The organism is Halomonas sp. 3A7M, from assembly GCF_014897875.1.
Classification (GTDB): Bacteria; Pseudomonadota; Gammaproteobacteria; order Pseudomonadales; family Halomonadaceae; genus Vreelandella.
Window position 1 is genome coordinate 57,672 of the sequence record NZ_JABUZD010000115.1, and the last position, 57,218, is coordinate 114,889.

Annotated in this window: 42 protein-coding genes, 1 tRNA gene and 1 pseudogene; 23 read left to right on the plus strand and 21 right to left on the minus strand. The window is 52.5% G+C overall.

All coding sequences use genetic code 11. From position 1 onward, the window contains the following. Window positions 1-374 precede the first annotated feature (374 nt). Window positions 375-830: a hypothetical protein gene (locus tag INT19_RS10655; RefSeq protein ID WP_089039601.1), complete on the plus strand. Its 456-nt coding sequence runs from the start codon at window positions 375-377 to the stop codon at window positions 828-830. A 1,060-nt stretch (window positions 831-1,890) separates the two neighbouring features. On the opposite strand, the gene INT19_RS10660 is transcribed toward INT19_RS10655, so the two are convergent. Beyond that, window positions 1,891-2,580, minus strand: coding sequence for a pirin family protein (locus tag INT19_RS10660; protein WP_193060701.1), 690 nt, complete (start codon window positions 2,578-2,580; stop codon window positions 1,891-1,893). A 221-nt stretch (window positions 2,581-2,801) separates the two neighbouring features. Between INT19_RS10660 and trhO the strand changes: the two genes are divergently transcribed. The 5 genes from trhO (at window position 2,802) to ybiO (ending at window position 8,700) form a co-directional block, all read left to right on the plus strand. Continuing rightward, window positions 2,802-3,761, plus strand: coding sequence for an oxygen-dependent tRNA uridine(34) hydroxylase TrhO (gene trhO / locus INT19_RS10665; RefSeq protein ID WP_193060702.1), 960 nt, complete (start codon window positions 2,802-2,804; stop codon window positions 3,759-3,761). A 106-nt stretch (window positions 3,762-3,867) separates the two neighbouring features. Next, window positions 3,868-4,674: an enoyl-CoA hydratase gene (locus INT19_RS10670; RefSeq protein ID WP_193060703.1), complete on the plus strand. Its 807-nt coding sequence runs from the start codon at window positions 3,868-3,870 to the stop codon at window positions 4,672-4,674. 117 nt (window positions 4,675-4,791) lie between these two features. Beyond that, on the plus strand, window positions 4,792-5,613 hold the full coding sequence (locus tag INT19_RS10675; protein WP_089040316.1) for an IclR family transcriptional regulator: 822 nt from the start codon (window positions 4,792-4,794) through the stop codon (window positions 5,611-5,613). Window positions 5,614-5,659: 46 nt separating this feature from the next. After that, window positions 5,660-6,091 (plus strand): YqaA family protein, encoded by a 432-nt coding sequence (locus INT19_RS10680; protein ID WP_193060704.1) that lies wholly within the window; start codon window positions 5,660-5,662, stop codon window positions 6,089-6,091. A 227-nt stretch (window positions 6,092-6,318) separates the two neighbouring features. Beyond that, entirely contained in the window at window positions 6,319-8,700 is a 2,382-nt protein-coding gene (ybiO, locus tag INT19_RS10685; protein WP_193060705.1) for a mechanosensitive channel protein, read from the plus strand. 111 nt (window positions 8,701-8,811) lie between these two features. Here the strand turns inward: ybiO and INT19_RS10690 are convergent, their stop codons facing one another. Both INT19_RS10690 and INT19_RS10695 read right to left on the minus strand, forming a co-directional pair. Beyond that, complete coding sequence (locus INT19_RS10690) at window positions 8,812-10,422, minus strand: BCCT family transporter (protein ID WP_089040319.1); 1,611 nt, start codon at window positions 10,420-10,422, stop codon at window positions 8,812-8,814. Window positions 10,423-10,707: 285 nt separating this feature from the next. Next, window positions 10,708-11,454: an SDR family oxidoreductase gene (locus tag INT19_RS10695; RefSeq protein WP_193060706.1), complete on the minus strand. Its 747-nt coding sequence runs from the start codon at window positions 11,452-11,454 to the stop codon at window positions 10,708-10,710. A gap of 204 nt (window positions 11,455-11,658) precedes the next feature. On the opposite strand from INT19_RS10695, the gene folK reads away from it, so the two are divergent. Both folK and INT19_RS10705 read left to right on the plus strand, forming a co-directional pair. Beyond that, entirely contained in the window at window positions 11,659-12,105 is a 447-nt protein-coding gene (gene folK, locus INT19_RS10700; RefSeq protein ID WP_193060707.1) for a 2-amino-4-hydroxy-6-hydroxymethyldihydropteridine diphosphokinase, read from the plus strand. Window positions 12,106-12,179: 74 nt separating this feature from the next. Continuing rightward, a complete protein-coding gene (locus tag INT19_RS10705; RefSeq protein WP_319022085.1) occupies window positions 12,180-13,001 on the plus strand; it encodes a flagellin N-terminal helical domain-containing protein in 822 nt (273 codons plus the stop codon). 57 nt (window positions 13,002-13,058) lie between these two features. Here the strand turns inward: INT19_RS10705 and INT19_RS10710 are convergent, their stop codons facing one another. Continuing rightward, window positions 13,059-14,612 carry a BCCT family transporter gene (locus INT19_RS10710; RefSeq protein WP_193060709.1) on the minus strand — a complete coding sequence of 518 codons (1,554 nt, stop codon included), beginning with the start codon at window positions 14,610-14,612 and terminating at the stop codon, window positions 13,059-13,061. Window positions 14,613-14,961: 349 nt separating this feature from the next. Next, entirely contained in the window at window positions 14,962-15,705 is a 744-nt protein-coding gene (locus INT19_RS10715) for a DUF481 domain-containing protein (RefSeq protein ID WP_193060710.1), read from the minus strand. Between the two features lie 208 nt (window positions 15,706-15,913). Here INT19_RS10715 and INT19_RS10720 point away from each other — a divergent pair, with 208 nt between their 5' ends. Next, on the plus strand, window positions 15,914-17,599 hold the full coding sequence (locus tag INT19_RS10720) for an ATP-binding protein (RefSeq protein WP_193060711.1): 1,686 nt from the start codon (window positions 15,914-15,916) through the stop codon (window positions 17,597-17,599). A 33-nt stretch (window positions 17,600-17,632) separates the two neighbouring features. Next, window positions 17,633-18,382, plus strand: coding sequence for a response regulator (locus INT19_RS10725; protein ID WP_193060712.1), 750 nt, complete (start codon window positions 17,633-17,635; stop codon window positions 18,380-18,382). Between the two features lie 127 nt (window positions 18,383-18,509). Here INT19_RS10725 and INT19_RS10730 read toward each other — a convergent pair whose 3' ends face one another. From INT19_RS10730 to INT19_RS10750, 5 genes and pseudogenes are all read right to left on the minus strand, one after another. Further along, the gene (locus INT19_RS10730) at window positions 18,510-19,910 is read right to left on the minus strand and encodes a sigma-54-dependent transcriptional regulator (protein WP_193060713.1); all 1,401 of its coding nucleotides are present in this window, start codon (window positions 19,908-19,910) and stop codon (window positions 18,510-18,512) included. A gap of 11 nt (window positions 19,911-19,921) precedes the next feature. Further along, the gene (locus INT19_RS10735; protein ID WP_193060714.1) at window positions 19,922-21,367 is read right to left on the minus strand and encodes a sensor histidine kinase; all 1,446 of its coding nucleotides are present in this window, start codon (window positions 21,365-21,367) and stop codon (window positions 19,922-19,924) included. Window positions 21,368-21,496: 129 nt separating this feature from the next. Further along, window positions 21,497-22,684: a PQQ-dependent sugar dehydrogenase gene (locus INT19_RS10740; RefSeq protein ID WP_442311424.1), complete on the minus strand. Its 1,188-nt coding sequence runs from the start codon at window positions 22,682-22,684 to the stop codon at window positions 21,497-21,499. 114 nt (window positions 22,685-22,798) lie between these two features. Continuing rightward, window positions 22,799-23,674: an AEC family transporter gene (locus tag INT19_RS10745; RefSeq protein WP_193060715.1), complete on the minus strand. Its 876-nt coding sequence runs from the start codon at window positions 23,672-23,674 to the stop codon at window positions 22,799-22,801. Window positions 23,675-23,743: 69 nt separating this feature from the next. Continuing rightward, window positions 23,744-24,666, minus strand: a pseudogene (locus INT19_RS10750) (LysR family transcriptional regulator). 191 nt (window positions 24,667-24,857) lie between these two features. On the opposite strand from INT19_RS10750, the gene INT19_RS10755 reads away from it, so the two are divergent. After that, window positions 24,858-26,816 (plus strand): ligand-gated channel protein, encoded by a 1,959-nt coding sequence (locus tag INT19_RS10755; RefSeq protein WP_193060716.1) that lies wholly within the window; start codon window positions 24,858-24,860, stop codon window positions 26,814-26,816. A gap of 77 nt (window positions 26,817-26,893) precedes the next feature. On the opposite strand, the gene INT19_RS10760 is transcribed toward INT19_RS10755, so the two are convergent. From INT19_RS10760 to INT19_RS10770, 3 genes are all read right to left on the minus strand, one after another. Then, on the minus strand, window positions 26,894-30,049 hold the full coding sequence (locus tag INT19_RS10760; RefSeq protein WP_193060717.1) for an efflux RND transporter permease subunit: 3,156 nt from the start codon (window positions 30,047-30,049) through the stop codon (window positions 26,894-26,896). Further along, window positions 30,049-31,134, minus strand: a complete 1,086-nt coding sequence (locus INT19_RS10765) for an efflux RND transporter periplasmic adaptor subunit (protein WP_193060718.1) — start codon at window positions 31,132-31,134, stop codon at window positions 30,049-30,051. Before INT19_RS10765 ends, INT19_RS10760 begins: the two co-directional genes overlap by 1 nt. 124 nt (window positions 31,135-31,258) lie before the next feature. Continuing rightward, on the minus strand, window positions 31,259-33,391 hold the full coding sequence (locus tag INT19_RS10770) for a TonB-dependent receptor domain-containing protein (RefSeq protein WP_193060719.1): 2,133 nt from the start codon (window positions 33,389-33,391) through the stop codon (window positions 31,259-31,261). 279 nt (window positions 33,392-33,670) lie between these two features. Here INT19_RS10770 and INT19_RS10775 point away from each other — a divergent pair, with 279 nt between their 5' ends. The 5 genes from INT19_RS10775 to INT19_RS10795 all read left to right on the plus strand — a co-directional run bounded on the left by INT19_RS10775 (window position 33,671) and on the right by INT19_RS10795 (window position 39,597). After that, window positions 33,671-34,612: an ABC transporter substrate-binding protein gene (locus tag INT19_RS10775; RefSeq protein ID WP_193060720.1), complete on the plus strand. Its 942-nt coding sequence runs from the start codon at window positions 33,671-33,673 to the stop codon at window positions 34,610-34,612. 68 nt (window positions 34,613-34,680) lie between these two features. Beyond that, a complete protein-coding gene (locus INT19_RS10780; RefSeq protein ID WP_193060736.1) occupies window positions 34,681-35,649 on the plus strand; it encodes a FecCD family ABC transporter permease in 969 nt (322 codons plus the stop codon). A 59-nt stretch (window positions 35,650-35,708) separates the two neighbouring features. Beyond that, window positions 35,709-36,851, plus strand: a complete 1,143-nt coding sequence (locus tag INT19_RS10785) for a FecCD family ABC transporter permease (RefSeq protein ID WP_193060721.1) — start codon at window positions 35,709-35,711, stop codon at window positions 36,849-36,851. Beyond that, a complete protein-coding gene (locus tag INT19_RS10790) occupies window positions 36,848-37,687 on the plus strand; it encodes an ABC transporter ATP-binding protein (protein WP_442311378.1) in 840 nt (279 codons plus the stop codon). The genes INT19_RS10785 and INT19_RS10790 overlap by 4 nt, the downstream gene beginning before the upstream one ends. 74 nt (window positions 37,688-37,761) lie before the next feature. Next, on the plus strand, window positions 37,762-39,597 hold the full coding sequence (locus tag INT19_RS10795) for an ABC transporter ATP-binding protein (protein WP_193060722.1): 1,836 nt from the start codon (window positions 37,762-37,764) through the stop codon (window positions 39,595-39,597). Window positions 39,598-39,614: 17 nt separating this feature from the next. Here the strand turns inward: INT19_RS10795 and INT19_RS10800 are convergent, their stop codons facing one another. After that, entirely contained in the window at window positions 39,615-40,190 is a 576-nt protein-coding gene (locus INT19_RS10800; RefSeq protein WP_319022187.1) for a hypothetical protein, read from the minus strand. Window positions 40,191-40,332: 142 nt separating this feature from the next. Here INT19_RS10800 and INT19_RS10805 point away from each other — a divergent pair. The 4 genes from INT19_RS10805 (at window position 40,333) to INT19_RS10820 (ending at window position 45,578) form a co-directional block, all read left to right on the plus strand. Further along, window positions 40,333-40,409, plus strand: a tRNA-Ile gene (locus INT19_RS10805). Between the two features lie 530 nt (window positions 40,410-40,939). Continuing rightward, the gene (locus INT19_RS10810) at window positions 40,940-41,635 is read left to right on the plus strand and encodes a metal-binding protein ZinT (protein ID WP_193060724.1); all 696 of its coding nucleotides are present in this window, start codon (window positions 40,940-40,942) and stop codon (window positions 41,633-41,635) included. Between the two features lie 424 nt (window positions 41,636-42,059). After that, a complete protein-coding gene (locus INT19_RS10815; protein WP_193060738.1) occupies window positions 42,060-44,060 on the plus strand; it encodes a TonB-dependent siderophore receptor in 2,001 nt (666 codons plus the stop codon). 162 nt (window positions 44,061-44,222) lie between these two features. Further along, a complete protein-coding gene (locus INT19_RS10820; RefSeq protein WP_193060725.1) occupies window positions 44,223-45,578 on the plus strand; it encodes a serine hydrolase domain-containing protein in 1,356 nt (451 codons plus the stop codon). 147 nt (window positions 45,579-45,725) lie between these two features. On the opposite strand, the gene nhaC is transcribed toward INT19_RS10820, so the two are convergent. From nhaC to INT19_RS10855, 7 genes are all read right to left on the minus strand, one after another. Continuing rightward, window positions 45,726-47,168 carry a Na+/H+ antiporter NhaC gene (nhaC, locus tag INT19_RS10825; protein WP_120386485.1) on the minus strand — a complete coding sequence of 481 codons (1,443 nt, stop codon included), beginning with the start codon at window positions 47,166-47,168 and terminating at the stop codon, window positions 45,726-45,728. Between the two features lie 43 nt (window positions 47,169-47,211). After that, entirely contained in the window at window positions 47,212-48,507 is a 1,296-nt protein-coding gene (locus INT19_RS10830) for an NAD(P)/FAD-dependent oxidoreductase (protein ID WP_193060726.1), read from the minus strand. Window positions 48,508-48,874: 367 nt separating this feature from the next. Next, complete coding sequence (locus INT19_RS10835) at window positions 48,875-49,546, minus strand: GntR family transcriptional regulator (protein ID WP_193060727.1); 672 nt, start codon at window positions 49,544-49,546, stop codon at window positions 48,875-48,877. A gap of 188 nt (window positions 49,547-49,734) precedes the next feature. Continuing rightward, on the minus strand, window positions 49,735-51,312 hold the full coding sequence (locus INT19_RS10840) for an aldehyde dehydrogenase (NADP(+)) (protein WP_193060728.1): 1,578 nt from the start codon (window positions 51,310-51,312) through the stop codon (window positions 49,735-49,737). 50 nt (window positions 51,313-51,362) lie between these two features. After that, on the minus strand, window positions 51,363-52,373 hold the full coding sequence (locus INT19_RS10845; RefSeq protein ID WP_089039574.1) for an Ldh family oxidoreductase: 1,011 nt from the start codon (window positions 52,371-52,373) through the stop codon (window positions 51,363-51,365). Window positions 52,374-52,466: 93 nt separating this feature from the next. Then, complete coding sequence (locus tag INT19_RS10850; RefSeq protein WP_089039573.1) at window positions 52,467-53,414, minus strand: dihydrodipicolinate synthase family protein; 948 nt, start codon at window positions 53,412-53,414, stop codon at window positions 52,467-52,469. Window positions 53,415-53,523: 109 nt separating this feature from the next. Then, the gene (locus INT19_RS10855) at window positions 53,524-54,459 is read right to left on the minus strand and encodes a 4-hydroxyproline epimerase (RefSeq protein WP_193060729.1); all 936 of its coding nucleotides are present in this window, start codon (window positions 54,457-54,459) and stop codon (window positions 53,524-53,526) included. A 702-nt stretch (window positions 54,460-55,161) separates the two neighbouring features. On the opposite strand from INT19_RS10855, the gene dctP reads away from it, so the two are divergent. From dctP to INT19_RS10870, 3 genes are all read left to right on the plus strand, one after another. Next, a complete protein-coding gene (gene dctP / locus INT19_RS10860; RefSeq protein WP_193060730.1) occupies window positions 55,162-56,214 on the plus strand; it encodes a TRAP transporter substrate-binding protein DctP in 1,053 nt (350 codons plus the stop codon). Between the two features lie 67 nt (window positions 56,215-56,281). Continuing rightward, entirely contained in the window at window positions 56,282-56,785 is a 504-nt protein-coding gene (locus INT19_RS10865; RefSeq protein ID WP_193060731.1) for a TRAP transporter small permease subunit, read from the plus strand. Then, a partial coding sequence (locus INT19_RS10870; protein ID WP_193060732.1) for a TRAP transporter large permease subunit occupies window positions 56,785-57,218 on the plus strand: 434 nt, incomplete at its 3' end. The genes INT19_RS10865 and INT19_RS10870, both read left to right, overlap by 1 nt.

Below are 57,218 nucleotides of genomic sequence, written 5' to 3' on the forward strand. Positions count from 1 at the left end.
GCGATGCCTTTTGCGTGAATGAGCAGCCTTGTGTCGTTGCTCAGCTCGCTTTCTGGTACCAGATGGCTTTCCCTGCAAACAGCGACACAAAACGGTTCATAATTAGAATTTAAGTTTTGGTTTAGTTATTTATTAATATTTATTATACATAAGTGGGCAGGGTGTGTCACAACGCCTCCTCCGCTAAACGTCAAAAGGTGTCACATGTGTCAGTTTTAACCCTTAGCAACAATTTTCTGGACATAGAATTAATCTGGTGTTTTTTATAAGATTTTGATTTTTATAAAAAAATTATATTTTTTGGTTTTTTGGTATGAGCTATGCAGTAGATTAAGCAGTTAATCGATATTTTGGCTAGAAGGAAGGTAAGACTAATGGATAATCAAGTTACCAAACGCCCCCGTGTTCTTACATTGTGCATGTTAGCAGCTACCGTTAGCACATTAGCCCTTGCTGGTTGTGGTAGCGATGAAGAACCCATGCCGCCTGCCGAACAGCCAGAAACGATGGAACAAGATGCGACTTCCTCTACTGAACAGGCAACTACTGCAAGTGATGCTACCGCATCGGATACTACTTCTGACCCCATGATGAACGATGAGCCTGCAGCGTCAGATGACTCCGCCATGGGCGATCCTGGACTAAGTGATGAAGCAGCGGCATCACAAGAACCTATGCCCGGTGAAGAGTCTATGACCGGCGAAGGATCTATGCCCAATGAAGAGGCTAGCAATCCAGAAGATCCTGAAGAAACCCCAGGATTTGGTGAAGGTACTGACCCGATGCCAGGTGCTGATGAGAATGACGATGAGATGAATAGCGGCCAGTAATCGTTAACGCTCCCTACGATGATAAGCCGACCCAGCTGTCTGTTCCCTGCGGCTGCTCCACACGGTTTATCATCCTTTTCCCCCGCGCCAGCGGGGTTTTTTTGTGGCAAGGCTGGCTGGCTTTTTTCTTTCTGAACGCAAAAAAACCGCCGATTTGCTTTGTTTGATAAGTGCCTGACGATGACTCGACCCCAGTACTCCGAGCCGCCCTCGTCATTCCAGCATGCCCCGCCACTTCGTCATTCCCGCAGGCCCTTAGCGGGAATCCATGTTGACCTGGGATTTGGGGCTGCTGCAGGCCAAGGTCAAGGTGGATTCCCGATAACCCCACTCGGGAATGACGGTGCGGTGAATTGGGAATGACGGTGCGGTGCCTCAGGAATGACGGTGCGGTGACTTGGGAATGACGGTGTGGTGACTCAGGAATGACGCGCGGTGCACGCTTTGGGAGGTGGCCGCTTTGCCATATGGAGCTAGGGGGTAATGCCAGTCAGCCTTAAATGACTGGTATTAGCCGATGGACTGGGTTTTTTGTTTAATAAATGCCTGACGATGACTCGACCCCAGTACTCCGAGCCGCCCGCGTCATTCCCGCGTGCCCCGCCACTTCGTCATTCCCGCATGCCCTTAGCGGGAATCCATGTTGACCTAGGATTTGGGGCTGCTGCAGGCCAAGGTCAAGGTGGATTCCCGATAACCCCACTCGGGAATGACGGTGCGGTGAATTGGGAATGACGGTGCGGTGCCTCAGGAATGACGGTGCGGTGACTTGGGAATGACGGTGTGGTGACTCAGGAATGACGCGCGGTGCACGCTTTGGGAGGTGGCCGCTTTGCCATATGGAGCTAGGGGGTAATGCCAGTCAGCCTTAAATGACTGGTATTAGCCGATGGGCTGGGTTTTTTGTTTAATAAGAGCCTGACGATGACTCGACCCCAGCCTTCCGAGCCGCCCTCGTCATTCCCGCATGCCCCGCCACTTCGTCATTCCCGCATGCCCTTAGCGGGAATATGGCATTACCTACTTTCGGGGCCGTTTTCGTTTCAGGGCTGAGGTTGCGCTAGGCTAGATCAAACAGCAGCACTTCGGCTGCTTGTCCGCCGGTTAGGCTAAATGTTTCACCCGGTTGAAAGGCGGCGGCATCTCCAGAGCCAAGGGTTTCGCCGTTAACGTCAATCGTGCCTTTTACCACATGCAACCAGGCATAGCGTGATGGTGGGGCCGCCGCCTGCTCGCCAGCGTCGAACAAGCCAGCGTAAAGGTTAACGTCTTGGTTAACGCTCACCGAGCCTTCGCGACCATCTTGAGAAGCGACTAAGCGCCACTGTCCCTGGCGTTCAGCGGTTGGAAAGGCTTTCTGCTCATAACTAGGGGCAATGCCGCGTTTGGCCGGCTCGATCCAAATCTGCAGGAAATGCAGCCCGTTCTCTTTTGAATGATTAAACTCGCTGTGCAATACGCCAGTACCTGCGGACATACGCTGTACATCGCCTGGGCGCATGACCTCGCCGTTGCCCATATTGTCCTTATGCTCCATTTCCCCTTCCAGCACGTAGGAGATGATCTCCATATCCTGGTGGGGATGGGCGCCAAAACCTTGGCCGCCGGTGACTCGATCCTCATTAATTACCCGCAGCGCGCGGAATCCCATATGGTTAGGGTCCACATAGTTGGCGAACGAAAAGGTGTGGAAAGAGCGCAGCCAGCCGTGGTCGGCATAGCCTCGCTCGTTAGAACGACGGATGTGCATGGTGTTCTCCGAAAACGTCGTAGGAATAACACCAATATACGCCCGCTCGACGGGCGCGTGGGGTGAAGCTTTTTAGATGGTCAGATCGAATAAATCGACGATTGCTCAGCGCGCCCTAGTCATTGTCAGGCAGAGCAGCACTTTGCCTGAATTGTTTGCTAAACTATGCGCGTTTATTTACCCGGTCCGCCCTTTGCGAGGGCGACTACCAGGAGTATTCCATGACGGAAACCACCCAAATGCCGCCCATTGTGGTCGCGGCACTGTATAAGTTTGTCACTCTGAACGACTTTGAAGCCCTGCGTGAGCCACTGCGTCAGACAATGGTCGATAACAACGTTAAAGGCACGCTGCTGTTGGCTAAAGAAGGCATTAACGGCACCGTGGCGGGCACTCGCGAAGGCATTGATGCCCTGCTGGCCTGGCTGACCGCCGACCCTCGCTTAAGCGATATCGACCACAAAGAGTCCTACTGTGACGAAACGCCGTTTTACCGTACTAAGGTGAAACTGAAAAAAGAGATCGTCACCCTGGGCGTGCCGGATATTGATCCTAACGACACCGTTGGCACCTACGTGGAGCCGGAAAATTGGAATGACGTGATCTCCGACCCGGACGTGCTGGTGATTGATACCCGCAATGATTACGAAGTGGCGATTGGTAGCTTTGAGCGGGCGATTGACCCGAAAACGACCACCTTCCGTGAGTTTCCTGAGTACGTGCGTGAGCACTACAACCCAGAAAAGCACAAGAAAGTCGCGATGTTTTGCACCGGTGGCATCCGTTGTGAAAAGGCCTCCAGCTTTATGCTGAAAGAGGGCTTTGAAGAGGTCTATCATCTTAAAGGCGGTGTGCTGAACTACCTCGAAAAGGTCCCGGAAGAGCAGTCCTTATGGCGTGGTGAGTGTTTCGTGTTTGATAACCGCGTCACCGTGCGCCACGACCTTAGCGAAGGTGAGCATGAGCAGTGCCACGCTTGCCGTATGCCTATTTCGCTTGATGATATGCAGTCATCGGCCTACGAGCCGGGCATCAGCTGCCCTCACTGCATCGACTCACTCCCCGAAAAAACCCGCGCTGCCGCCCGAGAGCGTCAACGCCAAATCGAACTGGCTAAGGCCCGTGGTGAACCCCATCCTCTAGGCTATAACCAGCGCAAGGGCAACCGCGCAAACACGTAACTCACGAGGCCTCCTGCTCTTCAGGAGGCCTCTTTGGTCGTATCTCGCCAACATTAGCCTTTGTACGCGCTAGACTGAGCAACTCTCGACTGTCTAGGAGCTTTCTATGTCTGCCTCTTCAGATGCGCCACTGGCGTCTTCAGAACTTCTGCAACGCACTGATTATCAAGGGGTAACGACCCTTACGTTAAACCAGCCTGAACGCTTTAATGCATTGTCTGAGGATATGTTGACGGCGCTGCAACGTGCGCTTGATGACATTGCCCAGGATGAGCATGTGCGCTGCGTGGTGTTGGCTGCGAACGGCAAGGCATTTTGCGCAGGGCATGACTTAAAGCAGATGCGTGCGAACCCTGATAAAGCCTACTACCAAACACTGTTTGCTCGCTGTGGCGCGGTGATGCAGAGCATCGTTAACTTGCCTGTCCCTGTGATTGCTAAAGTTCAGGGCATTGCGACGGCCGCTGGCTGCCAGCTCGTCGCTAGCTGTGATTTGGCTGTGGCAGCTAGCAATGCCCGATTTGCCGTATCAGGAATCAATGTGGGGCTTTTCTGTTCGACACCTGCAGTAGCACTGTCGCGTAATGTGTCGCGAAAGCGGGCGATGGAAATGTTGCTGACCGGAGAATTCATCAGTGCCTCTCAGGCCGCGGACTGGGGGCTTATTAACCGGGTTGCCGAAGAGAGCGAACTCGATAGTGCCGTGGGCGAACTCACTGCGAGCATCTGCGCCAAGAGCGCAGTGGCGGTGCGCACTGGCAAAGCCATGTTCGCACGGCAGCTAGCGATGCCGTTAGAGGAAGCCTATGCGTTTGCTGGCGAAACCATGGCGTGCAACATGTTGGCAGATGATGCAGCTGAGGGTATTGATGCCTTCATCGCCAAGCGCCCACCCCAGTGGCGCCATCGCTAGCAACGCTTGAGATATCATTGGTGGAATTTGTTTCCGTAAACGCGACAGCGGCCCCGCTGGCGCGTTATCCTCCCTCACTTTATGCCTTCAGGAGAGGCGCTTTCAGGAGAAAGTAAGGTGAGTGACGTAAAGCGTAGGTCAGTCGGACGTCCGGCGGGGGCCACCAAGGCGAGCGGTGGGCACAGCCAATCATTAGTACGTGGCCTCACGCTGTTAGAGCATTTGTCGGCAAGCCCATTAGGGTTAGCTTTATCGGAGTTGGCGGAAATGGCTGATCTCGCGCCATCCACCACTCACCGATTGTTACAAGCGCTACAAAGCCAGGGGTTCGTGACGCAAGAGAGTGAGCAGGGACTTTGGCGCATTGATGTTAAAACCTTCCGCATTGGTAATAGCTTTTTAGAAGCGCGTGATGTCGTCGCCCAAAGTCGGCCCTTTTTACGCCGTTTAACCGCAGAAACGGGGGAAACGGCGAATCTGGGGATTCGGGATGGTGCGACGGCGGTCTTTCTTGCCCAGCATGAGTCGCCGCAGATGATGCGGATGATTACTCGTCTAGGCTCGCGGGCGCCGCTGCATGCTTCTGGGGTGGGCAAAGCCCTACTGGCTTGGATGAGTGAAGACGAGCGTACCGCGCTGCTTAAAGGTTACGACCTTGCCCGAGTGACTGAAAATACCCTGCATCAATCCGATGAGCTGTTGATCGAAATGGCGACTATTCGTGCTCAGGGATTTGCCTGCGACCGCGAGGAGCATGCGGTGGGTTTACACTGCGTGGCCGCCTGTATTCACGATGAGCATGGCACACCGCTGGCGGCTATTTCAGTCTCTGGACCCATGGCGCGTATTCCTGAAGAGCGCCTATTGGCACTAGGTGCGTTAGTGCGCACCATCGCCGACGAAATCACCCTTCAGCTGGGTGGCCAACTGCCCCGATAAGCGGCGCTTTGCGCACCTGCAGTGACTGACAAAGACGGCACTCATTATGTTTAGCCTATTCTGGGTGGCGTTGGCTAGCGCCACCTTACTGCCTGGCGGCTCAGAGGTGTGGCTGGCACGGTTGTGGTGCTTAGGCGAGCCCGCGGTTGGGCTCTGGCTCGTCGCCACCGCTGGCAACACCCTGGGCAGTATGGTCAATGTGGCGCTGGGACGTTATGCCCGCCAGTTTCAACATCGTCGCTGGTTCCCCGCGTCACCCACTGGATTAGCGCGCGCAGAGCGTTGGTACAAACGTTTTGGTGAAGTTAGCTTGCTGCTTTCGTGGGCACCCGTTCTGGGTGACCCCCTTACTGTACTCGCAGGTATCTTTAGATTGCCCTGGTGGCGTGCGTTGCTCTGGATTGTGGTGGCCAAAGGGGCGCGCTATGCACTGTTGTTGGCGCTAGCCCACCAATGGCTGGCGCCGCTGTGCGGATAAATCGACAGATGATGCCAGCTTAACTCGCGTTGATGTCACAAATATTGACGCGGCGAGTGGCGAGCCACGCTCTTTTTCTCATGTTACCCTGTTTATCAATTATACAAATCTTGCACTCGCCGAGAGTGCAATATGAATAGCGTGCACTATGATGTGCATGAAACGATGTGCATAAAAGAGTTAGCAATGACATTGAGTGAAAGATTCATCCAAAGGGAGGTTTAGGTGTGACGCCATTACGTTTATTCCCCTGGCTAGGCGTCTGGTTATTGATGCTATTCGCCTTTCTGACAACGCCTGCACTCGCTCAAACGACGTTGAGTGCGGGAAGCGAAGACACCGCTAACGCAGAGGAGCAGCCCTCTTATTCGGCACTTGCCGATCTGCTGGAAGATGAGCAAGCGCGCCAAGAACTGATTGAGCTGCTGCGAAATCAAGCGTCAGTGTTACCCAATGAACTGACTAGTGAGTTATCACCGGAAGCAGCCGCCCAGGGGAGTGACCTTGCCCCTGAGGATGTATCACTGCCCCGTCAGCTTGCAGAGCTAACCAGTCGTGTGGTTGGTGATGTTGGCGGACAGATAGAGCAGGCAGTGGCCGTGGTGGGCGACCTATTTACCGGCCAAGGCGCTAGCTCGTTCGACATGGCCGCGTTTGTTAGTGCGGCAATTAATTTGGGTATCGTGATTGTTGCGACGTTCGCGATATTTTTGCTTTGCCGCCGTTTGGCTAAACCGTTATTTACTAAAATCAGCGGCTGGTCTCAGCAGGGCAGTGGTTTAACGCCCGTGCTGCGTTTGGTGTTATGTGTCGCTATTGCTGCCGTCGTAGATGTGTTGTTGGTTGCTTTTGCTTACGTTGGCGGTAACTTGGTGGCGGCGTTTGCGGTGGGGGAAACAGGCGAACTTTCTACCCGCGCTTCACTATTTCTAAACGCCTTCTTGGTGATTGAACTGCTGAAAGCCGGTATGCGTATGCTGTTCTCTTCACGCTATGAAGGGCTGCGCTTGTTACCTATTTCAGCAAAAGAAGCGTCCTACTGGAATCGCTGGTTAGCGCGTTTAATTGGCATGGTCGGCTATGGCTTGATGGTGGTCGTGCCGCTGGTTAATTTCTATATCGCGGCAACCCTAGGCCAAGCCGTCGGCACCTTTATTATGTTGCTGGCCTTCATCTACGCGGTTGGCGTCGTGCTTAAAAACCGTGTACGCCTGCGTGACAATCTTAACCAGATGGCAGCGCGAGCGACGATGACCGCTAGTCGCGTGTCGCTGCGCTTGTTTGCTCGAACCTGGCACTTGTTTGCGTTGCTCTACTTCCTGATGGTGTTTGTGCTTACCTTGTTACGCCCTGGGGATGCATTGCCGTTTGTGCTGTTTGCCACCTTGAAAACATTGGCCGCCGTGGTCATCGGGCTGTTGAGCTCGGCGTTCCTTACGCAAACGATTGGCCGGCGTATTCGGCTATCCGATGATCTGCGTCGCAAACTGCCGATGCTGGAAGTGCGCTTAAATAGCTATGTGCCCAATGCCCTGCGTGTGCTGCGTACCGTGCTATTAATAGCGGTCGTTATGGTCGTCTTGGATGCCTGGGGAGTGTTTAACCTAGCGGCATGGTACGCCTCCGAACGTGGCGCGAACCTCGTCGGGAAACTTACCAGCGTCGCCATAATCTTGATCGTTGCGTTCGGTGTGTGGCTGGGGCTAGCAAGCCTGATTGAGCATAAGCTCAACCCAGAAACCGGCCATGGCGAACCCTCTGCGCGTGCTAAAACGCTGTTGAGCCTGTTCCGTAATGCCTTAGTGATTGCCATGGTGACAATTACCGGCATGATCGTGTTGTCGGAAATAGGCATTAATATCGGGCCGCTCATTGCTGGTGCCGGTGTGCTGGGTTTAGCGATTGGTTTTGGTGCTCAAAAACTGGTTCAGGATGTTATTACCGGTATCTTTATTCAGGTAGAGAACGCCATGAACACCGGTGATGTGGTAACGGTAGGCGGTATCACTGGTACCGCTGAGCGATTAAGTATTCGTTCGGTAGGGATACGTGATTTGTCTGGCACTTATCATATCGTGCCGTTCTCCAGCGTTGATACTGTGTCGAACTATATGCGTGAGTACGGTAACCACGTCGGTGAATACGGTATCGGCTATAACGAGAGCATCGATGAAGCAATTGAGCAGCTGCAGTTGGCGTTCGAAGACCTGAAGGAGAGCGAGGAGCACAGCCATAAACTGCTGGCTGACCTGACAGTGGCAGGCGTTACCGCGTTGGCCGACAGCTCTGTCAATATTCGTGTGGTGATCAAGACGACGCCGGGCGATCAGTGGGGTGTTGGGCGTGCCTATAACCGTTTAGTGAAGTTGCGCTTTGATGCAGCAGGTATCGAGATTCCATTCCCGCATACCACGCTCTATTTTGGTGAAACGAAAGGTGGCAAAACACCGCCCGCCAATGTGCGCGTGTTGGACTCCACCGCTGAACGTAAAAAGGTAGAAACATCGCCAATCCATCAGGAAAGCGAACAGCTATCCAATCAGTCAGTTCAGGACACCAATGAGTCTGATCATCTAAAACCTGATCATGGTGATGTAGACGGTGTGTAATAGAATGCCGGTTATTGACAACGGCTAACTAAACAACAGTGCCGCCCAAAAGGGCGGCACTGTTGTTGAAACATCCGCTGTAATTCATATTCGTCAGAACGTTAGAACCCTTTATAGGTTATCCAGTTCGGGCGCTCCTTTGGGGCGTACGATTTTGATCTTCTCCTTCATCAGCGCCTTCATCAGTGCAAAGACCATGGCGAAGACCATGATAAAGATAGGCAGACCGATGACGGTAATCACTTGCTGTAGCGCTACTAGTCCCGCATCCCCTGCGAGTACGATCAGCATGGCTGCAACGGCACCTTCCGAGACGCCCCAGAATACCCGCTGATGAATTGGGCCGGGGTCCGTATCACCGGTACACAGTAGGTCGATGACCAGCGACGCGGAGTCCGACGAAGTAGCAAAGAAGATTGCCACGATAACGACGGCAAGCCCTTGAATCAGCGTAGCAGCGGGGAAGTTCTCAAAGAACGCAAACATTGCTAAGGGCACGCTCTCCATGACAGCGGCCGTCATCATACCGGCCTGGTCGCCCAGCTGTTCGCGAGCGGCCGCGCCGATACCATCGATTTCCATGGCCGACCAGCCAAAAATAGCAAACCACACCAGCGTAAACACAGAAGGTGCAAACAGCACACCAAGGACAAACTCACGGATGGTACGACCTTTGGAAATACGAGCAACAAACAAGCCGATAAAGGGAGACCACGTCACTGTCCAGGCCCAGTAAAAGACCGTCCAGTTACCCTGCCAGCCCCAGCTGCCTTCTTCACGGGTATATTGCGCTAGCGTGTCGTTCCAGAACGACAACGGCACGATGTTGGAAATATAAATGCCGAGCGTTTCGATAATGCCGCGCAGAAGAAAGACGGTCGAACCGGTAAACAAGACAAACAACATCAACCCTACGGCCATGCCGATATTGATGTTGGAAAGCAGCTTCACGCCTTTATCCAGCCCGCCTGCAATGGAGGCTACTGCGACTGCCGTTAACACGATGATGATAATGACTTTAGTGGTCACGCTATCAGCAACGCCAAAAAGTTCGCTTAGCCCTGCATTAATTTGAGAGGTACCTAGCCCGATAGAAACGGCCACCCCAAACAGCGTTCCGAGTACCGCAAAGATATCGATCGTTTTACCGATTGGGCCGTAGATACGCTCCTTGAGCAGCGGATAGAACACTGAGCTGACGCGTACAGGGAGGTCGTAGCGGTAAATAAAGTAGGCAAAGGCTAGCCCTGGCAGGGTGAAAATGGTCCAGGTATGCAAGCCCAAGTGGTAAAGCGAAAAGCCCATCGCTTCACGAGCGGCTTCTACCGTATGTGGCTCAATATCGCCATGAGGCGGGTTGGCAAAATGAAAGACCGGCTCGGCCACCCCCCAAAACATCAACACTGTGCCAATACCACCGGCAAACAGCATCGTGAACCAGGAAATATTGCCGTACTCCGGCCGATCGTCTTCGTCGCCCAAGCGAATATTGCCGTAACGGCTGAGTGCTATCCACAGTAGGAAAACCAGCCAGAAACTAACCCCAAAGATAAAGAACCAGCCAAGATTGGTAACCACCCAACTGCGGCCAGCAGCAAAAATGCTTCCGATCGTCTCGGGGGCAATAATGAGTGCGACAAGAAACAGCACCATCAAGCCAGCCGAAGTAAAAAAAATGGTGGGGTCCGTGCGCAGCCCCAGTCGTTGCGCGAGTTTTTCCATGAGAATTTCCTTTTTATTGTTGGAATAGTCGCCTAGATGGGTTGCATGCCAGCTGAAATAAGGCGACTTTCACGAGTCTACAGACAACTCTTCTGTCCATGGAAGGTGGGAAATGTGACCTTTGATTAAATCGTGCAGGGCTTAACGTACCGTCAACGAAAAGCTGCCGAATGACTTAATAAGCATCGGCAGCGTATGGCGTAAGAGGGCGTTAAAGACAGATTTTAAAGACAGGTTTTAAAGATAAGTTTTAAAGATAGATTTGAAAGATAGGTTGGAATGCTTTCAGCCTGGATAGTTTTCGGAATGTTGCCCTTCAAGGTTGATCGACTCACCCCCATCGACAAATAGAATTTGCCCAGCAACAAACTCATTGTCTAATAAATAGTGCAACGCTTGTACAAGGTGGGCGGGATCACCCTGGTGCTTAACGGGTATACCTTCAATTCGCCACTGAATATAGTCGCTGGTGCGTTGAGAAGCGGGCAGTACCACGCCGGGAGCAATACCATTAATACGCAGGCGTGGTGCAAACTCTAGCGCTGCCATACGCGTCATATCAGAAAGGCTCTTTTTCGATAATAGATACGCGGCATACGGGTACTGGTGATAGGCCACTTTATTATCAATAATATTAATGACCTGGCCTCTATCGACGGCGTCTGCAAAGTAACGTGTGAGCAGCAACGGTGTAAACATATTGACCCTAAACTGCGTTTCCAGCATGGCCATGTCGGTGCCTGAAATGGGAGCAGGTTCATATGCAGAGGCGCTATTAAGAAGCACATTTAAGTTTGGGAAGTGTTGTTTGGCGGCTGTCACAAGTTCTTCAAGAGAGTCGCTCAGGAAATTGCATGGCAGTATTTCGCAGCGCTGTCCTTTGGCGCGAATCGTCTTGGCAACGTCTTCGGCTTCACCCCGTGAGCTATTCACATGTAAGGCAATATCATAGCCCTTAGCCGCTAGGGCTTCGGCGAAATAGCGTCCCAAACGTGTTGCGCCGCCAGTGATCAGTGCAGCTGATGAACTCATGCAAGTTCCCCAAGTGGATTAACGTTAGCGTTGAGTATGACTTTCTGCGTGAGCGTAGCGTTTGTCAATATCTTGTACATAGCTTGAACAAAATAGCAGGCAAGCTAATCTTACGTATCATCAATATGACCTGACAGCCGCCTTCGAATTTTGACGCTAAGCGCCGGGTTTCTAAAGTAGGGTCTACAAGATTAGGATGCAGCTATGCCACTCTCATCGTTAAACACTACGCCAGATACGCCCCTCCATGAATGCTTAATCTCTCTCGGTACCAATATTGAGCCGGAACACCACTTTCACGAAGCACTGACTATTTTGCGCAGCGAGTGTGAGCTGATAGCCAGCTCAGAAGCGATTCGCACAACGCCGGTTGGCTACCAACACCAGCCGGACTTCCTGAATGCAGCCTTACTTGTGCGTACATCTCTTGATCACGACGCTTTTCGCGCTTACTTAAAAGAGGTGGAAAATCGTCTCGGACGTGTGCGAGGCCCGATTAAATCAGGGCCGAGAACCATGGACTTGGATATTGTGGCGTGGGATGGCGAAGTCATCGATGAGGGGTACTACCAGCATAGCTACGTGCGTCGCCCGGTAGATGAAGTGCTGGCTGCCAGCCGCCGGACACTTAAACAACGAGCATGCTCATGATTTTTGCGTTGCGGCCGATAATAGCAGTGTAGCCTCCTACTGTTGGGCAGGCTGACCTGCCTCGGAGACGAGCGTTGCTAAGCCTAAACACCAATCTGATGTCTCTTATCGTGCAGAATAATCTGCGTAGCAGTCAGCAATCGATGCAGACCGCTATGGAGCGTCTTTCTTCTGGGCTACGTATCAATAGTGCCAAGGATGACCCGGCAGGTCAGGCGATTGCCAATCGCATGGGGGCTCAGCTGCGTGGTATGGAGCAAGCCATTCGCAATACCAATGACGGCATTTCCATGGTGCAAACAGCAGAGGGTTCGCTCAATCAAATTAACGATAACTTGCAGCGTATTCGTGAATTGAGTGTTCAAGCGGCTAACGGCACTAATGCTCCCGATGATCTTGACTCAATTCAAAATGAGATCAATCAGCGCCTAGATGAGATTGATCGTCTTGCCGAACAGAGTAACTTCAACGGCATTGGCTTGTTTGATAGTAGCAAAGAGGTAAATATTCAGGTGGGTGCTAACGATGGCGATAGCATTGCGGTGCGCTTAGCAGCCATGAATAGGCAGGCATTGGGGCTGGAAAGCTTTAGTGTTTTAGATGATGGCAACGCAACGGATAACCCGCTTAAGGCGCTAGATGGCGCCATTAAACAGGTGGATCGCCAGCGGAGTTATTTAGGCGCGGTACAAAATCGCTTCGAAAGTGTGATCGATGGACTCAATACCAACATTATTAATACGTCTGCTGCTCAGTCGCGCATCCAAGACGCGGATTATGCCCGTGAAATTTCTAATCTAATTCACGCGCAAATTCTGCAGCAGGTCGGTATCGCTATTTTGGCTCAAGCCAACCAGCAGCCGCAGATGATTCTGCGCCTGCTGGAAGGTCTATAACATTAGGGCTATAACATCAGAGCTATAACATCAGGGCCGCATAAGGACTATCAACCGTTACTCGATAATGCCCTGTTCGCGCGCCATGGCATAGGCTGCCTGGGGGCCATTCCACAGCGATGGCAGTAAAATCAGTGAAACGGGAATCGCGGTAATCACGATAAATTGCTGTAAGGCACCAATTTGCCCTGCTCCCATATACAGCAGCACCGCCGCCATTAGCGCCATGGCAATCCCCCAGAAAGCACGTACGTATGGGCTTGGGTCATCATGGCCAGCCCCCACTACGGCAATGGCATAACTCATCGAATCACCTGTGGTGGCCACAAAAATTGTCGTCAATAACAAAATTGCCAGTGCCATCCAGGTGCCGCCGGGGAGCGCTTGGGCCACGGTAAGCGTCGCGACATCAAACTGGAAATTATTCAGTGCTTCTGTCAGATCAATGACGCCCGTGAGCTGATAATAAACGCCTGAGCCGCCCAGCAGAGTGAACCATACGGTCGTCGCAATCGGGGCGAGTACCGCCACGGCAAGAATCATTTCGCGAATACTGCGTCCGCGTGAAATACGTGCCACGAAAATCGCCATCAGCGGTGCATAGCCAATAAACCAGGCAAAGAAAAAGACGGTCCACCACTGCATCCACCAAGCGGGAGCGGTGTCGGCGGTCATGGTTGCCATGGTGAAAAAATTACTAATGTAAGCGCCCATGCTCGACATATAAGTGTTGACCAAAAACAGCGTAGGGCCAAACACGATGATCACCGCGCCAATGGCAAGTGCCAGCAGTACGTTAAAGCGGCTAAGTAGTTGAATGCCTCTATGAACACCGCTCATCGAAGAGAGCACGTAAATGCAACCTAGTACCGCAAGGATAATAAGCTGCCCGAGGTAGCCGTCGGGAAGACCGAACAGCTCATGCAAGCCAAAACTTACTTGAGTCGCTAGAAATCCGATGGGGCCGACAGTACCTGCTACCAACGCAATCACGCAGCAAGCGTCTAGCACGCTACCTAGCGGGCCACGCATAAGCCGCTCGCCAAAAACCGGGTAAAGCAGTGTGCGTGGTTGCAGTGGCTGGCCTTTCACATAGTGAGCGTGGGCAAGCACCACCGCGGTTAGCGAGCCAAGTACCGCCCAGGCCAAAAAGCCCCAGTGCATGAACGATTGGGCAAGGGCGCTTGAGACGGCTTCGGCGGTGCCCGCTTCGGTGTCAAAGGCAGGAGGCGTTACCACAAAATGATAGACCGGCTCTCCGGCGGCGAAGAAGACCCCACCTCCTGCCAGCAATGTGCACAGAATAATCGATAGCCACTTAAAGGTACTCATTTCTGGTGCATCAAGATTGCCAATCTTGGCTTTTGCCGCTGGCGTAACTGCTAGACCAATGGCAATAAAAAAAGTCAGTAACAGTAACAATTGAAAGTAGCTGCCTAGCACTAGGGCTGTCCAAGCAAAGCCGGCGCTGATTGAGTTGGCGACAAGATCAATGTCATAAAAGGAGAGGGCAAGAAACGCCACGATGAAACCGATGCTAAGCACCAGTACGATGGGATCGCCGAGGGAAAACCGCATAGTGCCCTCGCTTGTCTTGGCAGGGTGGTTCATTAAGAACACCTATGTTTAATCAGGAGTATGTTTAATCAGGGGATGGGTAAGCAGAGCATTGAGCTTAACTAAACCGTGCGTGAGTAGGCGTAATGCCTAAAAGCATCCGATTTTCGAAACAAAAAAAAGCGCCATTCAATGAATGGCGCGAGGACAGGAAACTGTGGACAGTATATCTTGTATATAGACCAAAGTCTAATGCTCGAGGAGGGTTGCATAAAAATAGTGCGAAAAATAAGCGAGATGCACCATGATGAATAGGTTAATGGCAGCCGCAATTGGTCGGCGTTTTTTGTAAACCACTGATAATAAAAAATATTTCTTTGTGTGACAGGAAAGCAGCGGCGCGCTACCAGTGATAGAGCAGTGATGCGCTGGTGGTGCTGTCAGTACGTTCGCTAGTATCCTCAGGCGGCTGCGAGTTGTGTTTGATTTCATGGGAAAGGCGTAGCGAAAGTCGTGAATTTAGTCGAGCCGTTAGTGCCGTTAATGAACGCGCTGTAGTGTTCTGACGGGTATATTCCACCGACATTTCTTGAACGATATCCGCATAATCTGAGAAGCCAAATTGATAGTCGAGTGCTGTATAAGCAACTGCCAATTGCTCATTATCAGCGCCGCGTAATCGGTCATTACGATAGCCAGGGCCTGCTTCTAACGATAGTGAATGTTGTTCACCCGCTAGCAATTGCCTCCCATAGCCACCAATGGCAGAAAGCTGCTGGTCGTAGCCGGCAAAGCGGTCTTTTTCCCAGCGGGCAAAGCCAAACAGATAGTGGGGGCCGCTAAAATCAAAACGCTCCCTGCCTGCTACTAAATATTGCTCAGCGCTGGTTTCTCCGTTTTTACTCACATTGCGGACTTCACCGCGCAGCGAATGAGTGAAATCCCCCGTCAGCCAAGTCAGCCGTGTCTTGCCGATCAATGTTTGGCTATTGGTGTTGCCGGAAAGGTGGGTAAAACCAAGTTCGGCATCGCCGCTAAACACCGGCGTATCATCTTGTGGCGGTGGTGGGGCGTAAAATGGATAAGCAGCGGCGGAAGTTGCCCATAGCGACAAGCTAGCTAATAAGACATTTCTTAATAAACTCAACAAGTAACTCCTCCTGAGTAGCGGTCTTTGTGAGCGGCTGCGATGTTGCAGGATGAGAGTTCGTCATGCACGCTTTAAAAGCGCTGAGTATATCGATAAAAACAAAATCAGTGGCTGCTAAATAAGTAAATAGTCGAAAAAGCGCAACGGCTAACGCCGCTTGGCGCTGCATGCCATAATGACGCTGTCGCGCCTAGTGAGTTCCTTTATGACCGCCCCACGCCCACGTACGTTGGCCGAATTACAGCGCTGGCGCCGTACTCGTGCCAAACGCCGCTGGTACAAGCGAAGTTTTCGCCTGCAAGTCATGCTGCTGGTCGGCTTTCTGCTGGCGGGTATGTTGCTAGCGCAAGGCACCTATCTGAACCACCGTAAAGCAGAAATTATCACCCACCAAATGGGCGAACGGGCATTGGCAGTGGCCAAAACCGTCGCGGGCATGCCGCAAATTGTTAATGCTTTCTCGACCCCCGACCCTTCGCTGATTATCCAGCCGCTTGCTGAACGCGTTCGCCATGAAACCGGTGCCCGTTATGTGGTGGTGGGGAATGCCCAGTCGATTCGCTACTCGCACCCCGTGCCTGAGCGTATTGGTCAGCCAATGGTGGGCGGGGATAACGATCAGGTGCTGATTTACGGTCAGTCATACGTATCGGAAGCTACCGGAACGTTAGGCACCGCCATGCGCGGCAAAACGCCTATCTGGGATGAAGAGGGTAATATCATCGGGGTAGTTTCGGTGGGCTTTATGCTAGAACGAGTCGATATGGATGTGGCTCGCTATACCAGCCTGGGGTGGGCGTTAGTGGCGCTGATGATTTTGCTAGGATTTGCCGGGGCCTATTGGCTGTCGCAGCACCTTAAAAAAGTCATCCTTGGTTTAGAACCTTATGAAATAGCCCGCTTGGCCATGGAAAAAGAGGCCATCTTGCAATCTATCCACGAAGGTATTCTGGCGGTTAACCGCGATGGCCAGATCACCTTAGTGAATCAGCAGGCCCGCCGTTTTCTAGGGCTATCGGATGAACAGGTCTTGCTGGGGCAACCAATTCGTGAGGTGGTGCCCAACTCGCGCTTGATCGAGGTGTTAAAGCACGGCGAGCAAGAGTTTGACCAGGAAATGTGGCTGGGCGACCATCCTGTGGTGGCTAATCGAGTGCCCATTCTGCACGAAGGAGAGATCGAAGGCGCCGTTGCGACATTTCGCAGTCGCCGGGAAATTATTGATCTTTCTCAGGCACTTACCCGGGCAAGCCGTGATGTGGATATGCTGCGTGCCCAGGCCCACGAGTTTTCCAACAAGCTATACACCATTTCTGGTCTCTTGCAGCTTAATCGCGTTGATGAGGCGCTAGCGTTGATTCATCATGAAACCGAACGTGCCCAGGCGCAAATGAGCTTTTTAATGCGTCACGTAGCTGACGCGGTACTCAGCGGCATCTTGTTGGGTAAATTGACGCGAGCAGGGGAGTTGGGAGTTGCGCTGGAAATTGATGAGCAGAGCTCGCTCTCTTGCCCACTGACGGTCACTGGGCAGGAGGTCATGATTAGCGTTGTGGGCAACTTATTAGATAACGCCTGTCATGCAGCGCTTAATGGTCCAAACAGTGACACACCGAAAGTTCGCCTGTTCTTTACGGATCTGGGCGAGCAGCTGTTGATTGAGGTAGAGGATAACGGCTCAGGTGTGCCCGGCGAGCATGCGGAGTCGATCTTTCAAGATGGGTTTTCTACCAAAACCGGTAAACATCGTGGCATTGGATTAGCACTGGTCGCGCGGTTGTGCCGTCAGCATGGCGGCGAGGTGACATTAGAAGAGAGCGAGCTAGGCGGCGCGTGCTTTATTGCCGTGCTGGATCGTTCGCTTTGCGACCAAGTCGCCACAACGCCTTAAATCATAATAACGACGCCAGGAAGAGGAAACACTATGTCTGCGGCGCAGTACGGTATTTTGGTCGTCGAAGACGATTTTCGCATTGCTGATATCCATAAGGCTTTTATTGAGCAGAGCGACGGCTTTTATGTGGTGGGGCTGGCACGTAACGGCAGTGAAGCAAAAGCCCTGATGGCCCAGCATGCTGATGCTGTTCAGCTCATCTTATTAGATGCTTACTTGCCTGATGTAGAGGGTCTGGAGCTGCTATGGGCGATTCGCCGCGACTATGTGCATGTGGATATCGTCATGGTGACAGCCGCCCGCGAAGTAGAAACCATCAGCGAAGCGTTGCGTGGTGGCGTCTTTGATTATCTGATTAAACCGATTGAAGCGGCGCGTATGACACAAATGCTGACACGTTTTCGTCGCGAGCGAGAGGCATTGGCGAACCGGGCTGAAATGAGTCAAGACGAGCTGGACCAAGTGCTTGCTCGCTTACAGCCAGGTGAATCTGCGCGGCAAGCTACGCGCACGCTGCCTAAGGGCATTGACCGTTTGACCCTGCGTCGTGTGGTGGAGTCGCTGGCAGCCGAACATGATTCCCAAACGGCGATGCAGGTAGCGCAGGCAATGGGCGCAAGCCGTTCAACAGCGCGGCGTTATTTGGAGTTTTTAGTGGCTGAACAAGCGGTTAATGCAGAAATTGGCTATGGCGATGTCGGTCGCCCTGAGCGGCGCTATCGGCTGCTTGAGTCTTCCTCAACATGGCTGGCCGCTTTGCTATATGGAGCTAGGGGGTAATGCCAGTCAGCCTTAACTGACTGGCATTAATCCAGCGTGTGCCCATGTTTGGCATGTGGTGTATAGCCTGTCGGCATATACACAGATAGCCGGTCTCACTGGTTAGTGGCCGGCAATTTGCGTTAATTTATTCCTCGTTATCTTCCAAACGACGATAAAGCGTTCGTCGAGCAATACCCAGCACTTCAGCCGTACGCCGTTTATTGCCGCCGGTGGCCTCTAACACTTTGCGTATGTAGCGCTTTTCTACTTCTTCGAGGCTGGGCCAGCGGGTAGGTGCAGGTGCTGGCACTTGAGTGCCAGGTAACACTTCACCAGTAAGTGTCGGCGTTATTTCCGAGCCGTTATGTTGGCTAGCCTGTTCGCGTAAACGCTCTGGCAAATCTTGGTGCTGCAGTATGCCTTCTTCGCTCAGCGTTACGGCTCGCATAATGGCGTTTTCCAGCTCGCGTACGTTGCCGGGGTAGGTGTAGTTCAACAGGCTATTTAGCGCTTCGGGCTCGATTTGTTCAATCTGCTTACTTTGCGCTTCGGCGTGTTTGTCGATTAATGCAAATACAAGATGCTCTATATCGGTGCCACGCTCACGCAGTGGAGGAATGCGCAGAGAGAACGTCTCAAGGCGATAGAACAAGTCACTGCGAAAGTTCTCTTGTTCGATCTCTTTTTCAAGATTGCGATGGGTTGCGGCAATGATGCGAACATCTACCGGCTCCTCACGCTCGCCGCCAACGGGTCGTACCGTCTTTTCTTGTAGCGCGCGCAGCAGTTTGGCTTGAAGATTAACCGGCATTTCGCCAATCTCATCCAAAAACAGGCTGCCGCCTTGAGCGCTATGAAACAGACCCCGGCGCGCTTCGTTAGCCCCGGTGAATGCCCCTTTTACATGGCCAAAAAATTCACTTTCCATTAGATCAGCAGGAATGCTGGCACAGTTAACAGGCACAAAGGGTGCTTCGTGGCGTTTGCTTTCTTGATGGATAGCGCGAGCTAATAGCTCTTTACCGGTACCGCTTTCGCCCAGAATCAAAATAGGCGCATCGCTTTTAGCCAGCCGAGATGCATCATGAAACAGAGACTGCATTGCTGAGCTTTTTCCGATAATGCCGTGAAACTGGCTCAACTCAGTATCGTGGGAGAGAGACAAGCGCTGGCGCTCTAGGACACGGAAGACTGCCTCGCGAATGGCATCTAAATCCAATGGTTTAGTTAGAAAGTCGTCGGCACCCAGCTTTAGCGCCTCGACGGCTTGGTCAATGGTGCCAAAGGCAGTGATGACAATAATGCCCAGCTCGCTGCCGCTTTGACGCAGTTGCTGAAGTAGCTGAATGCCGGTCATTCCTGGAAGACGTACATCCGTAATCATCATCGCCACAGCTGTATGGCTTAGTAGCGCCAAGGCGTCTTCGGCACTGGGAACGCCTAGCGTGTCATAGCCCGCGTCGTTGAGCTCTTCTTCTAATAACTCACGTATAGCGGCGTCATCTTCCACTACCAATAAAGGTAAAAGGTGTTCCTGATGGGTCACAAACGTTTTCCTCAAGCGGATGCGGTTTCACTAAGGGGGAGCGTAATCTCGAATCCAGCGCCGCCAAGGCCGCTATCAAATACGCCAATCGTCCCGCCGTGGTCGTTAATAATGCGATGCACCATGGAGAGCCCTAAGCCACTGCCTTGGCCCACCGGTTTGGTTGTAAAGAAAGGATCAAATACTTGCTGATGATGCGATGCTGGAATGCCCGGCCCGTCATCTTCCACCCAGAGCGTTAACTCTTCAGTGTATTGCTTGGCGCTAAGGCGTATACAGCTAACGTCTGGTGCTTGCGCTGCGTTGCGTAATAGATTGGTGAGTACTTGCACAATTTGCTGCCCATTGACCAATAGATGGGGGGTAGGTGAGGGAAGATCAATATCCAAGTGAATATTTCGTGGCTCCAGCTCCTCTTCCACTAACTCACTGGCACTCAGAATAAGCTGATCCAACGCTTGCGTGTCTTTCTCTACGTTATGTTGTCGGCCTAGCTCCATTAATTGGCGGACAATTTGAACAATTCTTTCGACTTCGCCTCGGATACGGCCTAATCGTGCACGTTCGTCATCGCCAATGGTGTCCCTGCGGGCTAAGCGCTGGGCTTGGCCATTGATGACGGTTAATGGCGCGCCAATTTCATGGGCGACACCGGCCGCCAAAACGCCTAACTCCGCCAGCTTTTTAGATTTGCGCAGGCGCTTTTCTAATTCGATTTCGCGCTGCCGACGGGCATCAATATCGCGATCTTTTTCTGCCATGGCATCTAGCATGCCGTTCAAGCCTGATGCTAAGCGGCGATATTCCGTCGGACCATCTACCGTAGCCCGTTGGCTGCGGTCGCCATCTTCCACAAGTAACATCACGTGCAAAAGACGGTTGAGCGGTCGTTCTATATAGTGCCTAAAGCCCCACCAAATGCTAAAAACAATACCGGCCGCTCCGATCACGAACACCAGAACTGCCACAATGCTGATAAAACCCGTGTAGTTTTCGATGCCGGTGTTAAGTCGGTTTACTTGCAGAACACCTTTCACCATGCCGTTTTGCGCCCGCAGCGGAATCAATGCTGAGTAGTACGTCCAGCCTTCCTGCTGGCGGTAATTGCTGTACAGATCATCTTGTTTGATAACCTGCTGAATTTCATCCGGCGAAAACAGGTCCTTGCCCAGACCAAGGCCATAAACTTCCCGGCCTTGGGTGTCGAACACATAAGCACCATAGATACGGTGGAAGGAAAAAGCGGATTGCAACGCTTCTCCTAGTGGGGTGTCGCTATCACGAGTGACGGCGTAACTCAGTGATGTGCCCAGTGCACGGGTGATAATCTCAACTTCGGTTTGCAGCTTGGAGCGCACGTTATCTTCTAGCGACTTGATAGCCACTAGGCTAAAAACCACTAGAATGACAAACAGTGGCACGATGACTGTCAAAATAATTAAATTACGTAGTCGCATCAGGTATCCGTGATGAGTACCGGCTGTTCAGCAGTGAGCAGCATTGGCAGCGTGCATAGACAGTATAAATAAATAGACAGTATCAATAGGCAGTATAAAGAGTCGCGGTTCAGATAACGTTAGTGTGGGTTAATTAACCACCTGCAAACGGTAAAGGCTGCCCTGATCACCATCGGTTAGCAAATAAATGGCGTCGTTGGGACCTTGGCGCACATCGCGAATGCGGCCAATGTGGCCGTCAAGAATAACCTCTTCATCCACCACGTTGCCGTTTTCCAACTGCAGACGCAGTAATGTTTCGCTGGCTAAACCGCCAGCTAATAGCTGCCCCTGCCAGTCACCAAACGCGCTGCTGGTGACTTCGGTAAGACCCGAAGGCGCAAAACGGCCTTCAAAGCGGTAAACCGAGTCGACCATGCCGGGCTTCGATTCGACGCCAATCGGCTCATTAGTCCGATAATCATTTCCCAGGCTAACCTCTGGCCAGCCATAATTACTGCCTGCTTTGATGTGATTAAGCTCATCGCCTGTGCGCGGGCCATGTTCGGTCGCCCAGGGTTCACCATTGCTAAGTACCGTCAACCCTTGAATGTTGCGATTGCCCGTGGAGTAAATTTCATCCAAGGTGCTATCGGCGCCCACGAAAGGGTTATCGTCAGGAACACCGCCCGTATCCGTTAGGCGCAGCGTGGAGCCTGCATGATCATCGCTTGCTTGGGCTCGGGATGGGTTAGCGCCGCGGTCTCCAATACTCATTAATAGTGTGCCGTTTGCTAGCCACGCCAAACGCGAGCCGTAATGACGGCCGGGTGAAGAAGCGCGATCTTGTTCAAAAAGGTGCTCGATCTCACCGAGTGAATTCCCTTGCCACTTAACCCGTGATAGTGCTGAGCGACTGTTATTGCCGTCGGGTTTGCTCCAGGTGAAATAAATCCAGTCATGTTCACCGTCACCAAAGGAAGGGTGCAAGGTGATATCGAGAAGCCCACCTTGCCCCTGGTGACTGATCGTGGGCATTCCTTCGAGCGTTTGCTGGTTACCTGCCTGATCTACCAGGGTGAGTTGACCACGGCGTTCGCTGACTAAAAAACGCCCGTCAGGCAAAAAAGCCACTGCCCAGGGGCTGTTCAACCCACTCGCCACACGTTCAAGTGACAAGGTCATTTGATCGGTTTCGATCGCGTCGTGAACCATTTCTGCTTGAGCATTGCTAACAGTGCCCGCCAACATTAACCCGCCAAGAGCTGTTAGAAACCAACGATGAGAAGGCGTCGTTAACACTGCTTGGCGTGCTTGTGATTGAGGTTGGCACATCATGCTCACTCCTGTCGTCGGGGCCTTCGATGATCATGTTCCATGCCTAGCAGTGACTACTTAAAGCGAGCGGGGTTCCCTGTGTTGCCATATATCCGGCGGGCTATATCAAAAACGCTACATCAGAAATGCCAGCAGTATCGGTAAATACACCAGGGCAAGCAGTGTAGAGCAAAAAACGAGGCTGGCGACATAGGCCGGTTCGCGCTGGGCACGCTGGGCGAACAAGTAGTTGAACACTGCCACAGGCATGCACATTTGCAGCACCAGAATGCTTTGTGCCAGAGGGGGCAGGCCAACCCAACCCGCAATTAGCCACGCTGCCCCAGCAGCAAGAGGGATACGTACTAGGCTAAAACCGATGCCGGAACGCAGGCTTTTTACCTGGATGCTGGCTAGGGAAACACCGAGCGTGATCAACATAAGTGGTACGGTGAAACCAGACATCAAGTCGACCGTATTGGCTAACCAAGGGGGCAGTGATGTGTCGGTTAACAGCAATGCCATCGAAATTAAAATGGCATAGACGGTGGGCGTTTTAAGCAGCGTTTTAGTCGGGCTTCCGTTGCTGTTGAGAACAGCCCCTAAGGTGAACTGAAAGAGCGAGACCGTCACCATCACCGTAATACCATAGGCAAACCCTGCGCTGCCAAAGGCATACAGAACAACAGGGAGTCCCATATTGCCGGTGTTGGGATACATCATCGGGGCGAGCAATACGCGCCAACTGCGGCGCAACAGTTTGGCGACCACAAAGCTCGCTGCGCCCATGATGAGAATCACCAGCGTCGTGGCAAGCATCATCTGTCCAAAGCTATTGGCATCAATATTAGCCCCAGAAAGTGAGGCAAGCACCAGCGCGGGTGTACCGATGTTAAACACCAAACGAGTAATGAAATCGACGGGGTAGGGATGCCCTAAGCGTACCCACAGATATCCCAGCCCAGCACCGGCGAGTACCGGCGCCATCACAGCAAAAAGTTCGGCGAGCATTACCATTCCTTGACGATGATTAGCGACTCATTGTCGTTAATTAGGCCGCTAACTGGCAAGGTGAATTGGTTATTCAGCGCTAGTGGTGGAGTGATTGGATTGCCAGGCAGCAGGAACTTGCTCGCGTAAAAACTCGAGCAGTGCGTTAACTCGGCGCGAATGGTGGCCATAAGCGTACAGCATGGTGATTGGCAGCGGGGCGGGTTCCCAGCCGTGCAAGCAGCTGACTAAATCACCGGGATGATGCTTCTCGCGTTTTTCAACCACCCAGTGGGGCAACAGCCCGATGCCTTGACCATAAGCAATGGCATCAATTTGAAGCACGGTTAGATCGACGCGCAGCCGCGAGCGGGGGCATTAAACAGAAAGTCGTCGTGATGAGCATGGTGGAACAGCAGGCCGCTAGAAGCACTATCGAGTAAATCAATCCACGCGTGTGATTCTAGCTCGCTTGGATGCTGAGGGTAACCAGCGTTGGCAAGATAGCTGGGGTTGGCATAAAGGCCGCGAGTCAAGTGCCCTAAGCGCTCCTGATTGAGACCGCATTCGTGCGTTGCCCCTAGCCAGATGTGCACACTGTTACTGTGCATTTTAGTGGGCGGAGATTCTCGCGTGTGGAGGGTTAATTCCACCTTAGGATAGCGGGTTAAAAATGCATCAACGACGCCTGCCATCCAGCCTCGTGCTAATGCCCCGTGAACTTCCAGTGTTACTTTTCCGCTGATTTCCTCACGCAGTTCTGCCAGCGCTTCTTGGCTATGTGCCGCCATCGCTAGCAGTTCTGTGCAGTAGTTATGAAATAGCAGACCCGCTTCCGTAGGAATCAGCCGGTTGGCTTGCCGCCTGAGCAGTGGCTGACCCAATCTTGCTTCTAACTGACTAATGCGGCGACTCAGTGTCGATTTAGCAAGTCCTAGCTTTTGTGCGCTGCGCGTTAGGCTACCGGTAGTCATCACATCGGCAAAGGCGGCGAGTTCATCAAAATCGTACATGGTCGGGGCCACTGGGCAACAATTGAAACGCTATTGTGCCATTTAATGATGTTAATGAAAATAATTGGCATTTGTGTTCCGAATGGCTGAACGCACTGTGCGACCTCTTTGTGTAAGAATTATGCAAAAATGCGAATATTAATGATTCGTATTTGATTGCGAGTGCTCTTTCACATTAAAGGAACCCTGCTATGTCTTCTCGTTTGCGTCGCACGCTATTGGCCGGTGCCATCTCTTCATTGGCCAGTAGCGCCGTGTTGGCACAAGAAACACCTCGGCTAGATGATGTTGTGGTTACCGCATCGGGGTTTGAACAGCAAATTACCAGTGCGCCTGCTTCTATTAGTGTTATTTCTCGGGAAGAGCTTGAGCGTGGACACTATCAAAATATCACCGACGCGCTGCGTGATGTGCCGGGTGTGGTTGTTACCGGTGGCGGCGCAGGTGACCGTGGCAATGATATTTCACTTCGTGGCATGCCCTCCCAGTACACCTTAATTTTGGTGGATGGACGTCCGCAAAATTCCCGGGAATCACGCCCGAATGGTAGCGCTGGGTTCGAGCAGGACTGGCTCCCGCCACTCCAAGCGATTGAGCGTATTGAGGTAGTGCGTGGGCCAATGTCGACACTATACGGTTCAGACGCTATCGGTGGTGTGATCAACGTGATTACCCGTAAGGTGGCCGATGAATGGCACGGTAACGTGCAGCTCGACACGGTGCTACAAGAGAACAGCAATTCTGGAGACAGCCGCCAAGCGAATTTCTACCTAAGCGGGCCGTTAGTGGGTGACCGATTAGGTCTGCAGCTTTATGGGCGTGCGTCTGAGCGGGATGAAGATGATATTTTGAATGGCTACGAAGAGAAAAGCCTGCAAAGTCTTACCGCGCGGCTGAACTTCGCGGCGAATGATAATCACGACTTCACCGCCGAAGCCGGCGTTACCGAACAGGATCGCCACTCGCGGATGGGGCGTTCTGGCGCTGCTGAGGGTTGCCGAGGTGGTTGCACCGACAGTATCGGCGAATACACCAATACTCACGTTGCCGTTACCCACAGTGGCCGCTTTGACTGGGGCACCAGCGAGACCTTTGTACAGCGTGAGCGTAGCGACAACAAATCCCGCGATATCGAAATTACCAATACTACCGCTAAAACCAGCGCGGTGATCCCACTAGGCATGCACCTAGTGACTGTTGGCGCGAGCTACGAAGAGGAATCGCTGAACGATACCACCACCAACAAGATATCTGACCGGACTGAAATCGAAAATAGCCAGCGGGCGCTATTTGTAGAAGATGAGTGGATGTTGACCGACACCTGGGCGTTGACCGGTGGTTTACGCGTCGATGACGACGATAACTTCGGCAGCCACGTCAGCCCGCGCCTGTACAGCGTTTGGAATGTGACACCTGACTGGACGCTTAAAGGGGGCGTTTCAACCGGTTATCGCTCGCCAAGCCTACGCGAAATCACTCCCGATTGGGGGCAGGTCAGCCGCGGTGGCAATATTTACGGTAACCCGGACCTTAAACCTGAAACGTCGCTTAACAAAGAGATTGCACTGCTCTACGCCAATGATGCAGGGCTAAGCGGCAGTTTGACGCTGTTCCACAACGACTTTGACGATAAAATTACGCGTATTGCTTGCCCTGTTGATATCTGTACCGATGGCCGTAATGATTTTGGCAGCGACCCTACTTATCGCGTCAACGTGGATGAGGCGATTACGCAAGGGGTGGAGGCCAGTCTGGCAGCGCCGTTGACAGATGCAGTCTCGTTAACGGCTAGCTATACCTTCACTGACTCCGAACAAAAAAGTGGCCAATATGCTGGTGAGCCTTTGACGCAGCTACCGCGCCATCAGGTCTCGGCTACGCTTGACTGGCAGGTCAACTCGCGACTCAACCAATGGACAAAAGTGAGCTACCGTGGAGAGGAGAGCCAGCCCACTACCGGCCCATCAAGTAGCTCAGTGGTGGCACCTTCCTACACCTTTGTTGATGCAGGAATGGGCTACAAGCTTAACGATAGCACCACGGTGAACGCGGGTATCTACAACCTATTTGATGAGCGCATTACTTACGAAGAGTACGGCTACGTGGACGACGGTCGCCGTGTTTGGTTGGGACTGAATGTCGCGTTCTAGTACCTGTTTAGCCATGCTATTAAACATTGCGGCCACCTTATTAGGTGGCCGCGTTTTTGAGTGAACCACGTATTTATTTACGGATGTTGGGCTTGGGCAGGCTGCGTATTGCGTTTGCTAAGCTGCAGTACGCTTATCATCAATGCTGGCAGGAACGTCACCGTCACGATGGAAGCTCCCAGCAAGCCAAATAAGACAATCGCCCCTACACCACGGTAAAGCTCGGTGCCTTCGCCGGGTAAAAATACCAGCGGTGAAAGCCCGCACAGAGTTGTCAGCGTGGTAATCGCAATTGGGCGCAGGCGGGTTTGTACCGCCTGAGACACTGCTTCCTGAACAGATAGTTGCTTATCGTGTAGTCGCCGCCGTGCCTGGTCGACAACCAGGATGGGGTTATTCACCACGGTTCCCATTAATATCAAAAAGCCCAGCATAGTAATCATATCGAAGGGCTGAGTGAGTGGAGCGATGCCAATGAGTGGCAGTAGGCTGCCCACTGTATTCATGGCTGCCAGACCCATAATGCCACCCACCACGCCCAACGGAATTGAGGTAAGGATCAGCAGCGGGTACCCCCAGTGAGAAAAAATCGCTACCAGTAGCAAATAGACAATCACAATGGCAATCAAGAAGTTGCTCATTAATGCTTCCCGCGTGGCATTTAACTGATCACTCGCTCCCGAAATCGAAATATCCACCGCCGATGGTAGTACCCCTTCATGGCGAAGCCGCTCCAGCATCCTCTCTGCCTGTTCAACTCCTGCTTCCAGGGCAATGCTGGGTGGCGGAATGACATTGAGGGTTACCGTCCGGCTGCTATCGACCCGACGAATAACACTGGTGTCCATAGTTTCATCAATGCTGGCGACTGCAGAGAGCGGTAGCGTCGCGCCGCTGGGGGTATGCAACAGAAGGTTGGGTAGCTGGTCCAGAGGTAGCGACAGCTGGGGGCCATAAAGATAAATATCGATCTTCTCGTCATCGAGAAAGAAGTCATCCACATAGGCACCTTCGGTGAGTGCGGCGACTGAAAAGCCGACATCTCCTGCCGCTAAGCCAAGTGCTGACGTCTGCGCCCAATCTGGGCGAATTTGAATCAGCGGCTGATCCAACGACAGCGAAGAGGGCTGGCTCTGAATGCGCGGATTGCCAAACTCATTACGGGCTTCTCGGTAGAGGTTATTGGCGGCTTCATAAACGGTCGCCAAATCCGGGCCGGCGATATCCAGGTTGATACTCCGCGTGCCGCCATCATTACTGGAGATGATCGAGCCTTTCGAGGCAAATGCGCGCATTCCTGGAAAGCGCTCGTAGTAGCTGGTAAGTGCGTCCATTAACGCTTCGATATCACCAGGGTCAGCTGCTTCGGCGACGATAAACAGCCGCGTAGGGGCGACTCGCATGTTCATATAAGCCAGCGGCGGCACCTCAGTGTCGCCCGCTAAAAAAGCCGCTGGGTCAGCGTCTACATGGGGTAAAAAGTAATCCTCTACTTGCGCGGCGATTCCCGCCATCTCCTGCAGGCTATAGCCAGGCGGTGGGCTCATCACCGCAAAGGTTTTAGGTTCCTCGCCTTCGGGTAAGTACTCGGCGGGCGGAGTGAGTACAACGATAGTCCAGCCGCTGATCACTAGCGTGGTTACCAGGATCGCTCCGCGCCGAAAAGGGGTGGCAATCAATCGATTAAGCCGCTCCCCAGCCCACGAAGGGCGTGAGGCCGCGGGGTTATCCTCATGCTCGTTGCGCATCGAAAAATTGAAGCGCGAACAGAGTGACGGCACCAGGGTAACTGCCACCAGCATTGAGGCAAAAATAGCGGCAGAAACGGCAATGGCTACGTCAGAGTACAGTTGCCCAGCTTCTTCTTCGATAAACAGAATCGGTAAGAACACCAAGATGGTGGTGGTCGTCGATGCCAGCGTCGCGGGCCATACTTCCTGCACGCCGCGTAGCGCCGACTCAATACGATCGAGTCCTAAACGACGGTATCGCTCAATATTTTCCAACACCACAATGCTGTTATCGACGCTCATGCCAATGGCAAAGGCAATGCCTGCCATGGAAATCACGTTAATCGTGCGCCCCATGAGCATCAGCCCTAAAAAAGCAGCAATGGTGCAGAAGGGGATGCCAATAACGCCAATAAAGGTGGCGCGAGCGGAGCGCAAAAACAGATACATCACCAACGTTGCAAAGGCCGCCCCGAGTAGCAGATTGCTCCATACATTACTGACCGAGGCTTCCACATAGCGCACATCATCGGCAGTCAGCACCATTTCCATACCCGCCGGGCGCAGAATGCTGTCGTTAATGGCCGCTATTTCTTCTTCAATGGCATATTTGATATCGATGACGTTGGCACCGCTTTCCCGCCGCAGGTCCATACCAATGCCCGGTTGGCCGTTATAAAACGATAGCTGGCTTAAGCGCGATTGCCCCTGGCGGACCTCGGCAACGTCGGCAAGCCGCACGATGCTATCGCCTTGACGAGCGACAACCAGCTGCGCCAGTGCCTCAGCATCATCAAAGCGGCCCAGCGTGCGAATCAGGTAGCGGCGTTTACCGGCTTCTAATTCGCCACCGGATATATCCCGGTTACGCTGGGTGATGGCGTCGCGTAGCTCGGTAAGTGCGACCCCGCGCTGGGCTAGCGCACCAGGATCGACCAAAATTTGTAGCTGCCGCTGAGCGCCGCCATTGACGCCGACTTCCGACACGCCTTTGACGCTTTCCATGCGAGGCCGCACACGGTCGTCGATAAAGTCGCTCATCAGTTGGATATCTAACGCCTTAGGGTTGCCGGGTAGCGTACCCACGTGAAAGCGTAAAAACGCGTCTGTTGAAAAGGCGGCAGAAACAATCCGTGGCTGGTCCACATTGGTGGGATATGACGATACTTGGCTGAGCGCGTTATTTACTTGAATCAGCGCTGCCGTCATATCCACGCTAAACGGGAATTCAAGCTCAATTTCAGCGCTGCCGCTTTCGGCCATCGCCGTCATGCGGGTAAGATTTGGCACATTGCGCAGGTACTGCTCCTGCTCAATGAGGATCTCTTTTTCGATATCCTGAGGTGTCGCTCCCGCCCAGCGCGTCTCGACCGTTATTGTGCGGGCTTCAATGTCGGGAATCATCTGAACGGGGATGCGCAGCGTGGCGGCAATGCCCAGCAGCAGGAAAATTAGCGCGATAACAGTGACCAGCGTTTGCTGGCGCAGTAGGGCTGCAAACATTACTCGCTCCCCGCTGCGATATCCTCAACACTGACACCTTCGACCAGCGATTCATTACCACGAATGACGACTTGCTCATCACCAGAGAGGCCCTCGACAATTTCCACGCGGTCGGCAAAGTTAATACCCAACTCCACGCGTTGCTCAGTAACCTGATAAGTGTTGTTTTCGTTAGGTGTGGCGACCCACACGGTGATTCGCCCGTCTGGGTAGCGGCTTAACGCATCGCGGGGAACCGTCAGCCCATCGCTGCCGGTCGACGCCCGCAGCACGGCATCCACTGCATTACCTGGGTACAGTGAAGCTGCTTCGGGCACATGGGCGCGTAATAGAAATGTGCGGGCGCTGGGGTCACTGATCGGCACTAGGGTGGCGATAGTGGTCTCGTGGGTTTGTTGCCCCGCACGTAGAGTGATAAACGCTTCGTCTTGAACGGCGGCATAAAAGGCTTCGGGCACCTGAAAATCAGCGCGCAGTTCATCAAGGTTAACGAGTCGCGCAACGCTATCTCCTGGCGTGACCCACTCACCGAGATTGACGCTGCGAGCGCTGACAACGCCATCAAAAGGGGCGTTAATTGCATGGCGAGCCAGTAGGGCGTTTAAGCGCGCTTGCTCCGCCGTTAAACGCGAGCGTGCGGCGCGGGCCACGTTAACGGCACTACGGCGGGCGCTAGCTTCAGTCGCTGCGATGTTACGCCCTACGCCCACCGATTCCGCTTCTCGCAGTAGTCGTTCTGCTTCCGCCAGCGTGGCCTGGGCCTCCTGTTCTGCGGCAACCGCCGCTGCTACGTCAAAACGAGCCAGGTCGTCATCCAGCGCGATTAGCGTGTCTCCCTTGGCGACGTGGTCGCCAGGATTAACCGCTACCTGAATAATAAGCCCTGCTACTGATGCTGAGAGTAGGGCATCTTCCAGGGAGTTTACGGTGCCGACCAGGTTTGTTTCGGTATAAATTGGCTCGCGGTTGACGGGCGCCAGCTCAACCCTGGGGGCTGATTGCGCTAATGAAGCGCTAGAGAGCATTAGGCCGCAGAGCAACAGTAGAACCAAGGCAAGATAGCGGACGAGCGGGTGCGCGGTCATGGCAGACAGTTCCCTAATCAACATCGAATTCGCGGTTAAGCGGGCGTAAAAAAAAGCCCTGGCGCATGGCCAGGGCAATAAGTCAGCATTGAAACAGTAAATAGAACCTTCTAGCTAGCAGCGTTTAGAACTCGTAGCGTGCAGAGAGCCACAGTCGGCGTCCCTCTTCGCTGTTGGCATACACATTGCCAAAGCTAGTGCCGTCACCGTAAGCGCGATAATCGACAAAGTCTTTATCGAACAAGTTATAGATGGTGGCACTCACGTTAAATTGCTCGGTAAATGCGTAGCTGCCGCCTAAGTGGAACAGTGAATAGGCTTTGAAGTCGCCTAGGTCATCGAAAGAGGGCGCGCCCCTAACGCTTTCACGGTTACGGTATCGTTCGCTGCGGTACTCGGCGGAAAGCCACGTGTCTAACTGCGGCGTGGCTTGCCAGCGCAGCGTGGCATTGAATGCATGCTCCGGGGTATCGGTCAGCGGTTCGCCACGGTTGTTACCGCTCTTCTGTTCGCTATCGGTGTAAGTGTAGTTGGCCGATAAGCGCCAATCTGGCGTGAACTGATAGCTGGTAGAAAGCTCGACACCCTGGGTAACGGCTTCATCGATATTGACGTCTTGGCTATAGACACCATCGGGTACCAGCGGATTGTTCTCAACAACAATGTCGTTGCCGCTGGCTATTTTGTCGTCGAACTCGTTATAGAACAGCGTGGCGCTAGCGGTGAAGCCTGCCAGGCTATCGTAATGTGCACTAATTTCACTGCTGGTACTGGTTTCCGGTTCAAGGTTCGGGTTGCCGATAGTGAGTATGGTGCCCTGGCCCGTAACGCCATTGATACCCGCATGCAGGTCATTCAGCGAGGGCGTTTTGTAGCCTCGGCTGACGCCGCCTTTCAGTGTCCAGTTTGGCGTCGTGTTCCACACTAAATAGCTACGTGGGCTGAACTGGCTGCCAAAGGCATCATGATGATCGTAGCGACCGCCAAGCGTTAGCGCCAAATCGTCACGTAGCATCCACTCATCTTCTGCGAAGAGCGACCATGTGGTTTGCTCAAAGGTCTCATTTGCTAACCCATCATCGAGCTTAGCATCCCACCACTGCAAGCCCACTGTGGTCATGTGGTCGCCTAGCGGCATGATATATTTGCTGTCTAACACTGTATTGGTGGTTTCTAGCTCGCGAGGCGCGCCGCCCACGATGCCAGGGAAACCGTCATAGGCAACGCCATTTTCACCAGGAATCGTGCGGCCTTTAGTTTCTGTGGTGTTGCGCATTAAACTGGATTCGAGCGTGCCTGATGCAAAGCGTCCAGTGTGACCAATAGCAACCTGCTGACGCTCAAAGCGCAACTCGTCGGCGTAGCCATTGGCGGCGCCAGGATCTGGCGCGCAGCTACGGGTGCGGCCATCTAAAGTACCAAGCTGGCATTCGTCATTGTTATAACGCTGTCGATTAACTTCACCATCCAGCCAAAGGTCGTGATCGGCATTTGGGGTCCAGGTTAACTTGCCGCCCAGGTTATAGGTATCGCCTTCAACGGGGCTGGGGCCGCGCTGGCTAACGTCAATGGGATTGCCGTTGCCGTCAGTGTAAGTAAGCTCTGATGCATCTCGTTCGTATAAGCGACCACGCACCTGAATGCCTAGCGTGTCTTGAATAAGCGGGCCGCTGGTGTACAGGTTGATTTCGCGGCGATCACCGAAATCACGATCTTCATTAAATGTGTTTTCAATTCCTACGGAACCAACCCACTCGCGGTCTACTCGACGAGTGATGATGTTGATTACCCCGCCCATGGCGTCAGAGCCATATAGCGTCGACATTGGGCCACGAATGACTTCGATACGTTCAATACTGGAGACAGGCGGGAAGAAGCTAGTAGACGTTTCGCCAAACCCGTTAGGCGTGACGCTGCCAGCCGCGTTCTGCCGGCGGCCATCAATAAGAATCAATGTATAGTCGCTAGGCATCCCACGAATACTGATATTGCTGCCCCCGGTTTTGCCGACAGCCCCACCAACATCAACACCTTCTACATCACGTAACGCATCAGCCACGCTGGTAATGCGCTTGCGCTCCAGTTCTTCACGAGAAACGACGGAAATACTGGCAGGGGCATCCACCAGTGCCTGCTCAAAACCGCTTGCAGATACAACGACATTGTCTAGTTGTTCTGATTCTTGAGCTAAGGCCGCGGTGGCGGTGACGCTAAGAGCGACGGCACTGGCTAGCGCGGTGCGAGTGAAGCGTGGCATGGTGATCCCCTGAGATGAAACTTATTTGCTAATGAAAACTGTTATCAATCGAGGTGGTGATTCTAAGAAGAAAAGTTCCCATATGCGAGTTTGTTTCATCGAACATTGTGTTGCTTAATGCCGAACAGTGTTATGGAAAAAATATACCTCTATTAGCTTGTTAGGCGGCTAATTAAGCGGGTGTTGCAGTATCTGGAACGTTCGATTCGTTGGAATAATAATGCAAGTGCTTTTGAGAATCGTTATTATCATTGTCACAAACTCTCAGGAGCGTTACTTATGGGTTACTCATCACTGCGCAACGGACTAGTCGGTATTGTGGTAGGCGGGTTATTGGTAGGCGGGTCGTTGGCAAGCGTTGCTCAGGCGCGCACGCTGGATACCGCATACGGAGACGTTGACGTTAGTGATGCGCCAGAGCGTGTTGTTACTCTGTATGAGGGTGCGTTAGATGCTGCTTTGGCTGCTGGCGTGACACCCGTTGGCGCGGTTACTACCCGCGGTGGTGATAACGTTGCTGAGTACGTGGAAGCCCACTTTAATGGCGAGCGCCCTGAGATTGTCGGCGTTACACGTGAAATCAATATTGAAGCGGTTCTGGCCCAACAGCCCGATTTAATTCTGGCCGCCGCCCAGCTACCGGAAGAGCAGTACCAGTTGCTATCGCGCATCGCGCCTACTGTAGTGCCGCACGCTCAGCCGTTAGCGCCTGATAGCTGGGAAGCAGAAGCGCGGCTTTATGGACAGGCGCTCAATCGTGAAGCGGAAATCGACGATGCTATTGCGGCCGTCGATCAACGTATTAGCGAATTGGCCGCTGCGATTGATGATGCGAACGCAGGTGGCACTGCTGTGCTGGCTCGCTGGATGCCCAATGGCCCGATGGTGATGTCCAAAGAGCTGATCGCCACTGGCCTATTGGCGAAAGTGGGGGTAGAGGTTCAGGATGCGGGGCTGGTTGCTGAAGGTCACCCCCATAGCGATATACTCAGTCTTGAAAATCTTTCCCAAGTGGATGGCGATTGGCTGTTCCTGGCTACGCTTAACGCCGATGGCCAAGCGGCGTTAGATGCCGCCAAGCAAAGCTCCGCCTTCACACGTTTGAACGTAGTTAAACAAGATCAGGTCGTGCCGGTGAATGGCCAACTGTGGAGCAGTGCCAACGGCCCGCTGGCCGCTCAAGCCATTCTGGACGATATTGAGAACGCATTGTTGCCGTGAAAGATGCCGTGACATCACTACCTAGCGCAATGGGCAGCGCCAGTCGGCGCTATGCTCCCCGTACATGGATGCTTATTCTGCTCACCGCCCTTGTGGCGGTGAGCGTCGTTAGTTTGCTGATTGGGGCAGGCGAGGTGGGGCCACGCCGAGTGCTGGGATTGCTGCAGGGCGCCAGCGACAGCGAAGCGCAGTTTATCGTCTGGGAGCTTCGCGCTCCGCGTACCTTAATTGGCATTGTGGTGGGTATTGCATTGGGCGTTGCCGGGGCACTGCTTCAAGCCATTTCCCGTAACCCGCTCGCCGAGCCGGGTCTGCTGGGGGTAAGCGCAGGAGCGGCCTTTGCGGTAGCACTGGCACTGGTGCTAGGGGCTAGCGCTGCCACGCTACGTATTTCGGTTGCCCAGTTAGGAGCACTGATCGGTTGTGTGTGTGTCCTCAGCGTGGCGCGTTTTCGCGGAGTGGGAAATGACCCGGTGCGTTTAGTGTTGGCGGGGGCGGCATTTTCTGGGTTGTTAGGCTCGCTCACCTCATTAATGCTGCTGTACGACCAGCGCGCCGCTGATGAGATTCGTTTTTGGGTGGTAGGCAGCCTTGCAGGAAGACGGCTGGATGATCTTGTGGCGGTGTTGCCGAGCTTACTAGTTGCTGCCATCGCGGTGGTTCTCATGGCGCGGCCACTGGCGGCGCTGGCGCTAGGCGAGCGAGCGGCGAGCGGCTTGGGGCATCACCCCACGCTGATCCGCTGGGTAGCCGTAGGTTGCGTGGCACTGCTGGTTGGCGCGGCCACTGCGATTGCCGGGCCGATCGCCTTTGTAGGGCTGGTGGTGCCATTTGTAGCGCGTGCGTTTGCAGGACCCGATATTCGCCGCACGTTGTGGTTTTGCCTGCCGATAGGCCCATTGATTGTGCTCTCGGCGGATATTATCTCGCGTGTTGCCGTCGCACCTTCCGAGCTGCCATTGGGGGTGCTTACCGCGCTATGTGGCGCGCCGGTATTGATTGCCGTGGTGCGTGCTAAACGGTTACCCATGCTGTAACGCTTTTTTTAACACCCTGCCGCCCAGGCGTCTTGGTGTCATCTTGGTGATGTGTTGATATGAAAATAATGGCGAATCATCCGCCTTTAACGGATGTTGTCACTCCCAGCCATGTTTTAAACAATGTTCCAACCCATGCCGCAGAACATGCCTGCAGCGTGCCAGCGCCGGAAGGCTACTGGCATATCGCGTTACCTCGTTGGGGCTATAGTTTTCTGCTCGAAAAGCGCGCGCTAGCGGTCAATATTGGTTTGTTGATGGCGTTGCTGGCATCTTGCCTGCTCTATCTAAGCTTAGGTAGCGTACCGCTGGCGCCCAGTGCGGTGATTCCTGCCGTGTTAGGTAAGGGCGACATGATGACGGCCTTTATGGTTCAGGAACTGCGTTTGCCTCGTTTGGCCGCTGCTTGCTTTACCGGAGCGGCGTTCGCACTTTCAGGTATTTTGATGCAAACCCTGGCACGCAATCGCTTAGCCACGCCCGGCATTATCGGTATTGATAATGGCGCGACGGCCTTCGCGGTGGCCTCTATTGTAGGCATGAGTGTGTCTATTGCGCCGCCCGCGATGGCATTGGCTGGGGCAACGACCGCCGCTGTGCTGACCTTTGGCCTCGCGGCAGGCAGTGGCACTCAGGGTTATCGGTTTATTGTCGCGGGCATTGGCGTGGGGGCGGTGTTTGGTGCTGTCACTCAATTAATGCTGGCGCGGGTAGCGATTGACACCGCTAATGCTGCCTACCCATGGACGGTAGGATCACTCAATGCCCGCCCCGGTGGCGCAGTGCAACTGTTGGGAGTTGGCTTGGCATTGGGGATTATTGCCGCCTTGGCGCTGGCGCGTTCACTGACGCTGCTGCGCTTTAAAGATGCTACCGCCAGCGGCCTAGGACTTCGTGTTAAAGCCCGCAGGCTACAGATCCTGATGCTTTCCGTTGTGCTTACCGCCTTTGCGGTTGCTGTGGCGGGGCCAGTGGGCATGGTTGCGCTGATTGGCCCAGAGATTGCCCGCTCACTCTCCAGTGCTCGACATGTGCCGATTCTAGCCGCCACCTTAGCGGGTGCTCTGGTGATGTTGCTGGCCGACCTTGCCGGGCGCACTCTCTTAGCGCCGATTGAAATTCCCGTTGGTATTGTCACCGCGGTGGTTGGCGGGCCCTGGCTGCTTTGGATATTAATGCGCCCACAACGGAGCCGCCCATGAACAACTCATCTCTTTCACCAGAACTTATTTCACCAGAGCAAGTTTCACCAACGCTTGCCACCGATGCGTTGTGCATGAGCTACGGCCAGCGCCGAGTGATTGAAAATCTGGGCATTAGCCTGCCAAGCGGTCAGGTTACTGCCATTGTTGGCCCTAACGGCTGTGGTAAATCAACGCTACTTTCCGGCCTTGCTCGTTTGCACAAACCAGACAGCGGGGCGGTACTGCTGGATAGCCAGGATATTCAGCGCCTGCCCGCGCGTCAGTTAGCCACTCAGCTAGCGTTGCTGCCCCAAGAGGCGGTGGCTCCAGAAGGCTTAACCGTCACTGAATTGATTCGCTTTGGCCGCCAGCCCCACCAAGGCTGGTTGCGTCAATGGTCGGCGGAAGACCAGCGCGTGGTGCAGTACGCGCTCGATGCTGCTGGTTTGGAAGACCTCGCCGACCGGCCGTTAGAAGCGCTTTCCGGCGGCCAACGCCAGCGTGCCTGGATCGCCATGACCATTGCCCAGCAAACGCCGCTTCTGCTTTTAGATGAACCCACCTCTGCGCTAGACTTAGGCCATCAGATTGAAGTGTTTGAGTTAGTGCGCCACTTGGCTTGCCATGGCCGCACGGTGGTGATGGTATTGCACGACCTCGCCAGTGCTTGTCGTTATTCAGACAACCTGATTGCGATGCGCGATGGCCAGATTATTGCTCAGGGAGCACCCGCTAAGGTGGTGACGCCCGAGTTAGTACGCGAGCTTTACCAGGTAGACTGTACGCTGCTGCTTGATCCGGATACCGGCAGCCCCTTGCTGGCTAACGTGCGTCGCGTGGCTCAGCCGGCATAAGCGCCACTCAGTAACTTCAGCCCATAGTTCTCGTTCTCTCTACATTCTCTCAATAACTTCTAAAAGGAACCGATGTGGCTTCTTCACCACCTCGCGCTCAAGCGACGTCTTCAAACCAAAGCTTTCAAGCGCTCGTGCGACTGCTGCGCTATGCCAAAGGTTATCGGCGGCGGATTGCCGCGGCCACCGCCTGTTCCATTATTAATAAACTATTTGATATCGCTCCGGAAATTCTGATTGGTGTGGCGATTGATGTGGTGGTGAATCAGGAAAACAGCTTTGTTGCGCGGCTGGGGTTTGAAACGCCTCATCAACAAATCACCATTTTGGCGGTGCTGACGTTCTTTATCTGGGCGGGGGAGTCGCTGTTCGAGTATCTGTTCCAAATCCTCTGGCGCAACCTTGCCCAGCGGCTACAGGCCGATATGCGCCAGGACACCTACGAGCATGCCCAGCGCTTGGATATGGCGTTTTTCGAATCTAAAAGCTCCGGCCAGCTCGTCGCCACCATGAACGACGACGTGAACCAGCTGGAGCGCTTCCTGGACGGCGGAGCCAACGCGCTGATTCAAGTTGGTGTGACGGTAATAGCGGTAGGCGCTGTGTTCTTTGTACTGTCACCGTTGATTGCGCTACTGGCGTTCACACCGATCCCGCTGATTATCTGGGGCGCTTTCTTCTTCCAACGCAAAGCCGGGCCGCTGTATAGCGATGTGCGTGAAAAGGTGGGTGATCTTGCCAGCCGCCTTTCCAACAACCTAAGCGGCATTGCCACCATCAAAAGCTTTACCAGTGAAGCACGGGAAGCCGAGCGCCTCCGTGATGCCAGCGAAGCCTATTTAGAAGCCAATCGCCGGGCGATAAAGGTCAGCTCCGCGTTTATACCCGTGATCCGTATGGCAATTTTGGCGGGCTTTCTCGCCACCTTTACCGTCGGCGGCATGATGGCGCTGGACGGCAGCCTGAATGTAGGCGCTTATGGCGTCCTGGTTTTCCTTACCCAGCGCTTGCTGTGGCCGCTCACCGGCCTTGCCCAAGTGATCGACCTGTTCGAGCGCGCGATGGCCAGTACTAAGCGGATTCTTGACCTACTGGAAGTGCCAATTACGGTTAAAGATGAAAGTACAACGCCTCTCGCTGCACCTGTGAAAGGCGAGGTGCGGTTCGAAGCAGTGAGCTTCCACTATGCCGCGAGCCAAGTAGGCGTGAATGGCGTTGATCTACACGTGCCAGCAGGCAATACCCTAGCGCTGGTAGGCGCTACCGGTTCCGGTAAATCGACCCTGATCAAATTGCTGCTGCGCTTTTACGACCCAGCCAGCGGCCGCGTACTGGTCGACGGTCAGCCGATCACACAGGTCAGCATGCACTCGCTGCGCCAAGCGATAGGCTTGGTGAGCCAGGATGTGTACCTGTTTGAAGGCAGCATTCGCGACAATATTGCTTACGGCAAACCCGATGCCTCGGAGGCCGCGATTATTGACGCCGCGAAAACCGCCGAAGCCTGGAGTTTTATTGAAACATTGCCCCAAGGGTTGGAGACCCCGGTTGGCGAGCGAGGGGTATTGCTCTCTGGCGGCCAACGTCAGCGGCTTTCGCTGGCCAGGGCGCTGCTTAAAGATCCGCCAATTCTGGTGCTGGATGAAGCCACTAGCGCGGTGGACAACGAAACTGAAGCTGCCATTCAGCGTTCACTAAAGCGCATCGCCCATGGCCGCACGGTGATTATGATTGCCCACCGGCTTTCGACCATTGTGCATGCCGATGAAATCGTGGTGATCGAAAAAGGACGCGTTGCTGAACGCGGTAACCACTCAAGCTTGCTGGAGGTTGATGGCCACTATGCTGCTCAGTGGCGAGTACAAACCGGCGCCGCCCAGGCAGGCGATGTGGAAACACTCAGCCACTGAACGCGCCTTGCGGCGCGTTAGCGGTTCACCAGCAAGGCATTCAAGGTGACCGGTACATGCTCGTCAATCTCCTGATAGCCCAGCAACGACAGCACGGTTCGCACCGTGCTGTTGGCCATCAGCGCGCGGCCATCCATCGCCATCGGTTCAGCATGGGTAACACGCACCTCGTTCAACCCTTCGCGGGTAAAGCGCAGCGGCACCGACTCTTCCTGGTTGATCAAATCGGTTTGCACCCGAAAGATAAGCGTTTCTACCATGGATTCACCAATATCCAAGCCATCTAACCGCTCCGGCGGCATTTGCGCGACCAGAGTGACTAGCGTGGTATTGGCCAGTAAGCCCACCCACGGCGGCAAATCACCAAAGCGAGTCAGCAAATCCGTTTGGCTCAAACGCAACGGCAGGCGCAGGGTGCCATCGGCAGAAATATCGCCCTGCAAATTATTCACCTGATGGTGATGGGTTTGCGGGGCGTCGCCATCTAATTGAGTAATAGACGCCTGCACCTGCGACTGACCAGGATCTAGCTGCCAATCCGCATGAACCGGCACCGCCAACAATAGCGGGATAAGAGCAATCAAAGCTTTCACAGCACGTCTCCGCATTAGGAACTCACTACCAGACCTCACGCTTTTCAATAAGTGCCCCTAAAAAATTGCTGCTATCACCACAAGATAGCACCGTGAGGGGTAGCCTCGCCCGAACACATTCGCTATTATATGCACGCTTTACGGGCCTATAGCTCAGTTGGTTAGAGCAGGGGACTCATAATCCCTTGGTCGTAGGTTCAAGTCCTACTGGGCCCACCATTTTTCAATGACTTATCCTCGCTTTATTTCTTCCTAGCTGTACTTTTTCTTCTAAGTGTCCATAAAGTGTCCACGCATGTTTAAGCGCGTGACGTTTTTAGCATTTTCTTGCGCCGCAGTTCTCATTGCCCCTTGAACCGTGAGATTGATTCTTTCGTTCTTGCGGCCACCAGTATAGTTGCTCTCAACTACTGAACTGATCTTGCAATCGTTGTGGCGGGGCTTCCTTTGGGCTCGAAAAAAGAAAAAGAGGCAGCTGCCAGTTTAAAATATGTATTAAAAACGGCCTTGAATGGAGATTTTGTGATTGAAGATAAACTAGCATGGTTTATTCTTCACTCTGAAGATGGAATTTAAGGCCGTTTTTTGACATGAAGTAGGTCAACTACGTCTTGGAATGAACACTTACGGCGTACCTTCTCTGGGCTGAAGGCAAACTGGGAAAAGAATGAGTTTGATTTTAAGTATGTTATAACATATCTTTTTGCGCTGGTGCATTGTTTTGCAATCGGCAAAAGGAGAGAACGGATATGACAACACTGCCACTTAAGGGCACCCGCGTATGGGTTTTGAGTGCTTTGATACTAACAGGCATTCAGGTCGTTAACGCCAGCGATCATGACCATGGCCATGATCACAACCATACTCATAACGACCACGACCACGACCACGACCACGACCACGACCACGACCACGATATCTACTCGGGCTATTTTAATGATGATCAGGTTGAGGATCGCGCGCTTTCTGACTGGGAGGGTGACTGGCAGTCCGTTTATCCCTACCTAGTAGATGGCACCCTTGATGATGTGTTTGCACATAAAGCAGACAATGACGACAAGACAGCCGAAGAGTATAAAGCGTACTACAACACCGGATATCAAACGGATGTTGAACGTATTGTCATTGATGGAAGCAGCGTCACCTTCTTTGAAAATGACAAAGAGAGAACGGGCGAATACCAATACGATGGCTATGAAATTTTAACCTACCAAGCAGGGAATCGCGGCGTACGATTTATTTTTACACTGGAAGAAGCCTCCGGTGATCTGCCCCAATATATCCAGTTTAGCGACCACAGCATTTACCCTACTGATGCCCATCACTACCATCTCTACTGGGGGGATGATCGCGAAGCCCTACTGGACGAAGTCACCCACTGGCCGACGTATTACCCATCAGCTCTGAGCGGTGAGGAAATTGTTGAAGAGATGATGGCGCATTAAGCAGCATCGGCTGACGAACACACCTCATAATATTTCCGTGTCACTCTATAAAAAGCAAAAGTAACGCGCTGGCCTGAGGCCGGCGCGTTACTTTTTACACCAATTCAGGATGAAAGCATGGCGAATCAAGCGCCTAGAGTCATTTAATTAATGGGTAATTAATCACACGAGACCTGACAGAGATTGTTTTTTCGTGTCTGTTGCGCTCACTTACCAATAGCGCCTTTTCAAAAGTCTCTATTCACAAGGCTTGCGTCGTTGTAGTTGTTGTTCATGCAAATAAAAATCCGTATCATTCGCCTTACTATAACGATATTTCTCCTCATGCCTGTGAGACCTTCCTATGCTCCCTACGTCCATATCGTTTTCTGTCGCGCCGCTGACTGCGGCGGTTCGCCGCTCGTTGGCGGTGTCGCTGGGTGGAATGCTCAGCGTTGCGCCTTTGGCGGTGCTTGCTCAAGAGGAGCGAGTTGCTAACGATCCTGTTGTGGTAACCGCAACTGCCTTGAAAGTGGATACGCCGCTGGTGGAAACGCCGCGTCCTGTATCCAGCGTTGATCGTCAGGAGTTGGAAGCCCGCAACGTCCAGCAATTAGATGAAACTTTCCGTTATCGTGCAGGCGTGCTTTCGGGGCATTTCGGCAGTGATAACAACACTGATTGGTTCAAGGTGCGTGGGTTTGATCAGTCCACTTACCAAGATGGCCTGCGGATCTATCGCGAAGGCTTCTATCAGTGGCTGCCGGAGCCATTTGGCTTGGAGCGGGTGGATGTCTTCAAAGGTCCATCCTCTATTCTTTACGGCGAAGCGCCTCCTGGGGGCCTGATTAATGCGGTCAGCAAGCGCCCAACAGAAACGCCTCAGGGTGAGGTGAATGTACAGTTTGGCAATCGCGATCATCGCCAAGTGGGCATTGATACCAGTGGCCCGGTAGGCGAGAGTGACAATGTTCGTTACCGTTTGGTCGGCCTTTATAAAGAGCGTGATGGTGATTTGAACGCGACTAGCAACGAGCGTTACTACTTTGCGCCGAGTTTGGCGGTGGATGTTAGCGACGATACAACGGTTACCTTTTTGGCCAGCGTGCAGAAAGATGACGGTGTTCCGGTCAACTCCTTCAAGCTGCCCTATGGCACGGTTCAAGACACCCCCTTTGGCCGTGTCGACCCCCAAACCAACCTGAGTGAGCCGGGTTACGATAAGGATAACCGTACCCAGTGGGCGTTAGGCTATGAATTACGCCACCACCTTAATGATACGTGGCGCTTCGAGCAGGATTTACGCTACAGCGAGCTGGATTTAGAACTGCGCAGTACGTACGCCTTCTTTATGGCTGATGAACGTCAGGCGGCACGCGGGCACGTGTACCGCGACGGCACCATTGATAGTTTGACGGTTGATAACCGTATGGTGGGCACTTGGTACACCGATCGTACAGAAAATACCCTGCTGCTGGGCGCGGATTATCAGAATCTTGGGGTGAGCGGCCAAGAAGCTGATCCATTTCCTTTTGGCGATCCTATCGATATCTTCAACCCCACCTACGGCAACTTTACGCCCGTAGGGGCGGATGATTTGTTAACCCGCGAAATTGATAAAGAGCAAACCGGCTTGTACGCCCAAAACCAGCTGCGTATTGATGACCGTTGGGTGCTTTTGGGTGGGGTTCGTTATGATCAGGCGGATACCGAAAACACGAATGTTACCGCGGGAACAACGCAACGCTCAGACGATGATCAAGTATCCTGGTCCGGTGGTGCGATGTATTTGGGGGAAAACGGTGTTAACCCCTATATCAGTTATACCGAATCTTTTGACCCGTTGGGTCGAGTCGATAGCGATGGTGATCTTTACGAGCCCCGCGAAGGTCGCCAGTGGGAAGCAGGGGTCAAAGTCGCGCCTTTTGGCTGGGACGGCTATGTCACAGCCGCAGTATTTGATCTCCAAGAGGGCAATACGCTGATCAACTCGCCCAGCGGCTTTCAGGTGCAAGAAGGTGAACGAACCTCTCAGGGCTTTGAGTTGGAAGGGGTTGGTTACCTAACGGATGACTTGAAAGTGACGGCGGCTTATACCTATACCGATTCACGCCTTGAAGATGATCAGCGTGCGCCTTTGATCCCGCGTCACCAAGCGTCAACCTGGTTGGACTATGCCTTTACCGGTGGTGCCTTGAAGGGCGTTACCTTAGGAGGTGGTGTGCGTTATGTAGGTAGCACAATAGACACCAGTGTGGCAGATAACACTGCTGTAGGTAGCTACACGCTAGTTGATGCGATGGTGGGCTATGAGTTTGCTGATGGTTGGCAGGCCCAATTAAACGTTAATAACCTCACCGATAAAGAGTACGTAGCGAGCTGCGAATATTGGTGCTATTACGGCGAGTCTCGCAGCGTCATTGGGAGTGTTAAATATCAATGGTAGGCTGAAATGTCGTTGGAAATCCTGACCTGCTTCTACGCCCGGCGATTTAGCCGGGCGTTTTTGCTTTTAGTGTCTGGGTGATAAATCGGTGGAATTCTCTCGCTATACTGAGATGACATGCTGGCATGTGTGTCGGTAGCAACGATTACCAAGGAGTGGGTTATGCCAATGATGAATAGCCGTTTTACGTCGCTACTGATGCTTACGCTTCCTGTTGTATTGATAAGCGGGGCAGCTACCGCTTCTGCCCAGCAGGCAGCAATCGGTGTACTAAGCGCTGAAGCTTCTGACCCGAACCAGTTAGGCTGGATGCAGGGCTTCCCACCTGCGCCGGAGCAGTTGATTGGCCAGCCAGACTCCAACTACTTTAGTTTTCCCAAAATGCGCTGGACGGTGTGCCACTTTCGCGAGCTGTTGCCTACTAAGCAGGTCAGCCGTGGGTTGGGCGCACCTGCTCCTTTGCCCTATGCATTAGATGACGCGATAAACGATGTCACCTTCACTCCGATTGACGCTAGTGAGCCTATGTCGTGGCAGGCGTCGCTAAATGAAAACTACACCGATGGTCTGCTGATTCTTCACCAAGGCCAGGTGGTGTATGAGACTTACTCAGGCTGTTTGGATGAAACGGGCCAGCACGGCGCGATGTCGGTGACTAAATCGATGACCGGCTTGCTAGGTGAGATTTTGGTGGCAGAAGGAGTGTTGGATGAGCAGGCAATCGTAGGCGATATACTGCCGGAACTTGCCGACAGTGCTTTTGGTAATGCCACGGTTAAACAGCTGCTTGAAATGACCACAGGCCTTGCTTACAGCGAAGATTACAGTGACCCCAACGCTGAGATCTGGGCCTACAATGCAGCGGCAAGCCCGCTCCCCAAGCCAGACGATTACACTGGGCCGCGTACTTATTATGAGTATCTCGCAACGGTACAACCGGAAGGGGAGCATGGGCAGGTCTTTGGCTATAAAACGATTAATACCGATGCACTTGGCTGGGTGATCGCGCGCACGACGGGTGAATCGGTGGCGTCACTGTTGTCATCGCGTCTTTGGCAGCGGTTAGGCATGGAGCAGGATGCTTACTTTACCGTGGACTCTATTGGCACGCCGTTCGCAGGGGGCGGTTTGAGCGCTGGCCTTCGGGATTTGGCCAGAGTCGGCCAGTTGGTGCTTAATGAAGGCGTAATGAATGGTGAGCGGCTATTTCCTGCCGCAGCGGTAGAGCGCATTCGGGAAGGTGGCGACAGGCAAGCATTTGCCGCCGCGGGATACCGTTATTTACCGGGCGGTAGCTACCGTGGCATGTGGTGGTCTCTGCATAACGAGCATGGCGCCTTTGCCGCAAGAGGGGTGCATGGACAAACCATTTATATTGACCCCACCGCTGAGATGGTCATTGTGCGTTTTGCATCGCACCCGGTGGCAGGAAATGCGGCTAATGACCCTACTTCACTGCCCGCCTATCAGGCTGTTGCGGAGTATTTGATGGAAAAAGCGGCTAGGACACCTGAGTAATATGCCAAACGATGCTGTATATATCTGCATAAGGTTATTTTTTCTTGAGATTAAAACTAAAAACTCCGGTTTGAATTAGTTACAAACCGGAGTTTTCTACGTGTTTAGCTTATTGGAAAGCTAAAAGCTTGAGGTGATTTTAGGTTATCAAGCTGCGGGTACACTGCGTTGATGAGTGGTTGTTTGTTCGGCGTTATCTGCTGGTGAGGTTCTCCAAATGGCAATATTGGCGTAGCCGTAGAAGATAGCGATTACCAGTACAAGCATGTGATACCAAAGGAATGGCAGGTAGCTCAGTGTTGAAACACCAAGGGTTGCGGCCATAAATACACCACCGTCTGTCCATGGCACCATAGGGGTTGTAATCGTGCCGCCCGCTTCTGCGTTACGAGAGAGAACGCGACGATCAATCCCCTGTTTGTCGTAGTTCTTCTCAGTTATCGTACTGGCGGTAATGAGAGAGACATAGGCTGCGCCACCAAAGAAGTTACCGAAGAAGCCACCCAACATGGTTGAAAGGGTAAGTCGGCCTGGGTTGTTGGCCCAGCTGAGAAACCCTTGGCTGATAGCCTGTAGAATGCCGACTCGTTCCATTAAACCGCCTAGACCAAGCGCGAAAAGGATGAGGGCAACGACACCCAGCATAGACTCTATTCCGCCACGATTAAGGAGAGTGTTGAGAAACGCTTCATCAGACTGCATTGCATTGCCGTAATAGGCGGTTTGGATCGCATCAACGGGGCTCATGTCCTGCACTAGCCAAGCACAGATGCTGCCGAGGACGGCACCCAATGTGATGACAGGGATGGCTGGCAAGCGACGAGTCAATAGGATAATAACAACGACCGCTGGAAGCAGCAGCCAAGGCGTTATTGTGAAGTGACTTTCCAGGGCCTGCATAGCCGCTGCTGCTTGAGTTGTGTCTGCTGTGTCGCTGATATAGAAAAAACCAACGGTGATGAACAGTATCGACGCTATGATAACCGCAGGCCCGCTAACCCACATCATCGAGCGAATATGGTCTATAAGATTCACTTTACACAGTGACGCGGTCATCACTGTTGTATCGGAAAGCGGCGACATTTTATCACCTACGTACGCGCCTGATATCACGGCACCAGCAACCAGTGGTAGCGGGATACCAAAGCTGTGGCCGATACCCATCATCGCTACCCCAGCCGTTCCCACCGTACCAAAGGAAGTGCCGGTAGCTAGAGACGTTAAGGAGCAAATAATAAAAGCTGCGAAAAGGAAAATCTGTGGGTTCATCACTGACAGGCCGTAATAAATAATGCTCGGTACGATACCGCCTGCAATCCAGGTGCCAATCAGTGCCCCCACGGTAGTGAGCACCAAAACGGCCTCCATGCCATTATGAATACCTTTAATAAGCCCTTCCTGCATGTTTTCGTAGGAAAGCTTAAGTTTTAAGCCCAGCCCCATAATCAAAAACCAAGAGGCGAACAAGGCAAGTTGTATAGGGAGTTCAAGTAAGCTGATACTGACAAACATGATGGCTATAAAGCCGAACATGATGGCAAAAACCTCTATCATGTTAGGCAGTCTTACGAGACCTTTTGGGGAAGACATAATAGCTCCTATGACGTTGTTCTTAGGGTTGGGGCGTCGCTTGCTAGGAAAATCGGCTTAGCCGATAGGGGGATAAATCAATGGGCAGTTGAGCTTGTTGGTTTTCTTGCTTGGCCAGCTGGCTAATAATCTCGGCTGTAATAGCGGCTTGAGTGAGGCCAAGGTGATGGTGCCCGAAAGCTAGTAGGACTCTGCCACTTTTAACGCTATCGATAATAGGGAGTGAGTCGGGTAGCGAGGGGCGAAAGCCCATCCAAGTTTTGGCTTCGGTAGTATCCAAGTCGTTTTTGAAGAGCCCTTGGCTGAGTTTGTGCAGTTGCCAAGCGCGTTGCATATTGGGTGGTCGATGGAGCCCGGCAAATTCGACGGTACCTGCCAATCGTAATCCCTCATCCATGGGCGTCATGATGAAACGACGCTCCAACGAGGTAACCGCCATAGGCAGCCGATGCCGTTCATGAGGCAGCATCAGGTGATAGCCCCTCTCCGTATCAAGAGGAACTTTAGTACCCGTTAGCGTGGCAGTGAGATGGGCAGAATGAGCTCCACATGAAATAACAACTTTGCCGGCCGTGAAGGAGGACGAACTCGCGGTCTTCAGCATCACGCCGTGGCCATGGTCTTGGCCTGATATGACGTTTTCTTGTCTAAACTGCACTCCATTGGCTTTAGCAGCGGATACGAGTGAGTCGACGATCTGTGAGGGATTAATCGTATGTGCGGTGTCAGGGAAGAATAGCCCGCCTTTAATGCTGTCTGACAATTGAGGAGCAATGTCTTTAATTGCACTGCCTTGCCAGTATTCCACGGCTACTTGCTGGTCGGTCATCCTTGTGTGAAGTGCTGCTAACTCTTCGGCAGCGCTATCTTTTTCATAAACCAGGAGAGACCCGTCCTCTTTTAGCAGATGCCTGCTATCTATGGTGTCGAGCAGCCGACGCCAAGCATCCAGACTATTTTCATTGAGAGCACGGATACCTGCCACGCTGGCTTGATAGGGAGTCTTACGTAGATTCCAAAGTAGTCGAGTGAACCAGGGTAGGGCCTTGGGAACATAGCGCCAATCCAAACGTAGCGGCCCCATTGGGTCCAGTAGCATTTTGGGTAATCGCTTCACAATGGCTGCATCGGCAATAGGAAAAACCTGCTCCGTTGCCATATGGCCCGCGTTGCCAAACGAGGCACCCATACCCGGATGCTGGTGGCTGTCCAGCACCAAAACACGCAAGCCTTGTTGGCTCAAGGATAGGGCGCAAGCGCTACCTACCACTCCTGCACCGATAACGATGACATCGGCATCCTCTTTCGAGCCGCTACTCTTCGTGCTTCGTGGATTCATGAAGCTTCCTTAATTCTATTTTTTGTAGATTGTATAAAATATATCTCAGGTTTGTGAATCGGATCAATACCGTAAACGACAAATATTGGTAAGAAATGGCAGGAGAGGAGCGCCTTGCGATGGCGAGGGGGCAAGCAGCGAGCGGTAAAAATGGAACTACCTAGTAGTTCAATGGTGCTTATGGGGTAGAAACGATAGGAGCAGGGCTTAATCCGCCAAAACTATTCGAATAGCCGGAAAGCGCTAGTGTTAGCTAGCCGAAGTATATGAAGAGGGGAAGTGGTGCTAGAAGTAGTATTTATGACTTAAGCAGAAGAGGGAGAGGCAGCTAATGGCAGGGGGAGGATATTAAAGTGGCACTCATACTTCAAAGTGCCTCTGATTGGTTGGAACGCTCTCCAAGTACCGCGATAATGCTTCCACAGGCGTCCTCAATGTGGGTTTTAAGCAGCTGGCAGGCATTGTCGGTGTCACGTTGGCGCGCTAGCTCCAGTAACTCATGGTGTTCCTTTTCAGCTTTTGTGATCTCTTGGGAGTAGACGAGCTGCATGCGGATATAGCGATCTGATTTAGTATTTAACTGATGAATGATAGCGAGTGTTTCTGGAAGCTCAGCAGGCGCATAAAGTGCCAAATGAAAGGCATAGTTGTACTCACTCCAATTGTCGACTTCGCCACCGCGATTTAGAGCGTCGTCATACTTGCGCAGTATATCCTCAGCTTTATCGAGGTCTGCTTCAGTGAGGTTATCAATGGCATGCTTAAGTACATAGGTCTCAAGCAGAATCCGTAGCTCGAAAAGTTCTCGAATTTTGCTAACGGAAAGCTCGGTGGTAAAAGCGCCACGGTGAGCATAAAACTCCACTAGCCCTTCTGACTCGAGGGTTAGCAAGGCCTCCCTGACAGGGATACGGCTGACATCATAGTCGCTGGCTAGGGCGTCCTGACGAAGTTGAGTACCGCCCTTGAACTCACCGCCAAGGATACGTTTGCGTAAGTCGTCGGCGACGAAGTGTGCTCGTGTTTTGAATGTCGCCATGGTTCACGTCCATCCTGAAAGTTAATTTGCACATTTTATACAAACCTATATAGATGTCCATGGCTGGTAGCTGAATGGTTGATAGTTGAATGGTCGGTAGTTGAACCGTTGAGTCGTTGATCAGCTCGCATGGCTCAATGCATGATGCGCCGCTCTCCCCAGAGGAGAGCGGCGCAAACTCCTATTGATCAGCCTTCACGTTCTCCATTAACCAGGCGCTTAAGTGACAGTGGGTTGCTATGCTGCAATGCCTCTGGCAAAAGTGCATCCGGTAGATCTTGATAACAAATAGGACGTAAAAAGCGATCAATAGCTGCGGTACCGACAGACGTGGTGCGCGAGTCCGACGTTGCTGGGAAAGGGCCACCATGAACCATGGCATCGCAAACTTCGACGCCTGTTGGCCAGCCATTGACGAGTAGCCGGCCCGCTTTACGTTCCAAAATTGGCAGCAGGTTGCGAGCAACTTCCTGATCGGCATCCTCCAGTTGAAGAGTGGCGGTCAACTGGCCTTCAAGCGCCTCCGCAACGCGCTGAACCTCGTTCTGGTCTTGGCATTCCACTACCAGCGACAACGCGCCAAAAACTTCTTCCTGCAGTGTTTGCTCAGCCAGAAAATGAGCCGCAGAGGTTACATAAAGAGCTGTTTTGCATTGATTTGGGCCAGCTCCTTTTTGACCGCAAGCTACTTCGTGGACTTTACCTGTCGAGGTGAGGGCTTGCACACCGTTGGTATAGGCTTGATGAATGCCGGGCGTAAGCATGGTTTGAGCGCTGCTGCTCTCGACCGCTTGACGTGCCGCTGCAATGAACGCGTCTAGCCCCTTAGACTTTACTGCAATGACTAGCCCAGGATTAGTACAAAACTGGCCAGCTCCCATATTCAACGAGCTAATGAATTCTGCCCCCATGCTGGCACCACGTGACTCCAGCGCCGCTGGTAGAGGGAATACTGGATTGATGGAGCTCATTTCAGCATAGAAAGGGATTGGCTCAGGGCGCGACTGCGCCGTTTTCCATAGTGCCAAGCCGCCGCTGCGGGAGCCAGTAAACCCGGCTGCTTTGATGTTAGGATGCGCAACCAATGCCTGCCCAACCTCTCGGCCAGAGCCGAAAATTAGCGAAAATACGCCTTCGGGAAGATCACACCGCTTGACGGCAGTTTGAATCGCACGTCCTACTAATTCGCTGGTTCCTGGATGTGCGGAGTGGGCCTTGACGACCACGGGACATCCCGCCGCTAACGCTGATGCGGTATCGCCGCCAGCGACGGAGAAAGCCAGTGGGAAATTGCTTGCACCAAAAACAGCGACTGGGCCAAGCGCGATATGGCGTTGACGCAAATCGGCGCGCGGCATGGGCTGACGATTAGGCATGGCCGGGTCAATTCGAACATCTAGCCATTCACCATTGCGTAGGGTTTTTGCAAATAACCGTAGTTGGTTACAAGTTCGTCCTTTTTCCCCTTGAATCCTGGCTTGAGGAAGGCCAGATTCGGCCACTGCCCGGTTAATCAGTGTTTCTCCGAGCGCTTCTATCTCATCTGCAATGGTTTCGAGAAACTGTGCCCGTGCTTCCAGCTGCGTTTCGCGATAGCTGTCAAATGAGTGCCAAGCTAACTCGCAGGCCCTTTCTACCTCTTCCTGGGAGCCACCTAAATAAGCGGGTTCAAGACGTTCATTATTCGCTGGATTGATGGCGTAAATGGCGTCACGAGAGCCCTGTACAGCTTGTTGGCCAATCAGCATTTTGCCTTGCAATGTCATGCTCGTCTCCGTCGTTAGAATAACGCGAATGGTCGGTAAGAAAAGAGCCGTCATAATCGCGCTAGGCGTGACAACTCCTGATATAGAGATTCTGGAATTGAAATACCTTCTTTTTGAGTGCGTTGCCGTGCCGTATATCGTCGTTGCGAAGGTAAGCGGGCGCCCTGGGCTATGATCGATGAGAAAAGATCTTCAGCACGGGCCATATAATCCTCGAGCGTACTTCCCAGGAAGCGTTCAGGATCCATAGCGAGTATGAGTTCGCCGTGATAGGGGGAAGCACCGGCTCCATCATCGTATGCCAGCGATTCAGCGCTGGTTAAGTCACCGATGAGTGGGCCAGCAATAAGCTCAATCATGATCGATAAGGCAGAGCCTTTATGGCCGCCAAAGGTAAGGAGTGCGCCGTCTAATACGTCAGCAGGGTTTTGGCTATGCTGCCCTAAACGGTCGATACCCCAGCCCTCGGGAATGGGCTTATTTTCACGGTGATGGAGCTCGATATCACCGCGAGCAATTGCACTGGTAGCAAAGTCGAAGATAAATGGTGGCTGACCATTAGGGCGCGGCCAGCCAAAGGCCAACGGGTTTGTTCCCAGTAATGGGCGATTGCCCCCAGCGGGGGCCACCCAGGCATGGCTGGGATTACAGGCCAGCGCTACCAGCCCCTGGTCTGTGATAGCTTCAATCTCAACCCATAAGGCTGAAAAATGTACGCAGTGATTAATGGCAAGCGCAGCAATTCCTTGCTCACGCGCTTTTGCCGTTAAAATGGGTAAGCCAGCCTCGAAGGCAAGTTGCGAAAAGCCTCCTTTGGCATCAACCCGTACGATGCCTGGGGCGTGATCGTGCACTTCTGGCTGAGCATTGGCGACCACTTTCCCTGCCGCTAGCGTTTTAACGCAGTTGAGTAAACGATACAGGCCGTGTGAATGGCACTCGTCGCGTTGCCCCGCTATCACTGCTTGAGATAAGGCATGTGTTTGTTCTTGATTGAAGCCCTGGGCATTGAGCACTGCTTTTGCCAGTACCTCGGCTTCCTCCAGACTCATACGGTGCATGAGTAACTCCTACCAAAGAGAGTTTGCTCCAGCACATTAGCTGTGCTGGAGCAGTCGGCTGCTAAGCGGCAAAAAATTGTGTACCACTGAGCCTTAGATGTTTTCTAAGGAAGCAGACCAATTGGCATACCAGGTACGGAACAAGGCGTATTGAGATTCCACATAGTGACGCTGGGCATCGCTCAGAGTGTCAGTTTCATTGAAGTGGAGGGAGTACTCGGAGTCCCCGTTGAGTACCATTAAATGTTTGTAATAGAGAACTAAGTCGCCGCCCTCATCGAAGGAGGAGAGAACTCCCAGCGCTTCCTCAAGCTCTTTGGCTAAACGGCGTGCTTCGACATTACCTTGCGCAGCTTTTTTACTAAGAGCGACGAGCTGGAGCACCTCGCGGGGGAGAGCATTGCCAATGCCGGTGATGGCACCGGTGGCGCCACAGTTGACGAAACCATGGTAGACAGTCGTGTCTACACCTACCATCAAGGTGACATCGTCATCCTGGGAGGTAATGTTTTCCGCAGCGTAGCGTAGGTCATCGGCACCGCCAAACTCTTTGAAGCCGATTAGGTTTGGGTAACGATGACGCAGCTCAAAGAAGAGGTCTGCACGCGTCGCGAAGCCGTAGTAGGGGCTGTTATAAATGACGGCGGGCAGCTTAGGCGCTGCTTCTAAAATGGCTGAGAAATGAGCTTTTTGTGCCGCTACTGAGGTGCCACGTGAGAGCACGCGCGGAATAACCATCAGACCATGGGCTCCCACTTTAGCAGCGTGAGCTGCATGGGATACGGCCTCTTTAGTATTTACTGCGCCAGTGCCCACGATGGTCGGTATGCCTGCTTGAACTAAACGGGCGACCCCTTCTTGACGCTGTGCTTCGCTTAACAGTGGCCAATCGCCCATAGAGCCGCAGTACACGACGCCACTCATACCGATATCTATTAACTCACGACCTTTAGCAACCAGAGCATCGAAGTCCGGTTGACGGTCCGCATTACAGGGGGTCATTAACGCAGGGATGCAGCCTGTAAAAATGTTATCGCTCATTGTTTTTCCTTTCGGTTGGTGTTGTCAGTACTCACATCAGCACCGAGTTGATAGTGGAGTAATCGGTGCTGTTTGGTTAATGAAGAATCAGGGCGAGTGAGTCGCGTGCTTACTCGTCAGAAATGCCCCAGGCAAACGGATCCTGTTCATCAATAAGTAAGGTGGCATCTGCACTTAGGTAGGCTCGCCCCTTGATATAGGGACGAATGCAGTTGCCTTCCCATTCATAGTGTCCTTCGAACTGGCTGCCACAAATACTGGCTTGTACCCAGGTCTCTCCTGGCGATAATTTTCCATCTGCCGCTAGGCAGGCCAGCTTGGCACTGGTGCCGGTACCGCAAGGGGAGCGGTCATACGCTTTGCCGGGGCAAAGCACAAAGTTACGACTATCGGCTGCCTCGTCCTCTGTGAAGAGCTCAATATGATCGATTAGCCCGCCGTCCTCGCCAGTAATCGAGGCCGCTTGGAGTGCCTGGTGTACGGCCCAGGTGAATTCGGTTAGCTTTTCGGTGTTATCAAGCGTTAGCGATTGGCCATGCTGACTGATAAGGAAGAACCAGTTGCCTCCCCAAGCGATATCCCCATGCAGAAGCCCATAGCCAGGCACTTCAACAGGGACTTGCTGGCGATAGCGATAAGAAAGGACATTCCGGACAGTAACGGCACCGTCGTTGTGAAGAGTTGCACTAATAGGACCAACGGGAGTGTCTATTTTATGGGCGCCGGGTTCTATAAGGCCTTGATAATGCAAGGATGCGACGAGCCCGATAGTGCCGTGACCGCACATGCCCAGATAACCCGAGTTGTTGAAGAAGATGACGCCGCAAGTGGCATCTGGTGATTCCGGTGCACAATAAAGCGCTCCCACCAACACATCATGCCCACGTGGCTCCAACATACAGGCGCGTCGCCATTGATCATGCGAAGTGCGCAGCGCTTCACATTTTTCTGCCATGGTTGTGCCAGGCAGAGTTGGGAATCCCTTCATTACCAGCCGTGTAGGTTCACCTGCTGTATGAGAGTCGATGATATGCACTCGTTTCATGGAACACCTGTGATTGTTTTGTCCTGGTGATCAACGCTGGCGCTACAGCGGATGTCAGCATCAATTGGTAGTTTTTATATTTTATACAATCTTCAAAATGATTTGTGAAGCCATATTTCGCATCAGGCTTACTTCTCTATGCATGAGTTATTGGTCTGAGTATTAGGAAGAGGTTGCTATTACAACGATTTATAGCAACTGGAGTAGAGATGTTAGCTGATAGGTTGTTAGACTAAAGTCGTATTGTTGTGGAGGTGGTCGAATTATTCCTCGCTTTTTTAAGTCTATGGGAGCTCAGTGAGTCCCGATTCGGGATCCTTACTTAATCTCTAAGAAAACAAAGCTATTCCCATAAACGCTTCTTCATATAGCTTTTATATCAGAATTAGCTTAAGTATCTGAATTAAGATGGTGTTTTTAGAAAATTGTTCTGATTCTGCAAAGATAGTCTTGCAATGATTTATTATATATTTTATACAAAAAGGGCAGTCGAGATCGATTTGTTCGTAACTCATCTGGCTTTGCTCAGCGCGACAAGTCTGTTCCAGGGAGAGGGAAAGGCGAGCAGCAGACGGCTCTGCATTAACAGTATTTGCTGTAGGAAAAGCTTAAACGTACAGGCATGTAGCTACCTCTCAATGCCCTTTATTTAGCAATGGGGTGAGAGATAAATAAAACCAACATATAGAAAGGTTAGTGATCATGAAAACAAAGCAATGGCTTTCCTCTGTGGTAGCGGCGATAGCACTTTCCTCCCAAGTGCATGCAGCCGAAGTGGAATGGCGGGTGCCCACCTCCGTCCCAGGAGGCTCTCCATTCTATGAAAATTTCCTCGAACGGTTCTCACGCAACACAGAAATTTTAACTTCAGGACGAGCTAACATTAGGCCTTTTGGCGCGGGCGTGATTGTGCCTGCCTTGCAAGTTTATGATGCTGTCAAAGAGGGTACAGTCGAGGCGGGGCACTCCACGCCAAGCTACTTAGTTAATCAAAATCCTATAAACGCTATTTTTGCTGGATTCCCGGGAGGCATGGGGCCACAGTCATATATTAATTGGATTTATGAAGGTGGCGGTCAAGAAGCATTGCGGGAGCTCCGGGCTAGTGAAGGATTGCACTCGCTAATCGTTGGCATTGGATCTACTGAAGTATTTGCTCATTCCAACGTGCCAATTAACGGGCCTGAGGATCTCGACGGCTTAAAGTACAGAACTTCTGGCCCTTGGGCTGAAGTTATGCGTGAGTACTACAATGCAGTCCCTACTGTTGTTCCGCCCGGAGACACTTACACTTTATTACAGCGTAAGGGTGTCGATGCTGTGGAGTGGGCAACGCCTTCCAGTAATTATCCAGAAGGCTTTCATGAAGCAGCCCGCTACATCATAGTCCCAGGTGTACATCAACCCACATTCCTTTGGGAAGTCGTTGTCCGTCAGGAAACATGGGATCAAGTGCCAGACGACCTAAAGCAGCTAATTGAATCTGCAGCTAAGTTGACGACTTATGAAGGGCTTTCCAGTTTCTATCATAACGACCTAATCGCTATGGAAAATTATCGTGAAGGTAGAAACGAAGTCATTAGTTTGGACGAAGCATTCGTTGACGAATTAGCGGAAAGTGGGCGTTCATGGATTACTGCCCGGGCTGCGGAAGAAAGTGAAGCTGGCAACCCTGACATGGAAGAGATTTTAAAAGACTACCAAGAATATCAGTCGCGTTGGAATTCTCAGAAAGACTACCTCATAACTAATTAACATACAAATTATAGGGGGAGGCTTTAAGAGTCTCTCCTTGTATATATAGACATGAGTGGTGCCAATAATGATATTTAAATTAGTAGATAAAATTTCTGAAGTGTCTGCGTGGATGAGCAAGCTGGCAATTGTTGTATTGGTATTGTCAATGTTATATGAAGTGATAGCTCGCTATGTTTTTAACTCATCAACCATATGGGCATTCGATATTTCTTATATGGCTACAGGTGTTGCGTTTGTGCTGGGTGTTGCTTGGACAGCGCAGATTGATGGTCATATAAAAGTTGATGTGTTGAGTAGCCTGCTACCAAATAATGTTTATCGATTAATTATCGGAGTGGTTTATACAGTTGTATTGTTTCCGACTTTTCTATTTATGGCTTGGTATGGTTGGAAGAAGACTGTGTCGGCATTCATAACTAATGAGGTTGAAATGGTCAGTACATGGGCGCCTCAAATGTGGCCATTCTATACATGTATAGCTGTAGGTCTTACTCTCCTTGCTCTTCAGTTTCTTGTCATTGGGCTTCGTTCTTTTTTAAATAAGAATATAAAAAGTGAGATTGAGTAATGGATTCGACAATAGCTTCGTTAATGTTTCCAGGGCTTTTTTTGTTAATATTTTTAGGTGTTCCGGTTGCATTTTCATTGGTTATAGTGTCACTTATTTCTGGTTGGTTCGCTTTTGGCCCTATGATTTTTCAACAACTTTATGGCAGTATTTATAGCGCTTCATCAAATTATGTGCTCTCTTCGATTCCTCTTTTTATTCTAATGGGGGCGATACTAGAGAAGTCAGGTATAGCAAAAAATCTTTTCGATGCCATTCAAATGTGGATTGGGCGGCTACCAGGAGGGCTAGCACTAACAACGATTGCTATGGCAGCAATATTTGCTGCTGCATCTGGAGTCGTTGGTGCGGTGGAAATAATGATTGGGCTAATGGCAATTCCTGCCATGACCCCCAGTGTCAGGATGAGTGTCGCACCCTCTGATACCCTGTT

What these genes read in the sequence shown, in the direction of transcription:
- INT19_RS10855 (WP_193060729.1), bottom strand. Translation starts at nt 54,459, where the DNA reads ATGAAACGAGTGCATATCATCGACTCTCATACAGCAGGTGAACCTACA.
- INT19_RS10710 (WP_193060709.1), bottom strand. Translation starts at nt 14,612, where the DNA reads ATGAACCACCCTGCCAAGACAAGCGAGGGCACTATGCGGTTTTCCCTC.
- INT19_RS10655 (WP_089039601.1), top strand. Translation starts at nt 375, where the DNA reads ATGGATAATCAAGTTACCAAACGCCCCCGTGTTCTTACATTGTGCATG.
- INT19_RS10785 (WP_193060721.1), top strand. Translation starts at nt 35,709, where the DNA reads ATGAAAATAATGGCGAATCATCCGCCTTTAACGGATGTTGTCACTCCC.
- INT19_RS10865 (WP_193060731.1), top strand. Translation starts at nt 56,282, where the DNA reads ATGATATTTAAATTAGTAGATAAAATTTCTGAAGTGTCTGCGTGGATG.
- INT19_RS10660 (WP_193060701.1), bottom strand. Translation starts at nt 2,580, where the DNA reads ATGCACATCCGTCGTTCTAACGAGCGAGGCTATGCCGACCACGGCTGG.
- INT19_RS10820 (WP_193060725.1), top strand. Translation starts at nt 44,223, where the DNA reads ATGCCAATGATGAATAGCCGTTTTACGTCGCTACTGATGCTTACGCTT.
- INT19_RS10775 (WP_193060720.1), top strand. Translation starts at nt 33,671, where the DNA reads ATGGGTTACTCATCACTGCGCAACGGACTAGTCGGTATTGTGGTAGGC.
- INT19_RS10720 (WP_193060711.1), top strand. Translation starts at nt 15,914, where the DNA reads ATGACCGCCCCACGCCCACGTACGTTGGCCGAATTACAGCGCTGGCGC.
- INT19_RS10810 (WP_193060724.1), top strand. Translation starts at nt 40,940, where the DNA reads ATGACAACACTGCCACTTAAGGGCACCCGCGTATGGGTTTTGAGTGCT.
- INT19_RS10745 (WP_193060715.1), bottom strand. Translation starts at nt 23,674, where the DNA reads ATGCTCGCCGAACTTTTTGCTGTGATGGCGCCGGTACTCGCCGGTGCT.
- INT19_RS10770 (WP_193060719.1), bottom strand. Translation starts at nt 33,391, where the DNA reads ATGCCACGCTTCACTCGCACCGCGCTAGCCAGTGCCGTCGCTCTTAGC.
- INT19_RS10835 (WP_193060727.1), bottom strand. Translation starts at nt 49,546, where the DNA reads ATGGCGACATTCAAAACACGAGCACACTTCGTCGCCGACGACTTACGC.
- INT19_RS10735 (WP_193060714.1), bottom strand. Translation starts at nt 21,367, where the DNA reads ATGCGACTACGTAATTTAATTATTTTGACAGTCATCGTGCCACTGTTT.
- INT19_RS10780 (WP_193060736.1), top strand. Translation starts at nt 34,681, where the DNA reads ATGCTTATTCTGCTCACCGCCCTTGTGGCGGTGAGCGTCGTTAGTTTG.
- INT19_RS10760 (WP_193060717.1), bottom strand. Translation starts at nt 30,049, where the DNA reads ATGTTTGCAGCCCTACTGCGCCAGCAAACGCTGGTCACTGTTATCGCG.
- nhaC (WP_120386485.1), bottom strand. Translation starts at nt 47,168, where the DNA reads ATGTCTTCCCCAAAAGGTCTCGTAAGACTGCCTAACATGATAGAGGTT.
- INT19_RS10740 (WP_442311424.1), bottom strand. Translation starts at nt 22,684, where the DNA reads ATGATGTGCCAACCTCAATCACAAGCACGCCAAGCAGTGTTAACGACG.
- INT19_RS10695 (WP_193060706.1), bottom strand. Translation starts at nt 11,454, where the DNA reads ATGAGTTCATCAGCTGCACTGATCACTGGCGGCGCAACACGTTTGGGA.
- folK (WP_193060707.1), top strand. Translation starts at nt 11,659, where the DNA reads ATGCCACTCTCATCGTTAAACACTACGCCAGATACGCCCCTCCATGAA.
- INT19_RS10850 (WP_089039573.1), bottom strand. Translation starts at nt 53,414, where the DNA reads ATGAGCGATAACATTTTTACAGGCTGCATCCCTGCGTTAATGACCCCC.
- trhO (WP_193060702.1), top strand. Translation starts at nt 2,802, where the DNA reads ATGACGGAAACCACCCAAATGCCGCCCATTGTGGTCGCGGCACTGTAT.
- INT19_RS10815 (WP_193060738.1), top strand. Translation starts at nt 42,060, where the DNA reads ATGCTCAGCGTTGCGCCTTTGGCGGTGCTTGCTCAAGAGGAGCGAGTT.
- dctP (WP_193060730.1), top strand. Translation starts at nt 55,162, where the DNA reads ATGAAAACAAAGCAATGGCTTTCCTCTGTGGTAGCGGCGATAGCACTT.
- INT19_RS10725 (WP_193060712.1), top strand. Translation starts at nt 17,633, where the DNA reads ATGTCTGCGGCGCAGTACGGTATTTTGGTCGTCGAAGACGATTTTCGC.
- INT19_RS10670 (WP_193060703.1), top strand. Translation starts at nt 3,868, where the DNA reads ATGTCTGCCTCTTCAGATGCGCCACTGGCGTCTTCAGAACTTCTGCAA.
- INT19_RS10755 (WP_193060716.1), top strand. Translation starts at nt 24,858, where the DNA reads ATGTCTTCTCGTTTGCGTCGCACGCTATTGGCCGGTGCCATCTCTTCA.
- INT19_RS10765 (WP_193060718.1), bottom strand. Translation starts at nt 31,134, where the DNA reads ATGACCGCGCACCCGCTCGTCCGCTATCTTGCCTTGGTTCTACTGTTG.
- INT19_RS10790 (WP_442311378.1), top strand. Translation starts at nt 36,848, where the DNA reads ATGAACAACTCATCTCTTTCACCAGAACTTATTTCACCAGAGCAAGTT.
- INT19_RS10840 (WP_193060728.1), bottom strand. Translation starts at nt 51,312, where the DNA reads ATGACATTGCAAGGCAAAATGCTGATTGGCCAACAAGCTGTACAGGGC.
- INT19_RS10690 (WP_089040319.1), bottom strand. Translation starts at nt 10,422, where the DNA reads ATGGAAAAACTCGCGCAACGACTGGGGCTGCGCACGGACCCCACCATT.
- INT19_RS10830 (WP_193060726.1), bottom strand. Translation starts at nt 48,507, where the DNA reads ATGAATCCACGAAGCACGAAGAGTAGCGGCTCGAAAGAGGATGCCGAT.
- INT19_RS10680 (WP_193060704.1), top strand. Translation starts at nt 5,660, where the DNA reads ATGTTTAGCCTATTCTGGGTGGCGTTGGCTAGCGCCACCTTACTGCCT.
- INT19_RS10845 (WP_089039574.1), bottom strand. Translation starts at nt 52,373, where the DNA reads ATGCACCGTATGAGTCTGGAGGAAGCCGAGGTACTGGCAAAAGCAGTG.